Consider the following 55,569-nt stretch of genomic DNA (forward strand, 5'->3'; position numbering starts at 1 on the left):
TTGGCGCAATGGCTCAAGGCTGAGCTGTTGCGCCAACCGGTTTAACCGGTCAATCAGTCACCGCGTTTGCACAGCAGGTAAGCCGCCAGCAGGCCCAGTGCGCCAACGGCGACGCCAGCGGTCGTCCATGGATGCTCTTGAGCGTAGTCACGGGTGGCAGCGCTGGTTTCGCGGATTTTGACTTTGCTTTCTTCGTAGGCGTCGCTGATCAGGTGACGAGAGTGCTTGAGCGCGTTCTCGGCATTGCTTTTCAAGGCCTTCAGCGTTTTGCGCGACTCATCGGACGCGTCATCCTTGAGGCTCTCCAGAGATTTGAGCAGGCTCGAAATCTCGGCTTCCATGCTTTCCAGCGACGCTTTGCGTAAAGAAGTGTTGGCCATGTGGACATCTCCTGAAGTGATTGAGTGGCGTGTGTAGATACCGACTGCGCCGGTTTCAGAAAGTGCAGTAATTCTGAACTTTCGTCTCCCAACGGTCGCCTGAAGCAGTACGCACATTCGCTGCTAGTCTTGATTGACGACCTAAAGGAGAAACGCCATGAGTGATCATCACACGTACAAGAAAGTCGAACTGGTAGGCTCTTCCACCACCAGCATCGAAGACGCGATCAATAATGCCCTGGCCGAAGCCAACAAAAGCATCAAGCATCTGGAGTGGTTTGAGGTGACCGAAACCCGTGGTCACATCAAGGATGGCAAGGCTGCGCACTTCCAGGTCACGCTCAAAGTGGGATTCCGCATTGCCAGTAGTTGATCGGCAGAGTTGAACTTTGCCCGCTGGCCGATTGCCATAACCTGCGCTACAAACAACGGGTGCCGATGCGATGAGCGTCGGCACGCTCTTTTTGATCAGCGCAAGGAAAGTAACGGATGAAGACGTTTCTGTTGGCGGTAGGGTTGTTGAGCATTGCGGGTACCGCTATGGCGGCGGGCAAGCCTTGTGAAGAGCTGAAAAGCGAAATCGCAGCGAAAATCGACGCCAAGGGTGCTTCGGGGTATTCGCTGGAAGTGGTGGACAAAGGCGCTACGCCAAGTGACCACACAGTGGTTGGCACCTGCGAAGGTGGCACCAAGGAAATTGCCTACAAGCGCGGTTAACCTCGTGTTGTGGACATAAAAACCGACGCAAGTGCGTCGGTTTTTTTCGCCTGGATTTCAGCCCTTCATCACTTGTGCAAGCAGCTCGTAGGAATGAATCCGGTCGGCGTGCTCATACAGGTCACTGGTAAAAATCAGCTCATCGGCACCGGTCTGCTCGATCAACACCTCCAACTTGGCGCGAATCTTCGCGGGGCTGCCCACCATGGCCAGCCCGAGAAAGCTGCCCACCGCGTCTTTTTCATGGGGCAACCACAGGCCGTCCATGGTTTTTACTGGAGGGCGCTGCACCAGACTCTGACCGCGCATCAACGCCAGAATACGCTGGTACACCGAGGTGGCCAGGTAATCGGCCTGCTCATCGGTGTCCGCGGCCACCAGCGGAATGCCGAGCATCACGTAGGGCTTATCCAACACGGCTGAAGGCTTGAAGTGATTGCGATACACGCGAATGGCCTCATGCATCAAGCGCGGTGCGAAATGGGAAGCGAAGGCGTAAGGCAAGCCCCGCTCGCCGGCCAATTGCGCACTGAACAGGCTCGAACCCAGCAGCCACACCGGCACATTGGTGCCGGTGCCCGGTACCGCGATAACCCGTTGGTCGGGCGTACGCGGGCCTAGGTAGGCCATCAGCTCGGCCACATCTTCGGGGAAGTCATCGGCGCTGCCGGAGCGTTCACGGCGTAGGGCGCGGGCGGTCATCTGGTCGGAACCGGGCGCGCGCCCCAGGCCCAGGTCGATACGGCCAGGGTAGAGGCTTTCCAAGGTGCCGAACTGCTCGGCGATCACCAGTGGCGCGTGGTTAGGCAGCATCACGCCGCCGGAACCCACGCGAATGGTCGAGGTACCACCCGCCAGGTAACCGAGCAGTACCGAGGTGGCCGAACTGGCGATGCCGTCCATATTGTGGTGCTCAGCTACCCAGAAACGGTGGTAGCCGAACTTCTCCACATGCTGGGCCAAGTCCAGGGAATTGCGCAGCGACTGCGCCGGGCTGCCGTTGGCGCGTACGGGCACCAGGTCGAGGGTCGAAAATTTTACGTCGGACAGCGATTTCATAAGCCTGCTTCTCCAATAGGGCGCACAGGCTTTTGTAAACGAGCCAAAACCTGCCGCTGCATGTGCATGTTCTATGCAATGAGGGCATATACCCGAGATTCAATAGGTGACTCTGAAATTTCCTACTGGATTGCTAGGTTTCTCCGACAAGATGAACTTTGCCGTGGCGTCTATCCTCAGAACCCTTACCGACGCAAAACCACCGTTCGAGGAGAAAGCTATGAGTATCGTTAAAAAGGCATCCGCGCATTGGGAAGGCGACCTGAAGACTGGCCTGGGCTCCATTTCCACGGAAACCGGCGTGCTGCGCGAAGCGCCCTACGGCTTCAAGGCCCGCTTCGAGGGCGGCAAGGGTACCAACCCTGAAGAACTGATCGGCGCAGCTCACGCCGGCTGTTTCTCCATGGCGTTTTCCATGATTCTCGGCGACGCTGGGCTCAAGGCTGACAGCATCGACACCCAGGCCGAAGTGACCTTGGACCAGGTCGAGGGCGGCTTTGCGATTACAGCAGTGCATCTGATCCTGAAGGCCAAAATCCCAGGCGCAAGCCAGGCGCAGTTCGATGAACTGAGCAAAAAGGCCAAGGAAGGGTGCCCGGTGTCCAAGGTGCTGAATGCGACCATCACGTTGGATGCCACGCTGGTCAACTGACACAGCAGTCATCTTATGTGGGAGCGGGCAAGCCTGCTCCCACATTTTAGTTCTGCGTTAAATTAGAACTCGTGTTTGCAAAATGTGGTCGAATAGCCCATGCAGCCTAGGCGCACACTCGTGCGCAGCGCATTCAGGGAGCTCCACACATGAAACGTTTTGCCTTGGCAATCATCTGCGGTGTATTGGCCACTTCGGCCATGGCCGCGCCAAAAGATTGTGAAGAGCTCAGGAAAGAAATCGAAGTGAATATCCAGGCCAAGGCGATTCCGTCCTACACCCTGGAGATCATCACCGCCGAAGAAGCCAAGAACCATGACTCGGCCATGATTGTCGGTTCGTGCGAAAACGGCACCAAGCGCATCCTCTACCAAAAGAACAACGACTGACTCAGATGCAATTCACGCTGCGCTCTTCGGCCAATAACTGGCGGCTTGAGTCGTACAGCCGAATGTTGGGCGTGAACGCCTGTGAGCGCCCTTCCAGCACATAGCGCTGGCCGGCGTGAAAGTGGTCGTACTGCAGCGTCATGAAGCAGGTGCGATACATCATCTGGCTGAGGCCACCCAGGCCGCCGCCGGCGGGTACTTCAAAATCAAAGCGCACCATCAGCTCATGAGGGCCGGGAGGCATTTGAAAAAAGCGCCCGTCGTCGAGGTTTTTTCCGTCCAGGCGCTGAGCCATCACCAACTTGGAACCCGGTGTTGGCGTGGTGAAATCGACCCAGGCCTGCTGCGGGTCCACAGGGGGGATGGGGGTATAGGCGCAAGCGCTGAGGAACACAGCGGCGAGGGGAAGCACAAGCTGGCGCATGGCAGGTACTCAACACGAAGAGAGGCTTGAGTATAAACACGCCATGCCGTGGAAAAATCCCCTGCAAGCGCGATAGTCTGGCGAACCAATCTCCCAGGAGCAGTCAGTGCATGATCAGGCGTTTTCTTCCAGGGCTGATGGTTGTGCTGCTCAGCGGCTGCTCCAGTGTCAGTTATTACAGCCAGTTGGCGAGCGGCCAGTGGCAGCTGTTGCGAGCCCGGGAGCCGGTTGCCGAGGTCATCGCCGACCCTGCTCGCCCGCCAGTGCTGCGCGAGCATCTGGCTCAATCGCAGAAAGCCCGAACCTTTGCCAGTGAACAGCTGCATCTGCCTGATAACCAAAGTTATCGGCTGTATGCCGATATTGGCCGACCCTATGTGGTCTGGAATGTCTTTGCCACACAGGAATTTTCTCTGTCACCACAGAACCATTGCTTTCCCATCGCCGGTTGCGTCGCCTATCGCGGCTACTACAACCAAGGCGCAGCGCGGGGCGAGGCGGCACTGATGCGGCAACAGGGCATGGACGTGTCGATAGGTGGCGTGGAGGCCTACTCCACGCTGGGCTGGTTCAACGACCCGATCATGAGTTCGATGATGAGCTGGGGCGATGAGCGCCTCGCCACGCTGATCTTCCATGAGCTGGCCCACCAGCGCTTTTACGTGAAGGATGACACCGAGTTCAACGAGTCCTATGCCAGTTTTGTCGAGCAGGAAGGCACCCGACAATGGCGTGCGGCGCGGGGCCTGGCACCTGTCGGCGATGTGGCGTTGAAGCAACGTGACCAATTTATCCGGCTGATTCTCGATACCCGTAAACGCCTGGAGACGTTGTACGCGCAGCCGTTGGCAGCGGACGCGATGCGCCAGGCCAAAGCGGCGCAATTCGAACAGTTGCGCAGCGAATACCGGCACCTGCGCGATAGCCAATGGGAGGGTGACAAGCGTTATGACGCCTGGATCAACCAGCCGATGAACAATGCCCGGCTGTTGCCGTTTGGGTTGTATGACCAATGGGTGCCGGCGTTTGCGGCGTTGTTTGCGCAGGAAGGTGGGGATTGGGTGAGGTTTTATGCGACGGTGGAGAAGTTGGGTGAGCTGCCGGTGGAGCAGCGTAAAGCGGCGTTGAGGCAGTTGGAGAGGGTTGGCCGTTAGGGCCTTATCGCAGCATAGGTATCTACACAACTTTGTGGGCTGTAATAGCAGACGGTAACCACGATGCGAAGCGAGTCGCTCTTGATCTTAGGCGCCCCGTTAAACCACGCTGGCCGGAATTCGACAGGGATTTGGGGGGTAAACCGGCAGGGATGCCGGTTTAGCCGCCCCGCGCCATGGATGGCGCGTGGCGGCGGCCCCCCAAATCACTGGCGGATTACGGGCACACCGAGCCTAAGCGAGGTGCCGAGTGGTGGGGCAAGAGCGTTTTGCTTACTTTTGCGCTTTTCAAAAGTGAGCCGCTGTCAGAGCGGAACCCTAAGTGGCCGTTACCGCAGCAATGGATATGTACACGGTCCGACTGTGTTGACTGTCAGGCCGCTTTCGCAGGCAAGCCAGCTCCCACATTTGGATCGCGGTGCGTCAGTTAGAACAGCGTCGGCTATCTGGTCGTCACGGGAGCAAGCTCCCTCGCCACAGGTCCAGCGTCGTATCGAAGTTGTGTAGATATCTATGCTCATCGCAGGCAAGCCAGCTCCCACAGTTGACCGACTTTCAACATGAGCGCGCGCTCGACTGTGGGAGCTGGCTTGCCTGCGAAAGCGCTCTCAAGACCGCTGCAAAAACGCCTGATGCATCTGGTCCAACGTCTCGAAATGCCAGGTCGGCGCCTCGGCATTCAGCTCTTCAAAACTACCAAACCCATACCCCACGGCGACCGAATCCAGCCCATTACTGCGTGCCCCGATCAGGTCATGCTTGCGATCGCCGATCATCAAGGTGGTGGCCGGGTCCAGGCCTTCCTCACGCATCAAATGCGCGATCAATTCGACCTTGTTGGTGCGCGTACCGTCCAGCTCGCTGCCGTAGATCACCTTGAAGTGCTTGGCAAAGTCGAAATGCCGCGCAATCTCGCGGGCAAATTCCCACGGTTTAGAGGTGGCGACGTACAGCTGGCGCCCTTGGCTGTTCAACTCTTCCAATAACGGCATGACGCCGTCGAACACGCGGTTTTCGTACAGGCCGGTAACCTTGAAGCGCTCACGGTAGAAATTCACTGCCTCCCATGCCTTGGCCTCGTCGAAGGCGTAAAACTGCATGAACGCCTGCAACAAGGGCGGGCCGATGAAGTGTTCGAGCTTGGTCAGGTCGGGTTCATCAATGCCCAGTTTGGCCAGGGCATACTGGATCGAACGGGTAATGCCCTCGCGCGGGTCGGTGAGGGTGCCGTCCAGGTCGAACAGGACGGTGGGGTGATGCAGGGTCATTGATCGAATCCTTCGGCCAGGTGCAGGTCTTTGAGCTTCACGTAGTTCGCCGCGCTGTAGGTGAAAAAGGCACGCTCTTTGTCAGTCAATGCGCGAACCTGCTTAACCGGGCTGCCCACATACAAAAAACCGCTGTCGAGTTTCTTGCCTGGCGGCACCAGGCTGCCGGCGCCGATGATCACGTCGTCTTCAACCACGGCGCCATCCATCACGATACTGCCCATGCCGATCAGGACGCGGCTACCCACGGTGCAGCCATGCAGCATGACCTTATGGGCGATGGTCACATCGTCGCCGATCAGCAACGGGAAACCGTCAGGATTGAACGGCCCGGCATGGGTGATGTGCAGCACGCAGCCGTCTTGCACGCTGGTGCGCGCACCGATGCGGATGCGGTGCATGTCGCCGCGAATCACGGTCAGCGGCCAAACCGAGCTGTCGGCGCCGATTTCGACATCGCCGATCACCACCGCCGAAATATCGACAAACGCCCCGGCGCCGAGGGTTGGCGTGTGGTTCTGATAGGTGCGAAGGGTCACGATAGCCTCTCTCTGTTGTGCTGATAGCTGCGGTGGGTGTTGATTGTAATTAAGATGGCCCCATCTTTGTTCTACATGTTTCTTCAGCCAAGGTGCCCACCGTGAGCGCGAACAACCCTCTTTTGCAGTCCTACGACCTGCCGCCGTTCTCGGCGATCCGTGCCGAGCACGTGCAGCCGGCCATCGAACAGATCCTCGCCGACAACCGCGTGGCAATCGCAGAGATCCTGCAAAGCCAGGGTAAAAATCCGACATGGGCCGGCCTGGTCCTGGCCATGGACGAACTCAATGATCGCCTCGGTGCGGCCTGGAGCCCGGTCAGCCACCTCAATGCCGTGTGCAACAGCGCCGAACTGCGCGAAGCCTACGAGGCGTGCCTGCCGGCCTTGAGCGCTTATTCTACCGAGATGGGCCAGAACCGTGAGCTGTTCCAGGCCTTCGAAGCCTTGGCCAACAGCCCGGAAGCTGCCGGTTTCGATGTGGCGCAAAAAACCATTCTAGAGCACTCCCTGCGTGACTTCCGCCTGTCGGGTATCGACTTGCCGCCGGAGCAGCAAAAGCGCTACGCCGAGGTGCAGAGCAAGCTGTCCGAGCTGGGCAGCAAGTTCTCCAACCAGTTGCTGGACGCCACCCAGGCCTGGACCAAGCACGTCACCGATGAAGCCACCCTTGCCGGCCTGACCGACTCGGCCAAGGCGCAAATGGCCGCCGCCGCCCAGGCCAAGGGCCTCGACGGCTGGCTGATCACCTTGGAATTCCCCAGCTACTACGCCGTCATGACCTACGCCCAGGACCGTGCCCTGCGTGAAGAGGTGTACGCCGCCTACTGCACCCGTGCGTCAGACCAAGGCCCGAATGCCGGTCAGAACGATAACGGCCCGGTGATGGAACAGATCCTCGACCTGCGTCAGGAACTGGCCCAATTGTTGGGTTATGCGTCGTTCTCCGAGCTGAGCCTGGCCACCAAGATGGCCGAGTCCAGCGACCAGGTGCTGAGCTTCCTGCGTGACCTGGCCAAGCGCAGCAAGCCGTTTGCCGCCCAGGACCTGCAACAGCTCAAGGCCTATGCCGCCGAGCAAGGCTGCCCTGATCTGCAAAGCTGGGACAGCGGTTTCTACGGCGAAAAACTGCGAGAGCAGCGCTACAGCGTTTCCCAGGAAGCCTTGCGCGCCTACTTCCCGATCGACAAAGTGCTGGGTGGCTTGTTTGCCATTGTGCAGCGCCTGTACGGCATCGAGATCGCTGAGCTCAAAGGCTTCGACACCTGGCACCCGGATGTGCGCTTGTTCGAAATCAAGGAAAACGGCGAGCACGTCGGGCGTTTCTTCTTCGACCTGTACGCCCGCGCCAACAAGCGTGGCGGTGCCTGGATGGACGGTGCCCGTGACCGCCGCCGTACCGTTGATGGCGTGCTGCAAAGCCCCGTCGCCAACCTGGTGTGCAACTTCACTCCGGCCGACAGCGGCAAGCCTGCCCTGCTGACCCACGATGAAGTCACCACCCTGTTCCACGAATTCGGCCATGGCCTGCATCACCTGCTCACCCGCGTGGAACACGCCGGCGTATCCGGTATCAACGGTGTGGCGTGGGACGCAGTGGAACTGCCGAGCCAATTCATGGAGAACTGGTGCTGGGAGCCCGAAGGCCTGGCGCTGATCTCCGGCCACTACGAAACCGGTGAGCCCCTGCCCCAGGACCTGCTGGAGAAAATGCTCGCGGCGAAAAACTTCCAGTCCGGCCTGATGATGGTGCGTCAGCTGGAGTTCTCGCTGTTCGACTTTGAACTGCACGCCACCCATGGCGATGGTCGCAGTGTGGCCCAGGTACTTGAAGGCGTGCGCGATGAGGTCTCGGTGATGCGCCCACCGGCCTACAACCGCTTCCCCAACAGCTTCGCGCACATCTTCGCCGGCGGTTATGCGGCGGGTTACTACAGCTACAAGTGGGCCGAAGTACTTTCGGCGGACGCCTTCTCCAAGTTTGAGGAAGACGGCGTGCTCAACGCCCAGACCGGGCGTGCGTTCCGTGAAGCCATCCTGGCGCGTGGCGGTTCCCAGGCGCCGATGGTGCTGTTCGTCGATTTCCGCGGACGCGCGCCGTCGATTGACGCACTCTTGCGCCACAGCGGCCTGAGTGAGGACGCGGCAGCATGAGTGAAGGGCCTGTGATCACCAAAAAGCAATTTATCGCCGGGGCTGTCTGCCCGGCGTGCAGCGAGCCGGACAAGTTGAAGATGTGGACCGAAGACAGCGTGCCACACCGCGAGTGCGTGGCCTGCGGGTATACCGATACGCTGAATGATCAAGGCCTGTCGGTGCCCAAGGAATTGGGCACAAGGGTCAATACCTCCGCGTTGAAAGCCCCGGCGGACCCTAAAGTGCAGGCAGTGCAGTTCTTTCCAAACCCGAAGCTGAAAAAAGACTAACCCCGCACCCCCTGTAGGAGCGAGCTTGCTCGCGAAAAACGTTAACGATAACGCGTGTTTCCTGAATAAACGCGGCGCTGTTGAGTTTTTCGCGAGCAAGCTCGCTCCTACAATTTTTTCTCTTCCTTACCCGTTGTGGTGATCCAACCTTTCATTGAGCACAACGCAAACGCGCTGGTGCTGCAATCCCCATTCGCCAACGCTGTGCGTAACTTGTCGACATCGGCTCTCATCATGTAGCGAACGCTGTCCTTGAAACCCTTGCTGCTGCCAAAGCCGCCCAAGGTCATCTCGTTCAGCGCGTCCTCCTTGCTCCACCCCTGAGCCACCACCCGATACATCGCTGCCATCAGGCCGGTGCGGTCGACGCCGTGCTTGCAGTGCATCAACACCGGGCCATCGGCCTCTGCTGCCTGAATCGCCCTGATCGCCGCCAGCACGTCGGAATCGTCGACGTGGTTGGTGCGATAGCTCAACTGCACCTGTTTGATATCAGATGATTGGAGCCACTGCGCATCAGATTCCGGCAGGAAGTTGATGACCGTAGCGATCTTGAGCGTTTGCAACAGGGGCAGCGCACGCTCGTCCGGCAATGCACTGCGATAGAGCGTGGGTGTCATTTGATGCAGGTTGTATTGGTTGCCCACCGGCTGGGCCCATTCCGGCGAGCGGATCGACGCAGCCTCATCGGCTTGTACGGTGTTGAGCAGGCTCATGAGCGCCAAGCCGAGAACGAGCAGTATGCGTGTGTTGAACATGAACGTTGTGACCGCGCGAGGAAGTGGCTGATGGGCCACAGACTTACTCAAGGCGGGTCAATACGGCGTGAGGTCCGCGTCAAAGAATTGTGATACTTGCGATCTGATCCGGTGTTTTTGTCGCCGAATTGACGCCGCTGAATTCTTAGCCTGCTATCATTTGTAACTAATGTTTGCCATTGTGCTGTATCTACTTGGATCCAATTAGCCGCAAAGCCTTCACGCTGCTCCCAGAAGCGGCGGATGAACCCGTGACCACATGATGAGGTGTACCTATGTCTGATCAAGATCAAGACAACCCCCGGCGTGACTTTTTACGCAAATCCTTGACCTTGATCCCGGTGGTCACGGTTGCCAGCACCGGCCTTGGTGGTTCGATGTTGATGGCCACGCCGGAGCCTGCCCAGGCCGAGCCGGCCAAGCCTGCGGTCAGCGATGAAGCCTACGAGCCAAGCTATTTCACGGCCGAGGAATGGGCGTTTATCAACGCCGCCGTCGAGCGCTTGATTCCCGCTGACGCCCAGGGCCCTGGCGCCTTGGAGGCTGGCGCGCCGGAATACATCGACCGCCAGATGAACACTCCTTACGCCAGTGGCGCCCTGTGGTTCATGCAAGGCCCGTTCAACGCCGACGCGGCGCCGGAGATGGGTTGGCAGAGCAAATTGGTGCCCAAGGAGATCTACCGCCTGGGTATTGCTGCTACGGATGCCTGGTCGAAAGCGTTCAACGGTAAAGCTTTTGCTGCGCAAGACAGCGCTACCCGAGACGATATGCTGCGACGTTTAGAGGCTGGCGGCAGCGAACTGGCGGCGCACTTCGACGCCGTGCCGCCCAAGATGTTCTTCAACCTTTTGCTGCAAAACACCAAGGAAGGTTTCTTCTGCGACCCTATCCACGGCGGTAATAAAGGCATGGTCGGCTGGACCATGATCGGTTTCCCCGGTGCCCGTGCCGACTTCATGGATTGGGTGGAACGCAACGAGCAATACCCCTTCCCGGCTGTTTCCATTCGCGGCGAGAGGGCATAAACGTGGCGACCATCATGAAGAAAGTGGATGCAGTGATTGTGGGCTTCGGCTGGACGGGCGCGATCATGGCCAAGGAGCTGACGGAAGCGGGCCTCAACGTGGTAGCGCTGGAGCGCGGCCCGATGCAGGACACTTACCCAGACGGCAACTATCCGCAGGTCATCGACGAATTGACCTACAGCGTGCGTAAGAAGCTGTTCCAGGACATCTCCAAAGAAACGGTGACCATTCGCCACAGCGTAAATGACGTGGCCCTGCCTAATCGTCAGTTGGGCGCTTTCTTGCCGGGTAATGGCGTCGGTGGTGCGGGGCTGCACTGGTCGGGCGTGCATTTTCGTGTCGACCCGATTGAGCTGCGCATGCGCAGCCATTACGAAGAGCGCTACGGGAAGAACTTCATTCCCAAGGACATGACCATCCAAGACTTCGGCGTCAGCTATGAAGAGCTGGAGCCGTTTTTCGACTACGCGGAAAAAGTCTTTGGCACCTCCGGCCAAGCCTGGACGGTCAAGGGCCAACTGGTCGGCGAAGGCCGTGGCGGCAACCCCTACGCGCCGGATCGTTCAAACCCGTTCCCGCTGGAAGCGCAGAAAAATACCGTCTCCGCCCAGCTGTTTCAGAAAGCGGCGACCGACGTAGGTTACAAACCTTACAACCTGCCGTCGGCCAACACGTCGGGGCCGTACACCAACCCCTACGGTGCGCAGATGGGCCCGTGCAACTTCTGCGGCTTTTGCAGTGGCTACGTGTGCTACATGTATTCCAAAGCCTCGCCAAACGTGAACATCCTGCCGGCCTTGCGCCAGGTGCCCAACTTCGAGCTGCGGCCCAATTCCCACGTGCTCAAGGTCAACCTCGACAGCACCAAGAAGAAAGCCACCGGTGTGACCTACATCGACGCCCAGGGCCGCGAATGCGAACAACCGGCCGACCTGGTGATTCTTGGCGCCTTCCAGTTCCATAACGTGCGCCTGATGCTGCTGTCCGGCATCGGCAAACCCTACGACCCGATTACCAACGAGGGTGTGGTAGGCCGCAACTTCGCCTACCAGAACATGGGCACCATCAAGGCGTTCTTCGACAAGGACACCCACACCAACAACTTTATCGGCGCGGGCGGCAATGGCGTGGCCATCGACGACTTCAACGCCGACAACTTTGACCACGGCCCCCACGGTTTCGTGGGCGGTTCGCCGATGTGGGTCAACCAGGCGGGCAGCCGGCCGATTGCCGGTACGTCCAACCCGCCGGGCACGCCGGCCTGGGGCAGCGCCTGGAAGCGCGCCACCGCCGATTACTACACCCATCAGGTCTCCATGGACTCCCACGGTGCCCATCAGTCCTACCGCAGCAACTACCTGGATCTGGACCCGGTTTACCGCGATGCCTACGGCCTGCCGCTGCTGCGCATGACCTTCGACTGGCAAGAAAACGACATCAAGATGAACCGCTTCATGATGGAAAAAATGGGCAAAGTGGCCCAGGCCATGAATCCCAAGGCCATCGCCGTGCTGGGTAAAAAGGTCGGTGAGCATTTCAATACCGCCTCTTACCAGACCACCCACCTCAACGGTGGCGCGATCATGGGCACCGACCCGAAAACCAGTGCATTGAACCGCTACTTGCAGAGCTGGGATGTGCACAACGTATTTGTCCCCGGTGCTTCCGCTTTCCCACAAGGGCTGGGCTACAACCCTACCGGCCTGGTGGCAGCGTTGACCTATTGGTCGGCGCGAGCGATTCGCGAGCAGTACCTCAAAAACCCCGGCCCACTGGTTCAGGCATAAGGAGCGATACCATGAAAGCACTCGTTATCGCCTCACTGGCGCTGTTCAGCAGTTGCTCGATCAGCGCCGCCGAAGCCGACTTGATCAAGCAGGGCGAATACCTGGCGCGTGCCGGTGACTGTGTCGCCTGCCATACCGCCAAGGGTGGTAAGCCCTTCGCTGGTGGCCTGCCGATGGAAACACCCATTGGCGTGATCTATTCCACCAACATCACCCCGGACAAGACCGGCCTGGGCGACTACAGCTTCGAGGACTTCGACAAGGCCGTGCGCCACGGCGTCGCCAAGAACGGTAGTACGCTTTACCCGGCGATGCCCTACCCGTCTTACGCACGCGTCAGCGACAGCGATATGCAAGCGTTGTATGCGTACTTCATGAAGGGGGTTGAACCGGTCGCCCAGGAAAACAAGGACAGCGATATTCCCTGGCCCTTGAGCATGCGTTGGCCGCTGGCGGCCTGGCGCTGGATGTTTGCACCGGCGGTCGAGGCGCATCAGCCGCAAGCTGCTGCCGAACCCGTGACTGATCGCGGTGCCTACCTGGTGGAAGGTCTTGGACATTGCGGCGCCTGCCATACGCCGCGCGCCCTGACCATGCAGGAAAAAGCCTTGAGTGCCACGGACGGCAGCGCCTTCCTGTCTGGCAGTGCGCCGCTGGAAGGCTGGATTGCCAAAAGCCTGCGCGGCGACCACAAGGACGGTCTCGGTAGCTGGAGCGAGGAGCAGCTGGTGCAGTTCCTCAAGACCGGGCGCAGCGACCGCAGCGCGGTGTTCGGCGGCATGAGTGATGTGGTCGTGCACAGCATGCAGTACATGTCCCAAGAAGACCTGACCGCTATCGCCCGTTACCTCAAAAGCCTGCCAGCGGTCGATCCCAAGGACCAGCCGCACCAATACGACAAGCAGGTAGCGCAAGCGCTGTGGAAGGGCGATGACAGCAAGCCGGGTGCGTCGGTGTATATCGACAACTGCGCGGCCTGCCACCGTACCGACGGCCATGGCTATACGCGGGTATTCCCGGCGCTGGCGGGCAACCCGGTGGTGCAGACGGCAGATGCCACGTCGTTGATCAACATTGTGTTGAGCGGCGGTACGTTGCCGGCCACCCATGCGGCGCCGTCAACCTTCACCATGCCGGCGTTCGCCTGGCGTCTGTCGGACCAGGAAGTGGCCGATGTAGTCAGTTTTATCCGTGGCAGCTGGGGCAACCAGGGCGCACCGGTCAAGGCGAGCGATGTGGCGGATCTGCGCAAAAACGATCTGCACACCACCTCGAGTGATGACCTGGGGCAGGTGACGCAAAAGCACTGATAAGTTCGCTGGCCGCCCAACGGCACTGGTCAGAAACCTCGCGCCTCGATACTGTATATAAAAACAGTATCGAGGCGTTTTCATGTCTACTGCACTGCCGCCCCGTGGCCGGGGTACGGCCACCAACCTGCACAATCGGTTTGCACCCACCGTCAGCGTGGCCGAGGACGACGGTTGGTACCAGGAAGTGCCGCCCACCCAAGGCACCGAAGTGCGTATCGAAACGGCCAAGACCATCATCACCCGCAACAACTCGCCGGACTTGCCGTTTGATCGGTCGATCAACCCGTATCGCGGTTGTGAGCATGGTTGCATCTACTGCTATGCACGGCCCAGCCATGCCTATTGGGACATGTCGCCCGGGCTGGACTTTGAAACCAGATTGATTGCCAAGAGCAACGCGGCCGATGTGCTGGAACAGCAACTGTCGAAGCCGGGCTACGTGTGCGCACCGATCAACCTGGGCTCCAATACCGATCCGTACCAGCCTATCGAGCGCGAATACCGGATTACCCGGCAAACCCTTGAGGTACTGCTGCGCTACCGGCACCCCGTGACCATCATCACCAAGGGTTCGCTGATCCTGCGTGACCTCGACTTGCTGACCGAGTTGGCCCGCCAGCGCCTGGTAGCGGTGATGATCAGCCTCACCAGCCTGGATGATGAACTCAAGCGCATCCTGGAACCGCGCACGGCAGCGCCCAAGGCGCGGCTGCGGGCGATTCGGGTAATGCGCGACGCGGGTATCCCGGTGGGCGTGCTGTGCTCGCCAATGATCCCGATGATCAACGACAGCGAGCTGGAGAGCCTGCTTACCGAAGCTCACGCGGCCGGCGCACAAAGCGCGGCGTATATGATGCTGCGCCTGCCGTTGGAGGTGGCGCCGTTGTTCGAGGAGTGGCTGGCGGCCCATTACCCGCAGCGAGCGGCCCATGTGATGAGCCTGGTGCGGCAGGTACGCGGGGGTGAGGTGTATGACAGCCGGTTTGGTGTGCGCATGCGTGGTGAGGGGCCGTTTGCCGATTTGCTGGCGCAGCGGTTCACCAAGGCAATCAAACGCCTGGGGCTGAATCGGCGGGAAGGGTTCAACCTCGATTGCACGGCGTTTTGCCCACCGGGCAGACAGATGGCTTTGTTGTAGACTGAAGAAGAGACGTGCACCTTTGCTGTAGGAATAGTCGCGTTTTGACATCACTGAGAGCCGCGTTCTAGAGCGGTTCATTCAGTTTGAGTTAAGTTTCGGCGGTTACCTTGTTCAGCGAGTGACTGATGAGTCGGCGGCCTGGTCGGTGGTTGTTTTACAACTAATTCACCGCCATGGCGTCGAACTGACCTGAACCCTCCCCTGCATTGATCAAGAGGATGAATCATGAGTGACAAGGATAAACAGCCGTTGGCTGCGTCGGCTTCAGCCCCTCAGGTGGCGGAATCCGCCGATGCAGCGCTGCAGCATATCGTTGACGGCTTTTTGCATTTCCATCACGACGTCTTCCCCCAGCAGGAAGAACTTTTCAAGAAACTCGCCACCGCCCAGAGCCCACGGGCGATGTTCATCACCTGCGCCGACTCGCGCATCGTGCCCGAGCTGATCACCCAGAGCTCCCCAGGCGACCTGTTCGTGACCCGTAACGTCGGTAACGTGGTGCCGCCCTACGGCCAGATGAACGGCGGTGTTTCCACCGCTATCGAGTACGCGGTGCTCGCCCTTGGCGTACAGCACATCATCGTATGCGGGCATTCGGACTGCGGCGCCATGCGTGCCGTGCTCAACCCCGACAGCCTGGAAAAGATGCCAACGGTCAAGGCCTGGCTGCGTCACGCCGAGGTCGCCAAGACCATGGTCCATGACAACTGCGACTGCGCCAACGAAGGCGAGAGCATGGCGGTGCTGACCGAAGAAAACGTCATCGCCCAACTGCAACATTTGCGCACCCACCCTTCCGTGGCTTCGCGCATGGCCAATGGACATTTGTTTATCCATGGTTGGATCTACAACATCGAGACCAGCGAAATTCGGGCCTACGATGCGGACAAGGCGGCATTCCGACCGCTGAACGGCACCGAGCCGATCCCTTCAGCGACGCCTAAAGCGCGCTTCTAAAACACTTCCCTGCCGGGTAATGCGGTGGCTGCCATGGATGCAGCCAGGCTTTACCGCGCCCGGCGAATGCCTCGGGAGAGTCATCATGCGTGCTGCTCAATTGAAAGCTGTATTGCCACGGGAGCTGCTCGCCTCGGTGGTTGTTTTTCTGGTCGCCTTGCCACTGTGCATGGGCATTGCGATTGCCTCCGGCATGCCGCCGGCCAAGGGCCTGATCACTGGCATCATCGGTGGCCTGGTGGTGGGCTGGCTGGCCGGCTCGCCGCTGCAAGTCAGCGGCCCGGCGGCGGGTCTGGCGGTGCTGGTGTTCGAGCTGGTGCGTCAGCACGGCATGCTGATGCTGGGGCCGATCCTGTTATTGGCCGGCTTCCTGCAACTGGTGGCTGGGCGTTTGCGCCTGGGCTGCTGGTTTCGCGTCACCGCGCCGGCGGTGGTCTACGGCATGTTGGCCGGGATTGGCGTGTTGATCGTGCTGTCGCAGATCCATGTGATGCTCGACGGCGCGCCCAAGCCGTCAGGGCTGGATAACCTGGCAGGCTTCCCGGCAGCGCTGGCTGAGGCAATTCCTACCCTCGGCGGCGGGCTCGGCTGGCAGGCTGGCGTACTCGGCCTTTCGACGATGCTGGTGATGTACCTGTGGGACAAATTCCGCCCGCAACAGCTACGGTTTGTGCCTGGCGCATTGCTTGGCGTGGGCTTGGCGACCGTCGCCAGCCTGGTACTGGCGTTGCAGGTCAAGCGCGTGGAGGTCCCGGAAAACCTCGCGGACGCAATCGACTGGCTGCGCCCCAGCGACCTGCTGAACCTGGCGGATCCGCAGGTGCTGATCGCGGCATTCGCCGTGGCGTTTATTGCCAGTGCCGAAACCCTGCTGTCTGCCGCAGCGGTGGACCGCATGCACAGTGGTCAACGTTCCGATTTCGATAAGGAATTGTCGGCCCAAGGGGTGGGCAACATGCTCTGCGGCCTGGTGGGCGCATTGCCAATGACCGGCGTGATCGTACGCAGCTCGGCTAACGTCCAGGCCGGTGCTACCACCCGTCTGTCGGCGATGTTCCATGGCCTGTGGCTGCTGGGCTTCGTACTGTTGCTGTCGAGCGTGCTGCAAAGCATTCCGGTCGCGAGCCTGGCGGGTGTGCTGGTGTACACCGGGATCAAACTGGTAGACGTCAAGGCGTTCAAGGCGCTGGGCCGCTATGGGCGGATGCCGATGTTCACCTACGCGGCCACCGCGCTGGCAATTATCTTCACCGATTTGCTGACCGGCGTGCTGGTGGGCTTCGGGCTCACATTGCTCAAGTTGGCCTTCAAGGCTTCGCGCCTGAAAGTCAGCCTGATCGACCTGCCCCAGGAAGGTGAGATGGAGCTGCGTTTGACGGGGGCGGCGACCTTTCTGAAGGTGCCGGCGTTGACTCAGGTGCTGTCGGCGGTGCCTGCGGGGACCACCTTGCATGTGCCGCTGAGTAACTTGAGTTACATCGACCACTCGTGCCTGGAGTTGCTGGAAGAATGGGGTCGAGCCAATGCAGCCAAGGGGTCGACGTTGGTGATCGAGGCGCGTGGGTTGAAGCGCAGGCTGGAAGGTCGGGTGAGAACGACAGTGGGGATCGGTTCGGCGCCTGCCTGAACACCCCCAAAACTGTGGGAGCCGGGCTTGCCCGCGATGGCGGTGGTTCAGTCAACTAATCTGTTGGCTGATACTCCGCCATCGCGGGCAAGCCCGGCTCCCACATTGGATCTCTATCGGATCTGAAGTCTACGCAGGCTGATCCAGTGTCAGCTCAACCCCGAGCTGGCGCGACAGGCATGGCCAGCGCTTCCAGGACGCTTCGGTCTGCGGGCTCTTGAGCTGTTCGCGATAGGCCTCGACCGACTCCAGCGCAAAGCTTTCCTCGTTAAGCATTTCATCCACCGCCAGGTGCACGGCTTCATCCAGTTGGTTGGCGAACTCTTCACCGATCAGTTGATGGGCGATCACGTTGGCCACGGTGGTATCCGCTGGAATCAATGGCTGGCCGAAATGCTTGATGTACAGATCGTTCACTTCTTCGACCAGGCGATGCGCCAGGTAGGCCTCATCCAGCAGGCCATCAAGGCCGTCGTGGCCGGCCAGAATCGCTGGCGGCTGCAGGAAGAAATGTTCAGCGATTTTCAGTACTGGTTTGATCTGGCTTTCAATCCCGGCCTCACGGGCCACATCATTGGCGGCGTCGAGCAAATCAGGAACCAGGTCGATGTAAGCGGTTACAAAGCGGGTCATGACTAGGTTGCGATCACCGTCAGCCAGGGCGATGGACGAATGCAGGTGCGGCATTTGTTTTTTCAGATGGCTGACAAGTTGGCCGGTGGTGGCTTCGTGTTGATGGGCACGGGAAATCTGCTCGCGCAATGCGGCGGTGTTCATGAGGGCTCCAGTGAAGCAGGCGTAGGAAAAGGGAGAAGATAAGGTAGTTCGTTTATACGAGCGCCTAAGACGCATTTGTCATAATTATTTCATGGTTATAGGCAGGGGTTATATCGAAATGCCATCGTTCGTCGGATAAACGATTCCGCCGCCCATTTTACGGGCCCCGTCTGTCTGTTTCTATTCATTTGCCCCCACACATTGCGGGGTTGCTACGGCTGTCTATACTCGATTTTGTACGCAATTAGCTGATGACGCCCAACTGCATGACGCAGGCAAGGCTTGGCGGTTGTAAGCAGTATGGAAGCCGCTCCCTTCGCCGCAGGTGCAAACCGGCGGGATAACAAGAAACATAAAGGGGAACCCGCAATGACGCGACATCCACACGTTTGGATGGGCCTCCTGTTGTGGTCGGTATTCGGCCAGGCGCACGCCGCCTGGACCACGAATATGGCGCCAGGGGCTACTGAAGTCAGCCACGCTGTGTTTGACCTGCACATGACCATTTTCTGGATCTGTGTGGTGATCGGCATCGTCGTGTTTGGCGCGATGTTCTGGTCGATGATCCTGCACCGTCGGTCCACGGGCCAGGTAGCGGCCAAGTTTCACGAAAGCACCACCGTGGAAATCCTCTGGACGGTGGTGCCCTTGCTGATTCTGGTGGCCATGGCCATTCCGGCCACCAAGACCCTGATCAACATCTACGACAGCAGTGAATCGGATATCGATATCCAGGTCACCGGCTATCAGTGGAAATGGCACTACAAATACCTGGGTCAGGACGTGGAGTTCTTCAGCAACCTGGCCACGCCCGCCGAACAGATCCATAACCAGGCCACCAAGGGCGAACACTACCTGTTGGAAGTCGACCAGCCGCTGGTGTTGCCGGTGGGCGCCAAGGTGCGATTTCTGGTGACCGCCGCCGATGTGATCCACTCATGGTGGGTGCCGGCCTTTGCGGTCAAGCGCGACGCCATCCCCGGCTTCGTCAACGAGGCCTGGACCCGCGTCGAGAAGCCCGGCATCTACCGTGGTCAGTGCGCCGAGCTGTGCGGCAAGGACCATGGCTTCATGCCCATCGTGGTTGAGGTCAAGTCCAAGGCTGACTACGACACCTGGCTGGGCGAGCGCAAGGAGGAGGCGGCCAAGCTCAAGGAACTGACCTCCAAGGAGTGGACGCTGGACGAGCTGGTGGCCCGTGGCGACAAGGTCTACCACACCACCTGCGTGGCTTGTCACCAGGCTGAGGGCCAAGGCTTGCCACCGATGTTCCCAGCGCTCAAGGGCTCGAAAATCGCCACGGGGCCGGCCAAAGACCATCTGAGCATCGTGTATCACGGCAAGCCCGGCACCGCGATGGCAGCCTTCGGCAAGCAGCTCTCTGAAGTGGATATCGCCGCTGTGGTGACCTATGAGCGTAACGCCTGGGGCAATAACAAAGGCGACATGGTCACGCCCAAAGACGTGCTGGCTCTGAAACAGGCGGAAAGCAAATGACGACTTTCATTGCCAATGCCCTGAATCGCCCCGCTCACTCGCTTGTAGGAGAACGGCCATGAGCACTGTGATCGACCATGGTCATGCCGACCATGCCCACGGCCCCGCCAAAGGCTTGATGCGCTGGGTGCTGACCACCAACCACAAAGACATCGGCACGATGTACCTGTGGTTTGCCTTCACCATGTTCCTGCTCGGCGGCTCGTTCGCCATGGTGATCCGTGCCGAGTTGTTCCAGCCGGGCCTGCAGATCGTGCAGCCGGCGTTCTTCAACCAGATGACCACCATGCACGGCCTGATCATGGTGTTCGGCGCGGTGATGCCAGCGTTTGTCGGCCTGGCCAACTGGATGATCCCGCTGATGATCGGCGCGCCGGACATGGCCCTGCCGCGCATGAACAATTTCAGCTTCTGGCTGCTGCCGGCGGCGTTTCTGCTGCTGGTGTCTACCTTGTTCACACCCGGCGGTGGGCCGAATTTCGGCTGGACCTTCTACGCCCCGCTCTCCACCACCTATGCGCCGCAAAGCGTGACGTTCTTTATCTTTGCCATCCACCTGATGGGCATCAGTTCGATCATGGGCGCGATCAATGTGGTCGCCACCATCCTCAACCTGCGCGCGCCGGGCATGACCCTGATGAAAATGCCGCTGTTCGTGTGGACCTGGCTGATCACCGCGTTCCTGCTGATCGCGGTGATGCCGGTACTGGCGGGCTGCGTGACCATGATGCTGATGGACATCCACTTCGGCACCAGCTTCTTCAGTGCGGCCGGTGGTGGCGATCCTGTGCTGTTCCAGCATGTGTTCTGGTTCTTCGGGCATCCCGAGGTGTACATCATGATCCTGCCGGCCTTTGGTGCGGTCAGCTCGATCATCCCCACCTTCTCGCGCAAGCCGTTGTTCGGCTACACCTCGATGGTCTACGCCACCGCGAGCATCGCGTTCCTGTCGTTCATCGTGTGGGCGCACCACATGTTCGTGGTGGGCATTCCGCTGGTGGGTGAGCTGTTCTTCATGTACGCCACCCTGCTGATCGCCGTGCCCACGGGGGTGAAGGTGTTCAACTGGGTCAGCACCATGTGGCAAGGCTCACTGACGTTCGAGACGCCGATGTTGTTTGCGGTGGCCTTTGTGATCCTGTTCACCATTGGCGGTTTCTCCGGGCTGATGCTGGCGATTGCCCCGGCGGACTTCCAGTACCACGACACCTACTTTGTGGTGGCGCATTTCCATTACGTACTGGTGCCCGGCGCGATCTTCGGGATCTTCGCCTCGGCCTACTACTGGCTGCCGAAATGGACCGGCCACATGTACGACGAAACCTTGGGCAAGCTGCACTTCTGGTTGTCTTTCGTGGGCATGAACATGGCGTTCTTCCCCATGCACTTTGTGGGGCTCGCCGGTATGCCGCGCCGGGTGCCGGACTACAACCTGCAGTTCGCTGACTTCAACATGGTCTCGTCCATCGGTGCCTTTATGTTCGGCGCCACGCAGATCTTCTTCCTGTTCATTGTCATCAAGTGCATCCGTGGCGGCCCGCCTGCGCCGGCCAAGCCGTGGGATGGCGCCGAGGGCCTGGAATGGAGCGTGCCTTCGCCCGCGCCGTATCACACCTTCACCACGCCGCCGGAGGTCAAATGAAGCCCTACCTATACCCCCTCTGTGGGAGCGGGCTTGCCCGCGATGGCGGTATGTCAGGCGCTGAATCTACCGGCTTTGAGATCCTCATCGCAGGCAAGCCAGCTCCCACAGAAAATCCAAAGCCAGGTGGGCGCCATGGCTGACTCCGTGCCGCTCAAGCGCCTGGTCACCCGCCTGCTGATTTTGGTGCTGGCGATGTTCGCCTTCGGCTTTGCTTTGGTGCCGATCTACGACGTGATGTGCAAGGCATTCGGCATCAACGGCAAGACCGCCGGGCAGTACGAAGGTGAGCAAATGGTCGACCCCTCGCGCCAGGTGCGGGTGCAGTTCCTGTCCACCAACGCCATCGACATGGTCTGGGAATTTCATTCCAAGGCCGATGAGATTGTGGTCAACCCCGGGGCGGTCAACGAGATGCTGTTCGTGGCCTACAACCCCACCGATAAGCCGATGACCGCCCAGGCGATACCCAGTATTTCCCCGGCTGAGGCGGCGATGTACTTCCACAAGACCGAATGCTTTTGCTTTACCCAGCAAGTGTTGCAGCCCGGGGAGCGCATTGAGATGCCCGTACGTTTCATCGTCGACCGCGCGATGCCCAAGGATGTGAAGCATTTGACCCTGGCGTACACGCTGTTCGATATCACTGCGCGCCAGCCGCCCGTGGCCCTCAGGACCGGGGGCTAGCTACTGTTTGCCGCCTCAATCAGGAGAGCGAATACATGTCGACTCATGATACGTACTACGTACCAGCGCAAAGCAAATGGCCAATAATTGCCACGATTGGCCTGCTGGTCACCGTGTATGGCCTGGCCGTGTGGTTCAACGACTTGAAGGCCGCGCGCCCCGAATCCCACGGGCCGTGGATCTTTTTCGTCGGCGGTTTGTTGCTGGCCTACATGCTGTTTGGCTGGTTTGGCGCGGTGATCAAGGAGAGTCGCGCCGGGCTGTACAGCGCGCAGATGGACCGCTCGTTTCGCTGGGGTATGACCTGGTTCATCTTTTCGGAGGTGATGTTCTTTATCGCGTTCTTTGGTGCGCTGTTCTATGTGCGACACATGTCTGCACCCTGGCTGGCGGGTGAGGGCTCCAAAGGTATTGCACATATGCTGTGGCCCAATTTCGAATTTGCCTGGCCGTTGCTCAATAACCCTGATCCCAAACTCTACCCCGCACCGGAAGGCACCATCAGCCCGTGGGGCCTGCCGCTGGTCAACACCATCTTGCTGGTGAGTTCCAGCGTGACCATCACCATTGCCCACCATGCGCTGCGCAAAGGCCATCGGGGTGCACTGAAACTCTGGCTGGCGATCACCGTGCTGCTGGGCCTGGCGTTTCTTGGGTTCCAGGCCGAGGAATACATCCACGCCTACAAAGAGTTGGGCCTCACCCTGGGTTCAGGCGTGTACGGCGCGACGTTCTTCATGCTCACGGGCTTTCACGGTGCCCACGTGACCATCGGCACCCTCATTCTGTTTGTGATGCTGATGCGCATCCTGCGCGGGCATTTCAATGCCGAGCACCAGTTCGGGTTTGAGGCGGCCAGTTGGTATTGGCACTTTGTGGACGTGGTGTGGATCGGGCTGTTTTTCTTTGTCTATGTGCTGTGACGCCGCTTACCACGGCGCATGAGAGACCAGTTGGCCGCTGAAAAAGCCCCAGGCGATCAAGCCCACGGTGATCACGGCCAGCGTGACACGCACGGTCAAGGCGGTGACGAGGCGGTTGGAGTTGCCCTCGTCCTTGACCAGGAAGAACAAGCCACTGAACAGGCTCACGACGGTCGCGATCAGCATCAGGGCAATGGCGGCTTTGAGCATGGTCTGGCTCCGGGCAAATGGGGGGAGGGGCGATGAGATCAAGTATAGCCAGTGCCCTGCAACGCTTTCGTCCGGGCATCGCGCCGACGCTGGTGGTGCTGGTGTTGCTGCCGTTGATGGTCGGCCTGGGGTTCTGGCAACTGGCCCGTGGGCACGAAAAGCAACTGCTGGTAGACCGTTATGCCGAGCGCCGCGCAGCCGAGCCGGTCAGCAGTGCGCAGCTCAATGACATGGCTGATCCAGCCTTCCGCCGCGTTCACCTTCGCGGGCAGCTGGAGGGTGAACACAGCGTATTGCTGGATAACCGCATGCGTGACGGCAAGGCCGGCGTCGAGTTGCTGCAACCCTTTCATGATCAGGCCAGCGGCCTGTGGCTGTTGCTCAATCGCGGCTGGCTGCCCTGGCCCGACCGGCGTATCGCGCCCGCCTTTACTACCCCTGAACAGACGCTGAACCTCGACGCCTGGGTGTACGTCGCCCCTGGCGAGACCTTCCAACTGCATGCCGATCCGGCCAGCACGCAATGGCCGCGCCTGCTGACTGCACTGCACCCCGCCGCGCTGTGGGACGAACTGGGGCGCAGCGGTTTTGCCTATGAACTGCGTGCCGAAGCGGGCCCCGGTACCTACGAAACCCACTGGCCCATCGTCGCCATGGGCCCGGAAAAACACCTGGCCTACGCCGTGCAATGGTTCGCCATGGCCGTGGCGTTGCTGGCGCTTTACCTCTACCTCGGATGGCATAACAAAAAGGAGAAGCCCCATGGGAGCGGCCATGAATCCACCCAGCACATCTGACACGCCTGATCGGCGCAAGGGGCGCTGGCAGCTGATTTTGATCCTGATGATGGTGATCGGCCCGATGGCGCTGGCCACCTTCATGTACAAATTGCAGTTCTGGGTGCCGGACAGCCGCAGCTATCACGGCGAACTGATCGGCAACGGCCAGACCCGCGCCGACATCGGCGTGCAGGCCGATGAACAGCGCTGGCAACTGCTGGTCACCGCCCCCACCGCCTGCGCTGCCGATTGTCAGCAACTGGTGTACCTGGCGCGCCAGCTGCAGATCAGCCTTGGCCGTGATGCATCCCGTGCCAGCCATGCCCTGGCCGGCGCGCAACCGTTGAGCCGCGAATACGAGGCCAAGCTCAAGGCCGAATATCCACAGCTGCAGCGCTACCCGCTGGATGTGTCGACCTTTGCCAGGAACGCTGCCGCGTCTGGTGAGGCACAACTGTGGATCGTCGACCCCCACGGCAATCTGGTGCTGCGCTATGACGCCAAGGTCAAGGGCAAGGACTTGCTCAACGACCTGCGCCTGCTGCTGAAACTGTCGAACATCGGATAAGGGCACCGTCATGGCCAAGCCTGGATTTCGCCTCGCGCTGTTTGCCACATTACTGGCGTTGCTTGTCGTACTGCTCGGCGCCTATACCCGCCTGACCCATGCCGGCCTCGGCTGCCCGGACTGGCCGGGCTGCTATGGCTTTATCAGCGTGCCGCAAAGCGAAGCCCAGCTGGCCCATGCCGAGTTGCACTTTCCCGACACGCCGGTGGAGGCCGACAAAGGCTGGGCCGAGATGACCCATCGCTACTTCGCGGGTAGCCTGGGGCTCTTGATCGCGCTGCTGGCGGTGCGTTCGTGGCGTCATCGGCGTGATCCGGGTCAGCCGGTGAAGCTGCCGCTGTTCCTGCTCGCGGTGGTGTTCGCCCAAGCGGCGTTTGGCATGTGGACCGTGACCTTGAAGCTCTGGCCGCAAGTGGTCACCGGGCATCTTTTGGGCGGCTTTGCGACCTTGAGCCTGCTGTTTCTGCTGACCCTACGGCTGTCCGGCGTACTGCCAGCGTTGGTCGTGCCCAAGCGCCTGCAATATTGGGCAACGGCGGGGCTGGTGCTGGTGATCGGGCAGATCGCCCTGGGCGGCTGGGTCAGTTCCAACTACGCGGCGGTGGCCTGTGTCGATTTGCCTACCTGTCATGGCCAATGGTGGCCGACGGCAGACTTCGCCAATGGTTTTCACCTGACCCAGCACATCGGCCCCAATTACCTGGGGGGGCAGCTCGACAGCGAAGCGCGCACTGCTATCCACCTGACGCATCGCATCGGTGCTGTACTGGTTACCCTGGTGCTGCTCGGTTTGGCCTGGCAGCTACGTGCAGTGGGGATGACGCGCCTGGCCGGCCTGCTGTTGATCGCCCTAGCCGCGCAGATCTGCCTGGGGCTGAGTAATGTGGCGTTCGGCCTGCCGTTGCCGGTGGCAGTCGCGCATAACGCTGGCGGGGCAGCGTTGTTGATGACGCTGGTGCTGGTCAATTATCACGCGCGCACCAGCCTGGTTCGGGTGCGTCACCCGCGTCTGTTCGGCTGGCGTTTCATCCCGCGCAAACAGGTGTCGGGCCTGATCACCCTTAAAGGAGAACTGCCATGGCGACCGTGATCGGCGCACGTCGCGACCGGGCGATCTGGCGTGACTATCTGGAGCTGACCAAGCCCAAAGTAGTGGTGCTGATGCTGATCACCTCGCTGGTGGGCATGTTCCTCGCCACCCGCGCCGGGGTGCCCTGGACCGTGCTGGTGTTCGGCAACCTTGGCATTGCCCTGTGTGCAGGCGGCGCGGCGGCGGTGAACCATGTGGTCGATCGACGGATTGATGCCGTGATGGCGCGCACTCACAAGCGGCCGATGGCTGAGGGGCGTGTCTCGCCGATGGCGGCGCTAGCGTTTGCGTTGTTCCTGGCGATTGCAGGATTGGCGCTGCTATTGGCGTTCACCAACCCGCTGGCGGCCTGGCTGACCTTGGCTTCGCTGCTGGGTTATGCGGTGATCTACACCGGCTTTCTCAAGCGGGCGACGCCGCAGAATATCGTCATCGGCGGTCTGGCCGGTGCGGCGCCGCCGCTGCTGGGCTGGGTGGCTGTCACTGGGCATGTGAGTGCCGAACCCTTGCTGCTGGTGCTGATCATCTTCGCCTGGACCCCTCCACACTTCTGGGCCCTGGCCATTCACCGCAAAGAGGAATACGCCAAGGCCGACATCCCGATGCTGCCGGTCACCCATGGCGAGCACTACACCAAGGTGCATATCCTGCTGTATACCTTCGCCCTGCTGGCGGTGAGCCTGATGCCCTACGTTATCCACATGAGCGGGCTGCTCTACCTGGCCTGTGCGCTGGTATTGGGTGCACGCTTTCTGCAATGGGCCTGGGTGTTGTACCGTGGCAGCCAGCCGCACGCGGCGATTAACACGTTCAAGTACTCTATCTGGTACTTGCTGCTGCTGTTTATCGCCCTGCTCGTAGACCACTACTTATTGTTGAACCTATGACTCGAACTCAAAAAACCGTCTTCATCCTCGTGGCCCTGGTGGCGTTGATCATGGGCCTGACCGTCAACAAAGTGCTCTCGGGCAAAGGCCAGGGCGACCCTACCGCGCTGATCGACGCGGGCATCATTTTGCTGCCGCAAAGCCGCCAGTTGCCAGCGGTGACCATGACCGACCAGGAAGGCCAGCCGGTGGTGGTCAATGAATTGAAGGGCAAGTGGAGCCTGCTGTTTTTCGGTTACACCTTTTGCCCGGATATCTGCCCGACCACCCTCGCCCAGCTTCGCCAGATCAAGAGCGAGCTGCCTAAAGAGGCTGTGGACAAGTTGCAGGTGATCCTGGTCAGCGTCGATCCGCACCGCGATACCCCGGCGCAGCTCAAGCAGTACCTGGGTTACTTTGATCCGCAGTTCCAAGGCCTGACGGGTGCGAACGTGGAGGATGTGCAGAAGGTTTCGAATGCGGTGAGCATTCCCTTCATTCCGGCGGATACCACTAAGCCGAACTACACCGTCGACCACAGCGGCAACCTGGCACTGATCGGCCCGGACGGTACCCAGCGTGGGTTTATTCGTGCGCCGTTGAACAACCAGAAGCTGGTGGCGCAGTTGCCGGGGCTGCTACAGCGAAAATAGCAGCCACATAAAGCCGATTTTGTAGGAGCGAGGTGGATCAGAACGCTGGCTTGATCGCGCCTTTGTACTTCTCTTCGATGAACTTCTTCACTTCAGGCGTGTGCAGGGCTGCAACCAGCTTCTTCACCGCGTCTGCATCTTTGTTGTCTTCGCGGGTTACCAGGATGTTCACGTATGGCGAGTCGCTGCCTTCGATCACCAGGGCATCTTTGGACGGGTCCAGCTTGGCTTCCAGGGCGTAGTTGGTGTTGATCAGCGCCAGGTCGACCTGGGTCAGCACGCGCGGCAGGGTGGCGGCTTCCAGTTCGCGGAATTTTAGGTTTTTATCGTTGCCGGTGATGTCCTTGATGGTCGACAGGATGTTGGTCGGGTCCTTCAGGGTGATCAGGCCGTTCTTGGCCAGCAGCAACAGCGCACGGCCGCCGTTGGTGGCGTCGTTCGGGATCACCACGTTGGCGCCGTCAGGCAGGTCGGCCAGTTTTTTGTACTTGCTGGAGTAAGCGCCCAGAGGTTCCAGGTGCACAGCGCCGACGCTCACCAGGTGAGTGCCTTTAGCCTTGTTGAATTCATCCAGGTACGGCTGGTGCTGGAAGAAGTTGGCGTCCAGGCGTTTCTCAGCCACCTGTACGTTCGGCTGCACGTAGTCGGTGAAGACTTTGACCTGCAGGTCCACGCCTTCTTTGGCCAGGGCCGGCTTCACGAATTCGAGGATTTCGGCGTGAGGCACCGGCGAAGCAGCGACCGTAATGGTCTCGGCGTGGGCGGAAAACGCAGCCACGGCGGCGAAAGCAACCAGTAGTTTTTTCATCCAGCAAGCTCCTTGTTCGGGCATCTGCCGGCTGTGCGCCGGCAATGGCCGTTATTTACGAGAAAAGTGCACCACCAGCCGGTCGCCGACGGTTTGCAGAATTTGCACCAGAATTAACAGCATCACCACGGTGACCACCATCACATCGGTCTGGAAGCGCTGGTAGCCAAAACGGATTGCCAGGTCGCCTAGGCCGCCAGCACCGACCACACCGGCCATTGCGGTGTAGGAAACCAGTGTAATCGCCGTCACCGTAATCGCCGCGAAGATGCCAGGGCGGGCTTCGGGCAGCAGTGCATTGGTGATGATCTGGCGGGTGGTGGCGCCCATGGCCTGGGTGGCTTCAATGATGCCACGGTCCACTTCGCGCAGGGCGGTTTCCACCAGGCGCGCAAAGAATGGCGTAGCGCCGACGACCAGCGGAGGGATCGCGCCGGCAACACCCAGCGACGTGCCGGTGATCAGTACCGTGAACGGAATCATCACGATCAGCAGGATGATGAATGGCAGCGAGCGCAGGATGTTCACGATCAGCGACAGCAGCGCGTACAGGCCTTTTTGTTCGAACAGTTGGCGCGGGCTGGTCAGGAACAACAGCACGCCCAAGGGCAGGCCCAGCAGCACGGTGAAGAACAGCGAGCCGAACAGCATGGTCATGGTGTCGCCGGTGGCGAGCCAGATTTCAGACCAGTCGATATTGGCGAAAAAACTCAGGAAAACGTCCATCAGCGCAGGACCTCCATGTGAACGTCTGCGGCGGTGAAGCGCGCAAACGCAGCGTCCATGTCACCGCCGGTGACGGCGAGGGTCAGTTGCCCGTAAGGGATGTCTTTGATGCGGTCGATACGGCCGGCAAGGATGCTGTAGTCCACCCCGGTTTCCCGTGCGACGGTACCCAGCAATGGCGCGTAGGTCGCGTCCCCTTGGAACGTCAGGCGCACGATACGGCCTGGCACATGGGCAAAGTCGTCGCGCTGCTCGCCTTCGTCCACCTGTTCAGCTTCTTGTACGAAGCGCTTGGTAGTCGGGTGCTTGGGGTGCAGGAACACGTCGGCCACCGAGCCTTGCTCGACGATTACCCCCGCGTCCATCACCGCGACCTGGTCGCATACGCGGCGGATCACGTCCATTTCATGGGTGATCAACACGATGGTCAGGTTCAGCTCGCGGTTGATCTCGGCCAGCAGTTGCAGGACCGACGCCGTGGTTTGCGGGTCGAGGGCGCTGGTGGCTTCGTCGCACAGCAGGATTTTTGGCTTGGTTGCCAGGGCGCGGGCGATACCCACACGCTGTTTCTGGCCGCCGGACAACTGCGCCGGGTACTTTTTGGCATGGTCCGACAGGCCGACGCGGGCGAGCAACTCAGCCACGCGTTGGTCGATTTCCTTGCGCGACAGCTCGCCGGCGAGCGTCAGCGGCAGAGCGACGTTGTCGGCCACGGTCTTGGACGCCAGCAGGTTGAAGTGCTGGAAGATCATCCCGACCTGCTGGCGGAAGCGGCGCAGGCCGTTGGCGTCCAGCGCAGTGACTTCTTCGCCATCTACCCTGATCTGGCCGCCACTGGGTTCTTCCAGGCGGTTGATCAGGCGCAGCAGGGTGCTTTTACCGGCACCCGAGTGGCCAATCAGGCCAAACACCTGGCCGTTCTCGACGCGCAGGCTGGTGGGGTGCAGGGCGGGGATATCCTTACCGGCGACGCGGTAGGTTTTATGGACGTTTTGAAACTCGATCACGTAGCGAACCTTGTGGGGCGCATTGAAAAGGGATCAGCGGTTAGCCGGGCGCGCATTTTAGCCTGTCCGTATAGCGTTTCTTAGCATTTATTTCGTATTCATCCAGCCATTTGGCAATAACGCGATCAAAGGTCATAAAAAAGGAACGGTGCAAAACCGCGTCAGTCACTACTTAAGCAACTCGATTTCCCAGGTGCCGTGCCTGGGGTTTTGCTCAAACGAGCCGGGGACCGCTCTGGCCACTTTGAATAAGGAGTTTTGACTGATGAGTACCAAGAAGCCAGCCACCCCGCCCAAGAGTGAACTTGCGGGTACCGATACCCTGGACCGTGGCAACACCAACACCAAACTGCAGGCGTTGGAAGAATTCCGCTCTGACGCTACCGGCCAGGCCCTGCGCACCAATCAGGGCGTGAAGATTTCCGATAACCAGAACAGCCTTAAAGTCGGCGCGCGCGGCCCGTCGCTGCTTGAAGACTTCATCATGCGTGAAAAGATCACGCACTTCGACCATGAGCGCATCCCGGAGCGCATCGTGCATGCGCGGGGTACGGGCGCCCATGGCTATTTCCAGAGTTACGGCGATCATTCGGCGCTGACCAAGGCAGGTTTCCTGCGCACGCCTGAGCATAAAACCCCAGTTTTTGCGCGTTTTTCCACGGTGCAGGGCCCGCGTGGTTCCGGCGACACCGTGCGTGACGTGCGCGGTTTTGCCGTGAAGTTCTTCACCGACGAAGGCAACTTCGACCTGGTGGGCAACAACATGCCGGTGTTCTTCATCCAGGATGCAATCAAATTTCCTGACTTCGTCCACGCGGTGAAACCCGAGCCTCATAACGAGATTCCTACCGGCGGTTCGGCCCACGATACGTTCTGGGACTTTGTCTCGCTGCAACCGGAATCCGCGCACATGGTGATCTGGGCCATGTCCGACCGCGCCATTCCAAAAAGCCTGCGCGCCATGCAGGGCTTTGGGGTGCACACCTTCCGGTTGATCAATACCGAAGGTAAGTCCAGCTTCGTGAAGTTCCACTGGCGTCCAAAAGTCGGCACCTGCTCTTTGGTATGGGATGAGGCGCAAAAGCTGGCCGGTAAAGACACCGACTACCACCGCCGTGACCTATGGGAAGCGATTGAAAGCGGCGATTACCCCGAGTGGGAGCTGGGCGTACAGATCGTGGCCGAAGAAGACGAGCACAAGTTTGATTTCGACTTGCTCGACCCGACCAAGATCATTCCAGAAGAACTGGTACCGATCACGCCGCTGGGCAAAATGGTGCTCAACCGTAACCCGGACAACTTCTTCGCTGAAGTCGAACAGGTTGCGTTCTGCCCAGGCCACATTGTGCCGGGCATCGACTTTACCAACGACCCGTTGCTGCAAGGCCGTCTGTTTTCCTACACCGATACCCAGATCAGCCGACTGGGCGGGCCGAACTTTCATGAGATTCCAATCAACCGGCCTGTCGTGCCTTTCCATAACGGCCAGCGCGACGCTCAGCATCGTACGGTGATCGATAAAGGTCGTGCGTCTTACGAACCAAACTCCATTGATGGTGGTTGGCCGAAGGAAACCCCTGCTGGTCCTACCGATGGTGGCTTTGAGTCCTACTACGAGCGCGTCGATGCCAACAAAGTGCGTGAGCGTAGCGAATCCTTCGGCGACCATTTCTCCCAGGCCACGCTGTTCTACAACAGCATGAGCCACCATGAGAAAGAGCACATTATCGCGGCCTACAGCTTTGAACTGGGCAAGGTGGAGCGCGAGTTCATCCGTGCGCGCCAGGTCAACGAGATCCTGGCCAATATCGACCTGGAGCTGGCCAAGCGCGTTGCGCAGAACCTGGGCTTGCCAGCGCCGACCAAGGGCACGGTGCCTGCCCGTGAAACGTCGTTGAAAGAGTCGCCAGCCTTGAGCCAGGTGAACTTGTTATCGGGCGATATTAAAACGCGCAAAGTGGCGATTCTGGCAGCCAACGGCGCTGATGGTGCGGCCATTGACGCGCTAAAAGCCGCGCTGGAAGCAGAAGGCGCCCATGCCAAGTTGCTGGGGCCTACTTCGGCGCCGGTGACCACTGCGCAGGGCAAGACGCTGCCGGTCGACGCCTCGATGGAAGGCATGCCGTCCATTGCCTTCGACGCAGTGTTTATCCCGGGTGGCAAAGAGTCCGTGAAGGCGCTGAGCGGTGATGGCGTGGCGTTGCATTACGTACTGGAAGCCTACAAACACCTGAAGGCGATTGCGGTAGCCAGTGATGTGAAACCCTTGCTGGACCTGCTGAAACTGGAAGCGGATGCGGGGCTGATCGTGGGCGCGGATGCCAAGGCGTTCAAAGCCTTCTTTGCGGCGATTGCCCAGCACCGGGTGTGGGAGCGTGAACCGAAATCCAAGGCGATTCCGGCTTAAATTATCGGTTGTTTGTTAGGTTGTCATCGCAGGCAAGCCAGTTCCTACACCGTTCAAATGTGGGCGCTGGCTTGCCTGCGATGCTTTTAGTCCGCCTTGCGCGGAATCAGCACAACCTGCGCCGGAATATGTTTCAGGATTTGCCGGTGAATCTTCAGGTCATACCCCGAATCAATCCGCTTGACCCGCTTGGTCAGTAACGTGGCCAGCCACGGGTAATCCTGGGTGCGTGGCACCTGGATGCTGACGTCGCACTGGTAATTCACCACGTCGGTGGCGATTGCATCCAGCTGATGGCGCATATCTTCGACATCCGCGAGGTTCAGTGCCACGGTGGTGCTCGGCGCTGCCGGGTCGATGACCTTGGCGGCAGGCTTGGCTTCAGCGGCTTTCAATGCGGCTTCTGCCTGGTCCAATTCGGCTTTGCGCGCATGGCTGATGGCGCTGTTGACGCCACCAGTGAGCGCAGGGGCCTTGGGCATCAAGGCGCGGGCACGGCTCAGGGCCGTGGCGGCCGCGTTGACATCGCCCTTTTGCAGCACGATCTGGCTGCGCTGCAGGTAGGCTTCGGCCAATTGACGCTGGTAGGCCTCAAGTGCCGGGTCGTTGGGCGATTGGGCCTGCAATGCGGCCAGTTGGTCTTCGGCGGTGGCCAATTCGCTGCTGGCCAGGTTTTGTTCCAGCTGCGCGATGGCCGCAGCCCGCGGATCCGGAGCCTGGGGGGCAGCGGGCGGCGTACTTTGGCAGGCGCCCAGCAGCAGTGAAAATGCGGCAAGGAGCAGATAACGGGAGGTGAACGGCTTCATTCCTGCGACTCTCTATTTGCGCAAAAAGCGAGCAAGTCTACACCCCTCGACGGGGCAGGACAAAACTCAGCAGAAACAGGGCGGCCGCCGTAACCACAATCGACGGCCCGGCCGGTGTGTCCTTGAACCAGGACAGCGCCAGGCCACCACACACTGCAAGCATCCCCAGGAGGCTGGCGCCAATCGCCATCTGCTCCGGAGAGCGAGCGTGGCGCTGGGCGGCGGCGGCTGGAATGATCAGCAGCGACGTGATCAACAATACGCCGACAATCTTCATCGCGACAGCAATCACCACGGCGATGAGCAACATCAGGGCCATGCGCAGGCCTGCGACGGGCAAGCCCTCTACCTTGGCCAGTTCTTCATGCACGGTGATCGCCAGCAACGGGCGCCACAGGGTCACCAGCAACACCAGCACGGCAGCGCTGCCGCCGAGGATCCAGGCCAGGTCCGTCGGGCTGATCGCCAACAGGTCGCCGAACAGGTAGGCCATCAGGTCGATGCGCACTTCATGCATGAAGCTCAGCACCACCAGGCCCAGGGACAAGGTACTGGGCGCGAGGATGCCCAGCAGTGTGTCGGAGGCCAGTGGCTGGCGTTGCTGCAGGGTCACCAGCAACACCGCCAGCAGCAGGCAGCCGACGGTCACGGCGATGGCCGGGCTTACATCCAGAAGAAAGCCCATGGCCACGCCCAGCAAGGCGGCATGGGACAAGGTGTCGCCGAAATAGGCCATGCGCCGCCAGACCACAAACGAGCCCAATGGGCCCGCTACCAGTGCCAAAGCCAAGCCTGCCAGCAGGGCGTAGAGCAGAAAATCAGCCATGCTTGCAGCTATCTCCATGAACGTGGGGGGTATCGACGACGGCGCCATGCAGGTCATGGGCGTGGTCGTGGTGGTGATGATAGATAGCCAGGCTCTGGGCGTTCTTGCCGAACAACTCCACGAACGCCGGGTCGCCACTGACTTGTTCCGGGTGGCCGGAGCAGCACACGTGGCGGTTGAGGCAGACCACTTGGTCGGTGGTGCTCATGACCAAGTGCAAGTCGTGGGAGACCATCAGCACGCCGCAACCATGGCGGTCGCGCAGGCGGGTGATCAGGCTGTACAGCTCGGCCTGGCCGGCGACATCGACGCCTTGCACGGGCTCATCGAGTACCAGCAGCTCGGGCTCGCGCAGCAAGGCGCGGGCCAGCAGCACGCGCTGCATTTCGCCGCCGGAGATGCTTTGCACCGGGTTGTCGATGACGTGTTCGGCGCCGACTTCCTTAAGCGCAGCCTGGGCGCGGGCGCGGTCTACGCCGGGCACCAGGCGCAGGAAGCGCAAGACGGAGAGCGGCAACGTCGGGTCCACATGCAGTTTTTGCGGCATATAGCCCACGCGCAGCTTGGGCTTGCGCCAAACCGTGCCGCTGTGGGGCTTGAGCAGCCCGAGTACGGCGCGCACCAGGGTGGTCTTGCCGGCGCCGTTGGGGCCGATCAGGGTGACGATTTGCCCCGGTTCCACGCTCAGTGCGATGTTTTCCAGCACGTTTTGTCCGGCGAACGTGACCCCGACCTGCTCCAGGCGGATTAACGCATTGCTCATCAAACCCCCTGGCAGCCTGCGCACAGGCCGACCACTTCGACCGTTTGCCCCTCGACTTTGAAGCCAACGTCGGCAGCGCTTTTGATAATGGCGTCGCTGATGCTTTTTTGTTCAAGCTCGATCGCGGCGTGGCACTCGCGGCAGATCAGGAACTGGCCCTGATGCGCGTGCTCCGGGTGGTTGCAACCGACAAAGGCGTTAAGCGAGGCAATACGGTGCACCAGGCCGTTTTCCAGCAGGAAATCCAGTGCACGGTAAACGGTAGGCGGCGCGGCGCGGCGGCCGTCCTGCTCACTGAGTACGCCAAGAATGTCGTACGCGCCCAAAGGTTTATGGCTCTGCCACACCAGCTCCAGCACCCGGCGACGCAAGGCGGTGAGGCGCAAGCCTTTCTTCGCGCACAGGGTGTCGGCCTCTGACAATGCGGTGTGCACGCAGTGAGAGTGGTCGTGGGGACGGCTGGCAAGCGGTGTTTTAGGCATGAGCGGCGACAGATATTTGATAGAGACGTTATTATGTTACCCGTTCCTACGCCATCGAGTGGTCATCGTGTCCCGACTTTTTCCCGTTTTTGTCGTATTTGTCACCAGTTTGTTCGTTGCGGGTGCCGCTCAGGCCGAGGTCAAGGTACTGACGAGCATCAAGCCGTTGCAGCTGATCGCGGCTGCCGTGCAGGACGGGGTGGCTGTTCCAGAGGTATTGCTGCCGCCGGGGGCTTCGCCGCATAACTTTGCTTTGCGCCCATCCGACGTACGGCGCGTGCAGTCGGTCGACCTGCTGTACTGGATTGGGCCAGACATGGAAACGTTTTTGCCGCGTGTGCTCAAAGGCCGCACGGCGGCAACGGTGGCCGTGCAGGACCTGCCGGGCATGAAACTGCGCGTTTTCGGCGAAGATAGCCATTCTCATGCCGACGAAGCCGACGAACATGACCACGATCACCGGCCAGGCAGTGTCGATGCGCACCTGTGGCTCTCGACCGTCAATGCGCGCGTGATCGCCGCACGGATGGCGGCCGACCTCAGTGCCGCAGACCCGGCCAACGCCGAGCGGTATCAGAGCAATGCAAAAGCCTTCGAAGAACGCCTGAACGCACTGGATGCGCGCCTGAAGCAGCGTTTAGCGGGGGTTGATGGCAAGCCCTACTTCGTGTTTCACGAAGCCTTTGATTACTTCGAAGAGGCGTACGGCTTGAAACATGCTGGCGTGTTCAGCGTGGCCGCCGAAGTACAGCCGGGCGCGCAGCACGTAGCGGCGATGCGCGCGCGTTTGCAGGAAGTGGGCAAGACTTGCGTGTTCAGCGAGCCGCCGTTGCGACCTCGCTTGGCCGAAACCCTGGTTGCCGGGTTGCCGGTGAAGTTGGCGGAATTGGATGCGTTGGGTGGCTATACGCCGGCTACCGCGCAGGGTTATGAGCAGGTGCTGGAAAAACTCGGCAATGATCTGGCCGGTTGCCTGGAGTCGCTCTAACAGGCCACACAAAACCCCTGTAGGAGCGAGCTTGCTCGCGAAAAACTTACAGGCGCCGCGTTCATTCAGCAAACAAGCGTTATCGTTGACGTTTTTCGCGAGCAAGAACTAGGCGTCCCCCTCGCTCCTACAGAAGGCGATGACCGCTTAACTGACTGGCATTAGGGCTTGCCCGCGATAGCGTTGGCTCAGTTGATACCGCTATCGCAGGCAAGCCAGCTCCTACATTGAGCGAGTCGGTCTTTTAGAGTGCGAACGGCAGCTGAACGGTGACCTGCTGACGCTGCGCCAGGCGATGCTCAAACTCAGCCGGGTCGTGAATCAGCACATCCTGCCCTGCAAATGACTCGGCCGCGATCAGCCGAGACAGCCAGAACCGTACGCACGCCACCCGCAGCATGGTCGGCCATAGCTCGGCTTCCTTCGCGGTAAACGCCCGTAGCCCCGCGTAGGCGCCCAGCAGCGCCCGGGCACGGTGACCGTCAATCACGCCCTCGGCATCCGAGCACCAGTCATTCAAGGCGATTGCCACGTCGTAGAGCATCGGCCCCGAACAGGCGTTGTAGAAGTCGATCAGGCCCGTCAGGTGCGTGCCTTCAAACATCGCGTTATCGCGAAACAGATCGGCGTGCACATTCGCTCGTGGCAGGCCGAGGATATCAGCCTTGTGAGCGTCGATCTCGGCCAGTGCATCGCGCAACAGGCGTTGCTGGGCCTCGTTGAGGTGCGAAATAAGCTGCGCGCCCTCGCTGAGCATCCACGCCAGGCCGCGGTCGGTCTTGCGTTCAAGTACCTTTTCGCCCTGGGTGGCCAAGTGCAGGTGGCCGAGCAGTTCGCCAACCTGGGCGCAATGCTGCGCATTGGCATCCTTGATGTGCTTGCCCGCCAGGCGCGGTTGCAGCAAGGCCGGTTTGCCCTTGAGTTCGCGCAAAGCGATGCCGTCGGTGGTACGCAGGGCGTACGGCACAGGCAGGTCGGCGCCGTGGAGCACGTCAAGCAGTTCGATGAAGAACGGCATTTCTGTCACCGGGCCACGCTCAACCAGGGTCAGGACGAATTCACCCTGTTCCAGGCTGATAAAGAAATTGGTGTTTTCGCTGCCGGCGGCAATCCCCTGGAAATCAAGCAGGCGGCCGAGCCCGTAAGGGGCGAGAAAGGTTTCCAGCTCGGGCCGAGCCAGGGGGGTGAACACAGACATGGTTAAAACTGCCGTTACGGGCGCTGCGGTGGGCAGCGCCGGTTAAAATTAAGAAATCATTTCCATTCGAAGATCTTCCATGACGGGATCAGCATATCCGGCTGGTCAGAGCGGATGAAGTTTGCGTCGGTGCCGTCCGCACGTACCAGAAAGTACGGTGGTGCGCCCTTCGGGGTGACTTTGATTGCGTACAGAAAGCCGTTTTGGCGGTATTCCTGGATGGTTTTGTCGCCTTCCGTGCGAATGGTAACTTCCGGGTCTGCCGAAGGGGCATCGTCTGCCGCCATGGCAGCCATCGGAGCGAGTGCAATCAAACCGGTCAACAGCAGGCGATTGAATGTACGCATGATAACCTTGTCCCTTTGTTTTCATTGGTCCGGCTATTCTAGCGCCTGACCCGCCGAAAAGGTTGATCCTGCTCATGAGCCAAGCGCCCCTCGTCCTGGTGGACGGTTCTTCTTATCTGTACCGCGCCTTCCACGCGCTGCCACCGCTGACCACCTCCAAAGGCCTGCCCACCGGTGCGGTCAAGGGCGTGTTGAACATGCTCAAAAGCCTGCGCAAGCAGTACCCGGACAGCCCATTTGCCGTGGTGTTCGACGCCAAGGGTGGGACGTTTCGCGATGAGATGTACGCCGAATACAAAGCCAACCGCCCGAGCATGCCCGATGACATGCGCCTGCAGATCGAGCCGCTGCATCAAAGCGTGATCGCTCTTGGCTTCCCGTTGCTGTGCGTCGAGGGCGTTGAGGCCGATGACGTGATCGGCACTCTGGCCCGCAGCAGCGCGGCCGCCAGCCGCCCGGTGGTGATCTCGACCGGTGACAAAGACATGGCGCAGTTGGTGGACGGCCACATTACCTTGGTCAACACCATGACCGGTAGCTCGATGGACATCGAGGGCGTTAAGGAGAAATTCGGTGTCGCTCCGGAGCAGATCATCGACTATCTGGCGTTGATGGGGGATTCGTCCGACAACATTCCCGGCGTTCCGGGCATTGGCCCCAAGACCGCCTCCGGCTTGCTGGTCGGGGTCAATGGCGGCCTCAAAGAGCTTTATGAGCAGTTGGATATTGTGCCGACCCTGCCTATCCGTGGGGCCAAGACCCTGCCGGCCAAGCTGGAAGAGCATAAGGAGATGGCATTCCTGTCTTATCAGTTGGCGACGATCAAGATCGATGTGCCGCTGGATATCGGGCTGGATGACCTGCACCTGATCGAACCGGATCGCGAAAAGCTGCTTGAGCTGTACGCATTGCTGGAGTTCAAGAGCTGGTACGACGAGATCCAACGCGACACCAAGCGTGTCGAGCTGAAGGCGGCCAATGAAGTCGCGCCTGTCGGGGATGTCGCAGTAGAGGCGGTGGTATCGGTGCCCGTAGAGACGGTTTACACCACCATTCTTGACCAGGCCACGTTCGATCTGTGGCTGAAGAAGCTCAACGACGCCAAGCTGTTTGCCTTCGATACCGAAACCACCGGCATCGACGCCCAGCAGGCGCAATTGGTCGGGGTCTCGTTTGCTGTGCAGCCCCATGAAGCCGCCTACATCCCGCTGACCCATTCCTATATCGGCGCGCCGGATCAATTGGATCGCGACACCGTGCTGCTGGCCCTGAAACCGCTGCTGGAAGACCCGACCAAACTCAAGGTGGGCCAGCACGCCAAGTTCGATATGAACATCCTGGCCAACTGCGCCATTGGCGGCGACCCTGCCCAGGGCATTACCGTGCGCGGCATCGCCTTCGACACCATGCTCGAATCCTACGTGCTCAATTCCACCGCGACGCGGCACGATATGGACAGCCTGGCGAAGAAATACCTGGACCACGACACGGTCAGCTTCCAGGACATCGCCGGCAAAGGCGCCAAGCAACTCACGTTCGACCAGATCGCCCTTGAGCAAGCCGGCCCCTACGCGGCCGAAGATGCCGACGTGACCTTGCGCCTGCATCAGCACTTGTACGCGCAACTGGCCGCGATCCCGAGCCTGGCCAGTGTGCTGACGGACATCGAGATCCCGCTGGTGCCGGTGCTGGCACGCATCGAGCGCCAGGGCGCACTGGTAGACAAGGACCTGCTCGGCATCCAGAGTATCGAGCTGGGTAACAAAATGGTCGAACTGGAGCGCCAGGCGTACGAGATCGCCGGTGAAGAATTCAACCTGGGTTCGCCCAAGCAGCTCGGGGCGATTCTCTATGAGAAGCTCGGCATGCCGGTGCTGAAAAAAACCGGCAAGGGCCAGGCCTCCACGGCTGAGGAAGTGCTGGCCAAACTGGCCGAAGATGATTTCCCGCTGCCCAAGGTACTGATGCAGTACCGCAGCATGAGCAAGCTCAAAAGTACCTATACCGACCGCCTGCCGGAACAGATCAATCCGCGTACCGGGCGTATACACACGTCCTACCATCAGGCCGTCGCGGCGACCGGGCGCTTGTCCTCCAGCGATCCGAACCTGCAGAACATCCCGGTGCGCACCGCCGAGGGGCGGCGCATTCGCCAGGCGTTTGTCGCGCCCAAGGGCTACAAGCTGCTGGCGGCGGACTATTCGCAGATCGAGCTGCGGATCATGGCGCATTTATCCAAGGACGAAGGCTTGATGAACGCCTTCCGCAATGACCTGGACGTGCACACCGCCACGGCGGCCGAAGTGTTCAAGGTTGAATTGAACGAGGTCACATCCAACCAACGCCGCAGCGCCAAGGCGATCAACTTCGGCCTGATCTACGGCATGGGTGCCCAGAAGCTGGGCAAGGACATCGGCGTCGATACCAAGACCGCCAAGGCTTACATCGATGTGTACTTCGCCCGCTACCCAGGGGTTCGCGAATACATGGAGCGCACCCGCGCCCAGGCGGCGGATCAGGGCTATGTCGAAACCTTCTTCGGGCGGCGCCTGTACTTGCCGGACATCAACTCCAACAAGCCCCAGGAGCGCGCGGCGGCCGAGCGCACCGCGATCAACGCGCCGATGCAGGGCACGGCGGCAGACATCATCAAGAAGGCCATGGTGCAGGTGGATAACTGGCTGACCGAGTCGGGCCTGGATGCCAAGGTCATCCTTCAAGTGCACGATGAATTGGTGCTGGAGGTGCGTGAAGATCTGGTCGCGCAGGTCAGCGAGAAGATTCGCGAGCATATGAGCGCGGCGGCGCAGTTGGACGTGCCTTTGGTGGTGGACGTAGGCGTAGGCGATAACTGGGACGAGGCGCACTGATTCTGCGGCTTCGCCATCACATTGCGCGGTGGCGAGGCGGTTTAGAGCGCAAACCGCGGTCAGTTATTTCCAATAGTTTTTTGAGCCTGTCGGAACTTAACCTGTGAACTGCCACTCAGAGTTACTGAATGGGTGGTGAAGCCCTTCAATGCTCCTATGTTGTGTTAAGTGTTGGCAGATAATTCCGGACCCCGCCCTAGCGGTCCGGAACTTGAACCCCGAACTTCCCCTCCCCAAAAGAAGTCCGGGGTTTTTTTTGCCCGCAGAAAAGTTATTCGGCGATTTCTGCGCCCTTGTCCGCCAATTCCATCCAGCCGGCCAGTACGGTGTAGGCTTCTTCCAGGCCCATGCGCTTGGGGGCGGAGAACAGCTGAATGGTGATGGTGTCGCCCCAACCCTTACGGATGTCGGACTGCACTTTGAGCAAGGTGTTCTTGGCTGCACCGTAGGTGAGCTTGTCGGCCTTGGTCAGCAAAATGTGCATTGGCATGCCGCTGGCAACAGCCCAGTCGAGCATCAACAAGTCGAAGTCGGTCATTGGATGACGGATATCCATCATCAGAATCAAACCCTTCAAACTCTCGCGACCGCCCAGGTAAGCCTCGAGGTGACGCTGCCAGTGCAACTTCAGCGGGATAGGTACTTTTGCATAACCGTAGCCCGGCAGGTCGACCAGACGCCGATCATCGTCTAGCTTGAAGAAATTGAGTAGTTGCGTGCGGCCCGGGGTTTTCGAGGTGCGCGCCAGGCTGGCGTGGGTCAGGGTGTTCAGTGCGCTGGATTTACCGGCGTTGGAACGGCCGGCAAAGGCGACTTCAAAGCCCTCGTCATCGGGGCATTGGTCCACTTTGGCGGCGCTGAGCATGAAGGTGGACTGTTGGCACAGGCCGAGGATGGGGTTCTTGAGTTGCATGAGATTTCCGATGTGGGCGGTGCCGAGAAAGGGTGCGGCAAGCGGTGTCGTTTCCGTTTCAGTAGCGCCAGTATATAATGCCGCAGATTTTGTGTGTGCTTTGTCCCAGCGAAGGATGAAGTTCACGGGAGCGAAAGACCTTTATTGCGCATTAGAACGCAAAACGCTCTCAAACCCTGAAAAGGTCGATGTATGGACCGACGGTTGCTCGCTTCTGCTGCCCTGATTCCGCTTTACGGCGCTCAGGCTACACAGGATCAACCGAGTTTGCATGGTCAGGCTGACGCAGCACGTGACCCAGGGTTTCAAGGCAATGCCGCCGCGTGGTTTGTGCATGGACTGCAGTACTGAGGATTACCAGGCCGTCACTGATGTGAGGGTGAGTAAACCCGGTAGATAACTCTTAAACCCTTAGCCGTAGTTGGATTAGCTGATGAACAAACTGATCGTGAGTCTGCTGTTGACCTTGGGCATCACAGGCGCTGCCGTCGCTGCAGAGGGCCCCGTCAAAGGTGATGCCACTGCCGGTCAAGCGAAGGCCGCCGTGTGTGGTGCCTGCCACGGGCCGGATGGTAACAGCCCGGCGCCGAACTTCCCCAAACTGGCCGGCCAGGGTGAACGTTACCTGAGCAAGCAGATGCACGACATCAAGGACGGCAAGCGCACGGTGCTGGAAATGACCGGCCTGCTGACCAACCTCAGCGATCAGGACCTGGCGGACCTCGCGGCGTATTTTGCCAGCCAGAAGGGTAGTGTGGGAGCTGCCGATCCTAAATTGGTCGCCCGCGGAGAGCAGTTGTTCCGTGGCGGGAACCTGGAGAAAGGCTTGCCTGCCTGCACCGGTTGCCACTCGCCCACTGGCGCGGGCATCGCCGCCGCCGGCTTCCCGCACCTGAGTGGACAGCACGCTACCTATATCGCCAAACAGCTGACCGATTTCCGTAAGGAAGAGGCCGGCCGAGCGAATGATGGCGACGCGGCGATCATGCGCACCATCGCTCGCAAGCTGAGCGACGAAGACATCGCAGCCCTCTCCAGTTATATCCAGGGCCTGCACTGACGGGGCTGGGCGTTAACGCTCGATTAATCCCGCGATGCAAGCATAAAAAGGGTGGCTTAGGCCGCCCTTTTTTGTGGCCGCTGCCGTTACACTAACGAACTCATGTCCGCGTAGACCTGTCACAACAAAGGTCGCGTGAGGCGACTTTATTTGTCCAGGAGTAAAGCATGCGTAATCTGATCCTCAGCGCCGCTCTCGTCACTGCCAGCCTCTTCGGCATGACCGCACAAGCTGCCGATGTGCCGCTTGAAGCCGGTAAAACCTATATTGAGCTGGCTAACCCGGTTCCCGTTGCAGTACCGGGCAAGATCGAAGTGGTGGAGCTGTTCTGGTACGGCTGCCCGCATTGCTACGCCTTCGAGCCGACTATCAACCCATGGGCTGAAAAGCTGCCCGAGGACGTTAACTTCCGTCGCATTCCTGCCATGTTCGGTGGCCCATGGGACGCCCACGGCCAACTGTTCCTGACCCTGGAAGCCATGGGTGTTGAGCACAAGGTCCACAACGCCGTCTTCGAAGCGATCCAGAAACAAGGCAAGCGCCTGACCAAGCCGGACGAAATGGCTGACTTCGTTGCCACTCAAGGCGTCGACAAGGACAAGTTCCTGGCGACCTTCAACTCCTTCGCTATCCAGGGCCAGATCAAGCAGGCCAAGGAACTCGCGCAGAAGTACGGCGTGCAAGGCGTTCCAACCCTGATCGTCAACGGCAAATACCGTTTCGACCTGGGCAGCACCGGTGGTCCTGAAGCGACCCTGAACGTTGCTGACCAACTGATTGCCAAAGAACGCGCTGCCAAGTAAGGGGCTCGCCATGCGCCGCTGGGGTACCGAGCGTGTCGTTGGCCTGCATGAACCGCAGGTCAACGAGCATCACCTGGAGTCCACAGGCCTGCCGGCAGACAGCCGCTTGCGCCTGCTCAGCTTCAACATCCAGGTGGGCAACAGTACCGAGAAGTATCGGCACTACCTCACGCGTGGCTGGCAGCATCTGCTGCCCCACAAGGGGCGTACCGGTAACTTGCAGAAAATCGGCGACCTGCTCAGCGACTTCGACTTGGTCGCCCTGCAGGAAGCCGACGGCGGCAGCCTGCGCTCCGGCTATATCAACCAGGTGGAACACCTGGCTCAGTTGGGTGCTTTTCCGTACTGGTATCAGCAACTCAACCGTAATCTAGGGCGTCTGGCACAGCACAGCAACGGCGTGCTCAGCCGTCTCAAACCCACTGCCATTGAAGATCACCCCTTGCCAGGCCCCAAAGGTCGCGGGGCAATCCTTGTGCGTTTTGGCGAAGGCCCGGAAGCCTTGGTGGTGGTGATGATGCACCTGGCCCTCGGGGGGCGTACGCGCAACCTGCAGTTGGCCTACGTGCGTGAATTGATTGGCAACTACAAGCACCAGGTGCTCATGGGTGACATGAACACCCATGCCAACGACCTGCTGCAGAATTCTCCGCTGCGCGACCTGGGGTTACTGGCCCCGCAAGTCGAAGCCACCTTTCCCAGCTGGCGCCCGCAGCGCTGTCTTGACCATATCCTGCTCAGCCCAAGCCTCACACTGGAAAGTGTGCAGGTGCTGGCGCAGCCCATTTCCGATCACCTGCCGGTCGCGGTAGAGATTCGTCTGCCGGGTTCGCTCACGGCTGATGCATTACCCGCGTTGAGCCCAGGCCCTCGCGGACCCCTTGCATGAGCGACGACGCCCAGCGCTGGAAAGAGAAATACCTCCAAAGCATCGAGCAACAAGACAAACTCGAACGCCGCTGGGCCGCCCGCCTCGATTTGCTGCGCCGTGGGCTGGTGCGCAGCACGCTGGCCGCTGAAGGCACCGACCGCGCCGTCGATCAATGCATGAAGGAAATGCGCGATGTTGTGCGCACGGACGACATGGATGCTGCCCTCGCCGCTTTATTGCCGCGCCTGGAAAAGGCCGTGCTGGATTCGGAGCAGCGCCGCGAAACCCGCGTCGACCAGATCAGCACTGCGCTCACCGCCTTGGTCACCCAGTTGCAAAAGCTGCCCCTGCCCCGCGAGGTGGCTCGTCCGCTGAAAACCTTCGCCAAGCAACTCGATGGTCGCGTGGCACAAGCGCGGGAGATACCGCTGCTGCTCAGTGAGCTGAGCAACCTGCAGGGGCAGGCGCTGAATAATCTGGAGCCTGAAGGCGAAACCACACGCCCAGGCCCTGGCCTGCTGCAACGCCTGTTCGGTAGTAAAGAGGCTGCCAGCGAGTCGCTCCCGGTTGACGCTGAGCCACTGCCGGCAGCGCAATCGGCAGCGCCAAAGCCCGCAACGCCCAAACCCGCATCCGAACCGGAAGAACCTGGGCAATCGGAAGAATTGACCCAAGCCTTGCGTGCCTTTGCACCGTTGCCACCCTTGAAGCCTGTGCCTGTTGCAGCGGCCGAAGTGCAAGAGGCCCCCAGCGAAACGCCGGTATTCGACGCTCCAGAGCTGCCGTCGATTGCGGCGCCTGCGCAATTACCTGAACCCGACGTGCAGGCGCCGCCAGTTGCGGAGCCTGCTCACGAAAGCGCACTCGCCGCCTTTATCGAGCCGACGCCGGTTCCAGTTGAAGCGCCGGATGAGACCACCATCGGCAGCTTGTCATTGCCCCCCGTGCTGGAAAGCCCCGAGCCTGACGAGCTGCAACCTGACGGCACCTACGCCCTGCCCGATTCGCCTGAACCGTCCTACAGTTCGGTGGCCAAGCACATTGAAGGCACTTTGCTCGGCCTGCTGGAAGATCTTTCCCTGCCCGAACGTCACCAACCCCAGGCCGAGGCGATGCGTGAGCGTCTCGCCCATGGCTTGAACTGGTACGAACTGCTGCCGATCCTCGATGACCTGGCGGTGCTGATGCTGGCGATCACCGACAGTGGCCAGCATGAGTTCGAGGCTTATCTCAAGCAGCTCAACGAGCGTCTCGAGGCATTCCAGGGCCATCTGCAGGTCGCCAGCGAGGGCCACGCCGATAGCAGCCTGGCTGCGCGGGAGCTGGATACGCAGATTCGTGAGCAGGTCGACGGCCTGCAAAGCAGCGTGCAGGACGCCGCCGACCTGGACAGCCTCAAGCAGGTGCTCGAAAGCCACCTTGAAGGCTTGCTCGGCACCATGGATGAACACCAGCAACAGCGTGACCTGCGCGAACAGGAAGTGGCCGCACGCCTCAAAGGCCTGGCTGAACGCGTGGCCCATATGGAGCAGGAGGCCCAGGGCTACCGCGAGCACCTGGAGGTACAGCGCCAAAAGGCCTTGATCGATCCGCTCACCGGCCTGCCCAACCGTGCGGCGTGGAGCGAACGCCTCGATTACGAAGTCAACGCCTGGCATCAGCGGGGTAACAGCCTGTCGCTGGCCATGCTCGACCTGGACCACTTCAAGCGCATCAACGACGGTTACGGGCACCTGGCAGGGGACAAAGTCTTGAAGATCATCGCCAATGTGCTGAGCAAACGCCTGCGACCGACGGACTTCATCGCGCGTTTTGGCGGTGAAGAGTTTGTGCTGCTCATGCCCGACTCGACCTTGGCGGATGCCTTGGCCGTAGGTGAAGTATTGCGTGAGGCCATTGCCGCGTGCCCGTTCCACTTCAAGGGTGAGCCGGTAACGATCACGGTATCCATGGGCGTGGCGCAGTTTCAACCCGGCGAGCGCAGTGACCTGGCGCTCAAGCGTGCCGACGAGGCGCTCTACAGGGCAAAGGCCGCGGGGCGTAATCAGGTGCAGGCAGCATAAAAGATGTTCCATTTTGTAATTTGGCCGCCTGGCCGTGAGTCGTACGTTACACTGTTGCATTATCGTCTTTCAGTGTAATGCCTCTCGCCATGAAATCCTTGTATATCGCTTTAGCGTTTCTTCTGCTCGCCGGCTGCGCCAGTGGCCCGCGCCTGAACACCAGCCATCCTTCGGTTAACCACGACAACCGCGTGCAGTTCGTTGTGGTGCATTACACCTCGACCAACCTTGAACGTTCCCTGGCGCTGTTGACCCATGGCCAGGTCAGCAGCCATTACCTGATCGGCGACGACGCCTCCGGTACCATCTACAAGCTGGTGGATGAAAGCCAGCGCGCCTGGCACGCGGGGGAAAGCGAGTGGATGGGGCGCACCTGGCTCAACTCCAGCTCCATCGGCATCGAGATCGTCAACCCAGGGTTCAGCGATACGCCGACGGGGCGTGTGTGGTACCCGTATTCCGAAGCGCAGGTGCAGTCGCTGATCGTGCTGCTCAAGGACATCAGCAAGCGCAACGGCATCGACCCGAAGAACATCATCGGGCACAGCGACATCGCCCCACTGCGCAAGCTGGACCCAGGCCCGTTGTTCCCTTGGAAGCGCTTGGCGGCAGAAGGTCTGGCCGTGTGGCCGGATGCCCAGGCGGTGGCACGGTTCCAGGTGCAGTACGCCGCGCAGTTGCCGAGCATTACCTGGTTCCAGGAAGAATTGGCGCGCCTGGGCTACCAGACGCCGCAGACCGGTGAGCTGGATGTGGCCACGCGGCACGTCATCGCCGCGTTCCAGATGCGCTTCCGGCCATCGCTGTTTGATGGCGCTCCGGATGCTGAAAGTGCCGCGATCCTGCGAGCCTTGAATCACCGCTGATGGTGTAAAAATAATAATGTGGGAGCGAGCTTGCTCGCGAAGAACGCACAGACGACGCGGGCTGCCTGACAGCACAGCGTTATCGTTGACGTTTTTCGCGAGCAAGCTCGCTCCTACAGGGGCAACGCCATATAGAACTGCGTACCCTGCCCCGGCCGTGAGTACACGCCCATGCGGCCGCCGTGCAATTGCACGATCTCCTTGCACAGTGCCAACCCCAGGCCCGCACCGCCTTTCTTGCGGCCCACCTGCACAAAGGGTTCGAAGATCCGCCCTTGCTGGCCGTAGGCAATGCCTTCGCCGTTATCTTCGACGCTGATAATCACCCGTTCGCCATGACGCCGTGCCTGCAGGCGGATCTGCCCGCCTTCGGCGGTGTGTCGCAGGGCATTGCCCAGCAGGTTGTCGAGTACCCGCTCCAGTTGCACTTGGTCGGCATATAGCCGTGGCAACTCAGGTTGGGCTTCCACCAGCAACTCAATGTGCTGGGCGTTCGCAGGCTCAGCAAATCGGGCCCGTGCGTGCTCCAGCAAGTCGGTGACATCGCACGTGCCCAGGGTGAGTTTTTGCAGGCCGTTCTGGTAGCGCGAGAAGTTGAGCAGGTCGTTGATCAACTGCATCAGGCGCTGCATCTCTTCATTGACCGTATCCAGCAGGTCCGCCTCGCGGGAGTCCGCCGGGAACTTGGCCCGCTCACGGAATAGGCCGAAGGCCATGTGCATGCCGGTAACCGGCGTGCGCAGCTCATGTGAGGCGCGCAAGACGAACTCGCTGCGCACCCGCTCGAAGGCGCGCTGTTCAGTCACGTCATGCAGTACCATCACTGCACCCAGAATGTGCCCTTGTGTATGGCTGACCGGGGTGAGGCTGTAGGTCAGCAGGCGCAATTCACCCTCGACTTCCACCTCCAGATCATCCGGGGCCCGCTCCAGGTTGCCGCCGCGCAGCACCAGTTGCAGCTGTTCATCCATTTCTGCGCGACCCATGGCTTCGCCAAGGCCTTGGCCGAGCCGCTCCTCATCCCAACCCAATTGGCGCTGCGCCACAGGGTTGAGGTGCTCCAGGCAGCCTTGGCGATCAATCATCAGCAGGCCGTCATCGATACTGTCGAGCACCGCTTGCAGGCGCTGTTGGCCGGCCAGCAGCTCATCGATGTTAGTGGCCTGATGTTGGCGCAACGCTTCGGCCATGATGCCGAAGCGGCGGGTCAGCAGGTTCATTTCCGCTGCGGAGGAGATCGGCAGGGTGACTTCGAAATCGCCCTGCCCGATCTTGTCGGCGGCCTTGGCCAGCGCCTCGATGGGGCCACCGAAGCGCCGGGCGATGCCATGGGCCGTGACGAAACCGATGATCAGCACCGCAAGCCCTACCAGCCCGAGCAGGCCCGCTATCAACAACGCGCGCTCACGGGATTTATGCTCGCTGGTACTGATATTTTCCAACGCCCGCTTGTGATCGGCGATCAGGCCGTTGCGCAATATGTTGAAGGTTTCAGTCAGCTTTTCTTTGCTGCCTGCGGGCGGTGATGCCTGTTGGGATTGGTCAAACGCCTCCAGCAGTTTCTGGTAATCGGAGCGTGCCTGGCTGAAGCCATGGTTTGTGCCGTCGACCTGCTCATGGGCGATGCCTTGGTCCAACAGGTCGAAATATTGTTGCTTGGAGGCTTGCAGGGCGTCCGGGTCAGGACGCTTCTCCAGCATCATGATCAACTGGTCGCCCAGGCTCTGACGCAACTTGAGCCCCAGGTCCAGGGTGATGAAGTTACTGCGGATCAGCGATTCCTGGGTCTTGGCCATTTGCATGACGCTGACCAAGCCCAGGATCAACCCCAGCAAGGCCACGGTGATCAGCGCTGAGATGCTCAGGAATAACCGGGTGCGCAGTTTCATCGCGAGCTTCATAAGGTCCTGTTCAAAGGTTGTACTGCTTGCGTTTGCGGTACAGCGTCGACGCATCGATGCCGAGTGTGCGGGCCGCTTGGTCCAGTGTGTCGCTGGTCGCAAGTACGGCGCCGATATGGGCTTTCTCCAGTTCATCCAGGCTCAAAGCCGCGCCGATACGCGGTGCATTGTTGGCCGGTTGCTCGGCCATCCCCAGGTGGCTGATCTCCACCTTCTCCTGAGGGCAGATGATGCTGGCGCGTTCCACCACGTTACGCAGTTCGCGGATATTGCCGGGCCAGCGGTAGTTGAGTAGTGCTTCGCGGGCATTATCACTGAAGCCGCGTGCAGGGCGTGCGTATTCCTTGACGAAGCGGGCAAGGAAGCGGTCAGCCAGGGTCAGGATGTCTTCACTGCGTTCGCGCAGCGGCGGCAAGTGCAAGGTGATGACATTCAGGCGGTAGAGCAAGTCTTCACGGAAACGGCCATCGCGCACCATGTCTTCCAGGTTCAGGTTGGTGGCTGCGAGGATGCGCACATCGGCGCGGCGGGTGACCGGGTCGCCCACACGCTCATACTCTTTATCTTGAATAAACCGTAGCAACTTGGGTTGCAACGTGAGGGGGAAATCGCCGATCTCGTCGAGAAACAGCGTACCGCCGTCCGCCTGGTTCACTCGGCCCAAGGTGCTTTCGCTGGCGCCGGTGAACGCGCCGCGGCTGTGGCCGAACAGTTCGCTTTCCATCAGCTCTGCGGTCAGAGACGGGCAGTTGATGGTCACGCAGGACTTCTTCGAGCGTTTGCTCCAGCCGTGTATCGCCCGGGCCAACTCACCTTTACCGGTACCAGACTCGCCGAGGATCAAGATGTTGGCGTCTGTCCCGGCCACCTGCCGCGCGGTTTCCAACACCACCATCATTGCCGGGCTATGGGAGTCCAGGCCGTCTTTAGGCTGGCGCACTTCGCCTTCCAGCGCTTCCAGCCGCGCCGAGAGCTGACGCACCTCCAGTTGCTTGGCGGTGGCCAGGCGCAGTTGGTCTGGGCTGCAAGGTTTGACCAGGTAGTCGGCGGCGCCGGCCTGGATGGCGTCCACGGCGGTATCCACGGCCGAATGGGCGGTCACAATCACCACGCGCATCCAGGGTGCCTGTACCCGCATCTGGGCCAGCACGTCCAGGCCATTGTCCTCGCCCAGGCGCAGGTCGAGGAAGCACAGGTCGAACACCTGACGCTGCATCAGCGCGTCGGCCTGGGCGGCACTGTTCGCGGTGGCGACGGTATAGCCTTCATCTTCCAGGCAATAGCGGAAGGTGCGCAGGATCGCGGATTCGTCATCCACTAAAAGAATGCGGCCTTGAAGTTCCTTGGCTGATTCCATCTGTCCCGCACTCCTTAACTATAAATGTGATGGTGTTTAGTCCCGGAATAATCGGGCAAGTTGCATGGTTTATTCTGATTCATAAAAGGCTTCTTCGCGCAGCTATCTGCGCGCCTTCCTACAGACGTCGTCTGAGAGCATTTTCCCTTCTGTTCGCCCTTCGGTCCTTCGATGTGCGCGCGGGGTGTCTGGTTCCGACCACTTGCCATCGTGCATTTCGCACGGCCTGCACGCAGGCATCGTGCAGGATGCTAGGCGATGATTCTATCGATCAAGTATAACTCCTTGATTTTATTGAGCTTTATTTTGCAATAAAGCTGGCATGCACTCTGCACTATCTCTCCCAAGAGCGTCATGAACGAACAATCAGAATGCGGGAGCAATGCAGTATGACTCGCCAAAGCCTCAGCCAATTGCGTGTATCGCCGCTGCGCTTGCAGCAGGGCTTGTATGCCAGCCTGGCCTTGATGGTCACGTTGATTGCTGGCCAGCAGTTGCAGCATTGGCAAGAGCGCGCGCAGCCAGCCCCGCAATTTGAACGTCCTGTCATGACCCAGACTCATTTTCGTTCCATTGGCAGCGCCAGCGCCGATGTGACTGCCCCGCAATTGAGCCTGGTAGATCAGGGTTCCACCCTGGACGAACTACCGGCCCATGACCGTTGGGTGTTCTAGGCAAAAAACGTCGCTTGTGTTGAGCGGCTGCATGGCATCACCGCTGTTACCCCTATAGAAGCATAAGGAGAATCACCATGTTGAGTTGGGCAATCACATTTCTGATCATCGCCATTGTGGCTGCAGTCCTGGGCTTCGGTGGTATCGCTGGCACCGCCACCGGCATCGCCAAGATCCTGTTTGTGGTCTTCCTGGTGATGTTCATCGCTTCGTTCTTCTTTGGTCGCAAAGGCCGAGGTTGAATATGGCCAACCTGCCTTTTAAAGCCCTTGCTGCCGCCCTGCTGTTGGGCGGCAGCGGCTTGGCCTTGGCCGCCAATGACGGCCAGGCCCGGGCTAACGAATTGCTCAGCGCGGATGCGCAGTACCGTGAGACCTGGCAAGACGTGGTGAAGAAAGAAGAGCGCCTGCCCGAATGGGTGATGAACCTGTCGGGCACGGCCGAGCAAATGAATGCCGTTGAGGAAGATGGCGACAAGTACTTGGTCGGGCCGCTCTGCGAAACTGCAGACACCTGCCTGAACAAGCGCCTGATTGTTGCCTTCAGCTTCGACAAGGAAGATGCCTACGCCATGTTGGTGGAAGTCCCGGCCGGTTTGCCGGCCGACAAGTCCCCGACCCGGCACGCCGATTACCGTTTTATCGGTAAGCCGGACGAGGGTATGCAAAAGCTGCTGATGGAGCAGCTCAAGAAAGATCCGAATTGGTACTAGGTTCCGTCTGACGGAGCCGGCGTCCATAGAAAGAAGCCCTTGTGCTTCTTTCTGTTTGCATCGCTCCTTGAGCGATGCATGACCAGGGGGCCGGGTTGCTCTGATCGATCAGGATCGGCGTGACCTACGGGTACAGGGAGTACCTGCGCAAGGGCCGGGTCAGGCGAAAAGCTGCGACGCAAGTTCACAAGACCTCAAGCTTGCTGAACTTGCGGCGGGCTTATGACTCTCATGCCCGCACTTCATGCCGCCCATAGCCGCAGTTTTGATTTTTGCCTCTGGCCAACCATTACCGGGTATGTCGGCGCGACCATCTATCGAGAATTTTTCATCCGCGCTATAGGATCTTTCTGGCGCTAGGTGATGGATTTCTCAGACATTTCTGCCAATCATTCCGAGTCGTCCAGTATCTCTGCGCGAGCCTGATTTGGCTGCTTAACGGCATATTCACCCGCTCGAATGGCGGATACGAACTGACCGTTTGGACAAATATTTTCAAAAAAAGCCATGCCGATTCGGCATAGGGTAGGCGTTTACGGCATTAGACGTCGCTCCCTTGCATGGGAATAGTTGCGCCTTTTTTCGCCTGCCAGTAAGCCATTTCGGCCACGCTGCGGTGACCTTCCATGGAGGCAGATGCACACACTTTTTCGCTTTCGAGCGTTGCAGCTGGCGCATTTGCCGTAAGTCCACTTGAAGCAAGGGTAATGACATGAAGAAGGCAAAGCTAAGCCTCGCCTGGCAGATCCTCATCGGTTTGGTACTGGGGATCGCAATCGGTGCAGTGCTCAACCATTTCAGTGCTGAAAAGGCCTGGTGGATCAGCAATGTGTTGCAGCCGGCGGGCGATATCTTTATCCGCTTGATCAAGATGATCGTGATCCCGATTGTGATTTCTTCGCTGATCGTCGGTATTGCCGGTGTCGGCGACGCGAAAAAGCTCGGTCGTATCGGCGTCAAAACCATTCTTTACTTCGAAATCGTCACCACCATCGCCATCGTGGTGGGCCTGTTGCTCGCCAACCTGTTCCACCCAGGCGCTGGCATCGACATGAGTACCCTGGGTACCGTCGATATCTCCAAGTACCAGGCGACTGCTGCCGAAGTGCAGCATGAACATGCCTTCATCGAGACCATCCTCAACCTGATCCCTTCGAACATCTTTGCTGCCGTCGCCCGTGGCGAGATGCTGCCGATCATCTTCTTCTCGGTGCTGTTCGGCCTGGGCCTGTCGAGCCTCAAGCCTGAGCTGCGCGAGCCGCTGGTGACCATGTTCCAGGGCGTGTCCGAGAGCATGTTCAAAGTCACCCACATGATCATGAAGTACGCCCCTATCGGTGTATTTGCGCTGATCGCGGTGACGGTGGCCAACTTCGGCTTCGCCTCGCTGCTGCCGCTGGCCAAGCTGGTAATCCTGGTTTATGTCGCGATCCTGTTCTTCGCTTTTGCGGTACTGGGTTTGATCGCCCGCCTGTTTGGCTTCTCGATCCTCAAGCTGATCCGCATCTTCAAGGATGAGTTGGTATTGGCTTACTCCACCGCCAGCTCCGAAACCGTGCTGCCGCGTGTGATCGAAAAGATGGAAGCCTACGGCGCGCCGAAAGCGATCTGCAGCTTCGTGGTACCGACCGGCTACTCGTTCAACCTCGACGGTTCGACCCTGTACCAGAGCATCGCGGCCATCTTTATCGCCCAGCTGTATGGCATCGACCTGTCGATCGGCCAGCAGTTGATGCTGGTACTGACCCTGATGGTCACCTCCAAAGGTATCGCCGGCGTTCCGGGCGTGTCCTTCGTGGTGTTGCTGGCGACGCTGGGCAGCGTGGGCATCCCGCTGGAAGGCCTGGCATTCATCGCCGGTGTCGACCGTGTGATGGACATGGCGCGTACCGCCTTGAACGTGATCGGTAACGCTTTGGCCGTACTGGTTATCTCACGTTGGGAAGGCATGTACGACGACGCCAAGGGCGAGCGCTACTGGAACTCCTTGCCGCACTGGCGCAGCAAGGAAGCCCTGCCTACGGCACAAGCCACCCGTAGCTGATTGCAGATTGATCGAAAACAAACCCCGGAGAATTCCGGGGTTTGTCGTTTCTGCCAGCCCCGTTATCATTCGCCCCATCTTTCGGGGGACTTATCTGATGCTCAATGGCCTGTGGCTTGGCTTCTTTGTCGTAGCAATGGTGTCAGCACTGGCGCAATGGCTGGTGGGCGGTAACGCCTTGATCTTCGCGGCGATGGTCGAAAGCATTTTCGCCATGGCCAAATTGTCGGTGGAAGTCATGGTGCTGCTGTTCGGTACCCTGACGTTATGGTTGGGCTTTCTGCGGATCGCCGAAAAAGCCGGGATCGTCGATTGGCTGGCCAAGGCCCTCGGCCCGCTGTTTCGCCGCCTGATGCCGGAAGTGCCCGCCGGGCACCCCGCGATCGGTTTGATCACCCTCAACTTTGCCGCCAACGGCCTGGGCCTGGACAACGCCGCCACGCCCATCGGCCTGAAAGCCATGAAGGCGCTGCAAGAGCTCAACCCCATTCCCAATACGGCGACCAACGCTCAGATCCTGTTTCTGGTGCTCAACGCGTCCTCGCTGACGCTGTTGCCGGTGACTATCTTCATGTACCGCGCCCAGCAAGGCGCGGCGGACCCGACGCTGGTGTTCCTGCCTATCCTGCTGGCCACCAGTGCGTCGACGCTGGTGGGCCTGCTGTCGGTGGCGGTCATGCAGCGCCTGCGGCTGTGGGACCCGGTGGTGCTGGCCTATCTGATCCCCGGCGCGTTGCTGCTGGGCGGCTTCATGGCGTTGCTGGCGACCCTGTCCGCCACGGCGCTGGCCGGTTTGTCGTCGATCCTGGGCAACCTCACGCTGTTTGGCCTGATCATGCTGTTCCTGGTGATCGGCGCGTTGCGCAAGGTCAAGGTGTACGAGGCCTTTGTCGAAGGTGCCAAGGAAGGCTTCGACGTGGCCAAGAACCTCTTGCCCTATCTGGTGGCGATGCTGTGTGCGGTTGGCGTGTTGCGTGCCTCAGGCGCCTTGGAGTTCGGCCTGGAAGGAATTCGCCATGTGGTGGCCTGGACGGGCCTGGATACGCGCTTTGTCGACGCGCTGCCGACCGCGATGGTCAAGCCGTTCTCCGGCAGTGCAGCGCGGGCGATGCTGATCGAGACCATGCAGACCCAGGGTGTGGACAGCTTCCCGGCGTTGGTGGCGGCGACGATCCAAGGCAGTACGGAAACCACGTTTTATGTGTTGGCCGTGTACTTCGGTTCGGTAGGCATCCAGCGGGCGCGGCATGCGGTGGGCTGTGCGTTGTTCGCGGAGTTTGCCGGCGTGGTGGCGGCTATTTCGGTGTGCTACTGGTTCTTCGGTTAAGCATGAGCCGCACCCTGTAGGAGCGAGCTTGCTCGCGAAAAACGTTAACGATGACGCGGGGCATCAGATTCCCCGAAGCGGTCTCAGGTTTTTCGCGAGCAAGCTCGCTCCTACAGGGCGGTGGAATCATCTATTCGGCGCAGCATTGCCCTGTTGCACTACCCAATCCACCACCTGCTTATTCAACTGATCCCCAGCCTGGCCAAAAGCAGCCACCACCGCTGGCACCTTGGCGTCACTCACCGGCTGCTTCACTTCAAACCGACGGCTGGCGATGATTCTTTGATCACGCCCACGCACCAATCGCGCGTCGAGACGAATCACCACGTCCACCGCCCTGCCCCGATACTCGCTCTGAAACGCCTGCAATTGCCCGCCCAGCTCATAGTCGGCTTGTAGGTTGGTCTCGTCTGTACTCAATAATGTCACGCGTCCGTCGC

General features: G+C 60.1%; 57 protein-coding genes and 1 pseudogene (2 of these 58 cut by a window edge). 37 read left to right on the top strand and 21 right to left on the bottom strand.

The window, feature by feature from the left end:
* Nucleotides 1-45: the 3' portion of a LysR family transcriptional regulator gene (locus tag DK871_RS01310; RefSeq protein WP_069556959.1), read on the top strand. The gene continues 852 nt to the left of window position 1, outside the view; only the last 45 of its 897 coding nucleotides appear in the window; its start codon lies off the left edge, out of view; its stop codon occupies nt 43-45.
* 8 nt (nt 46-53) lie between these two features.
* Here DK871_RS01310 and DK871_RS01315 read toward each other — a convergent pair whose 3' ends face one another.
* Entirely contained in the window at nt 54-380 is a 327-nt protein-coding gene (locus tag DK871_RS01315) for a YqjD family protein (protein ID WP_003187304.1), read from the bottom strand.
* Between the two features lie 157 nt (nt 381-537).
* Here DK871_RS01315 and DK871_RS01320 point away from each other — a divergent pair, with 157 nt between their 5' ends.
* The gene (locus DK871_RS01320; RefSeq protein ID WP_005783406.1) at nt 538-753 is read left to right on the top strand and encodes a dodecin; all 216 of its coding nucleotides are present in this window, start codon (nt 538-540) and stop codon (nt 751-753) included.
* Nucleotides 754-869: 116 nt separating this feature from the next.
* A complete protein-coding gene (locus tag DK871_RS01325) occupies nt 870-1,097 on the top strand; it encodes a DUF1161 domain-containing protein (RefSeq protein ID WP_032894345.1) in 228 nt (75 codons plus the stop codon).
* A gap of 57 nt (nt 1,098-1,154) precedes the next feature.
* Here the strand turns inward: DK871_RS01325 and DK871_RS01330 are convergent, their stop codons facing one another.
* Nucleotides 1,155-2,156 (bottom strand): LLM class flavin-dependent oxidoreductase, encoded by a 1,002-nt coding sequence (locus DK871_RS01330; protein ID WP_032894344.1) that lies wholly within the window; start codon nt 2,154-2,156, stop codon nt 1,155-1,157.
* Nucleotides 2,157-2,376: 220 nt separating this feature from the next.
* On the opposite strand from DK871_RS01330, the gene DK871_RS01335 reads away from it, so the two are divergent.
* Both DK871_RS01335 and DK871_RS01340 read left to right on the top strand, forming a co-directional pair.
* Entirely contained in the window at nt 2,377-2,808 is a 432-nt protein-coding gene (locus DK871_RS01335) for an OsmC family protein (RefSeq protein ID WP_003187311.1), read from the top strand.
* A 149-nt stretch (nt 2,809-2,957) separates the two neighbouring features.
* Entirely contained in the window at nt 2,958-3,197 is a 240-nt protein-coding gene (locus tag DK871_RS01340) for a DUF1161 domain-containing protein (RefSeq protein ID WP_161903723.1), read from the top strand.
* A 1-nt stretch (nt 3,198) separates the two neighbouring features.
* Here DK871_RS01340 and DK871_RS01345 read toward each other — a convergent pair whose 3' ends face one another.
* Nucleotides 3,199-3,621, bottom strand: a complete 423-nt coding sequence (locus DK871_RS01345) for a hypothetical protein (RefSeq protein ID WP_161903724.1) — start codon at nt 3,619-3,621, stop codon at nt 3,199-3,201.
* 110 nt (nt 3,622-3,731) lie between these two features.
* On the opposite strand from DK871_RS01345, the gene DK871_RS01350 reads away from it, so the two are divergent.
* Complete coding sequence (locus DK871_RS01350) at nt 3,732-4,775, top strand: aminopeptidase (RefSeq protein ID WP_161903725.1); 1,044 nt, start codon at nt 3,732-3,734, stop codon at nt 4,773-4,775.
* A 608-nt stretch (nt 4,776-5,383) separates the two neighbouring features.
* On the opposite strand, the gene DK871_RS01355 is transcribed toward DK871_RS01350, so the two are convergent.
* Nucleotides 5,384-6,043, bottom strand: coding sequence for an HAD family hydrolase (locus tag DK871_RS01355; RefSeq protein ID WP_161903726.1), 660 nt, complete (start codon nt 6,041-6,043; stop codon nt 5,384-5,386).
* Nucleotides 6,040-6,582 (bottom strand): gamma carbonic anhydrase family protein, encoded by a 543-nt coding sequence (locus tag DK871_RS01360; RefSeq protein WP_161903727.1) that lies wholly within the window; start codon nt 6,580-6,582, stop codon nt 6,040-6,042. Before DK871_RS01360 ends, DK871_RS01355 begins: the two co-directional genes overlap by 4 nt.
* Before the next feature lie 101 nt (nt 6,583-6,683).
* Here DK871_RS01360 and prlC point away from each other — a divergent pair, with 101 nt between their 5' ends.
* Together prlC and DK871_RS01370 are read left to right on the top strand one after the other, a co-directional pair.
* Nucleotides 6,684-8,735: an oligopeptidase A gene (prlC, locus tag DK871_RS01365; protein WP_003187320.1), complete on the top strand. Its 2,052-nt coding sequence runs from the start codon at nt 6,684-6,686 to the stop codon at nt 8,733-8,735.
* Entirely contained in the window at nt 8,732-9,007 is a 276-nt protein-coding gene (locus DK871_RS01370; protein ID WP_017528719.1) for a YheV family putative zinc ribbon protein, read from the top strand. Before prlC ends, DK871_RS01370 begins: the two co-directional genes overlap by 4 nt.
* Before the next feature lie 107 nt (nt 9,008-9,114).
* Here the strand turns inward: DK871_RS01370 and DK871_RS01375 are convergent, their stop codons facing one another.
* On the bottom strand, nt 9,115-9,765 hold the full coding sequence (locus tag DK871_RS01375; RefSeq protein ID WP_161903770.1) for a dual specificity protein phosphatase family protein: 651 nt from the start codon (nt 9,763-9,765) through the stop codon (nt 9,115-9,117).
* Between the two features lie 275 nt (nt 9,766-10,040).
* On the opposite strand from DK871_RS01375, the gene DK871_RS01380 reads away from it, so the two are divergent.
* From DK871_RS01380 to DK871_RS01405, 6 genes are all read left to right on the top strand, one after another.
* The gene (locus tag DK871_RS01380; RefSeq protein WP_161903728.1) at nt 10,041-10,793 is read left to right on the top strand and encodes a gluconate 2-dehydrogenase subunit 3 family protein; all 753 of its coding nucleotides are present in this window, start codon (nt 10,041-10,043) and stop codon (nt 10,791-10,793) included.
* A gap of 2 nt (nt 10,794-10,795) precedes the next feature.
* Complete coding sequence (locus DK871_RS01385) at nt 10,796-12,580, top strand: GMC family oxidoreductase (protein ID WP_032894333.1); 1,785 nt, start codon at nt 10,796-10,798, stop codon at nt 12,578-12,580.
* A gap of 11 nt (nt 12,581-12,591) precedes the next feature.
* A complete protein-coding gene (locus tag DK871_RS01390; protein ID WP_161903729.1) occupies nt 12,592-13,890 on the top strand; it encodes a cytochrome c in 1,299 nt (432 codons plus the stop codon).
* Between the two features lie 82 nt (nt 13,891-13,972).
* A complete protein-coding gene (locus DK871_RS01395; protein WP_161903730.1) occupies nt 13,973-15,031 on the top strand; it encodes a PA0069 family radical SAM protein in 1,059 nt (352 codons plus the stop codon).
* Nucleotides 15,032-15,259: 228 nt separating this feature from the next.
* Nucleotides 15,260-15,991 (top strand): carbonic anhydrase, encoded by a 732-nt coding sequence (locus DK871_RS01400; protein ID WP_003187331.1) that lies wholly within the window; start codon nt 15,260-15,262, stop codon nt 15,989-15,991.
* An 85-nt stretch (nt 15,992-16,076) separates the two neighbouring features.
* Entirely contained in the window at nt 16,077-17,618 is a 1,542-nt protein-coding gene (locus DK871_RS01405) for a SulP family inorganic anion transporter (RefSeq protein WP_161903731.1), read from the top strand.
* 129 nt (nt 17,619-17,747) lie between these two features.
* Here the strand turns inward: DK871_RS01405 and DK871_RS01410 are convergent, their stop codons facing one another.
* Nucleotides 17,748-18,395 (bottom strand): hypothetical protein, encoded by a 648-nt coding sequence (locus DK871_RS01410; RefSeq protein ID WP_161903732.1) that lies wholly within the window; start codon nt 18,393-18,395, stop codon nt 17,748-17,750.
* Nucleotides 18,396-18,764: 369 nt separating this feature from the next.
* On the opposite strand from DK871_RS01410, the gene coxB reads away from it, so the two are divergent.
* The 4 genes from coxB to DK871_RS01430 all read left to right on the top strand — a co-directional run bounded on the left by coxB (nt 18,765) and on the right by DK871_RS01430 (nt 23,144).
* Entirely contained in the window at nt 18,765-19,892 is a 1,128-nt protein-coding gene (gene coxB, locus DK871_RS01415; protein WP_032894328.1) for a cytochrome c oxidase subunit II, read from the top strand.
* A 58-nt stretch (nt 19,893-19,950) separates the two neighbouring features.
* Nucleotides 19,951-21,534: a cytochrome c oxidase subunit I gene (gene ctaD, locus DK871_RS01420; RefSeq protein WP_161903733.1), complete on the top strand. Its 1,584-nt coding sequence runs from the start codon at nt 19,951-19,953 to the stop codon at nt 21,532-21,534.
* Nucleotides 21,535-21,669: 135 nt separating this feature from the next.
* The gene (locus tag DK871_RS01425) at nt 21,670-22,221 is read left to right on the top strand and encodes a cytochrome c oxidase assembly protein (protein WP_161903734.1); all 552 of its coding nucleotides are present in this window, start codon (nt 21,670-21,672) and stop codon (nt 22,219-22,221) included.
* 35 nt (nt 22,222-22,256) lie between these two features.
* Nucleotides 22,257-23,144, top strand: a complete 888-nt coding sequence (locus tag DK871_RS01430) for a cytochrome c oxidase subunit 3 (RefSeq protein ID WP_161903735.1) — start codon at nt 22,257-22,259, stop codon at nt 23,142-23,144.
* 6 nt (nt 23,145-23,150) lie between these two features.
* Here DK871_RS01430 and DK871_RS01435 read toward each other — a convergent pair whose 3' ends face one another.
* Nucleotides 23,151-23,354, bottom strand: coding sequence for a twin transmembrane helix small protein (locus DK871_RS01435; RefSeq protein WP_003187345.1), 204 nt, complete (start codon nt 23,352-23,354; stop codon nt 23,151-23,153).
* Nucleotides 23,355-23,386: 32 nt separating this feature from the next.
* Between DK871_RS01435 and DK871_RS01440 the strand changes: the two genes are divergently transcribed.
* The 5 genes from DK871_RS01440 to DK871_RS01460 are packed head-to-tail and all read left to right on the top strand — an operon-like array spanning nt 23,387 to nt 27,310.
* Nucleotides 23,387-24,151 carry an SURF1 family protein gene (locus tag DK871_RS01440; RefSeq protein ID WP_161903736.1) on the top strand — a complete coding sequence of 255 codons (765 nt, stop codon included), beginning with the start codon at nt 23,387-23,389 and terminating at the stop codon, nt 24,149-24,151.
* A complete protein-coding gene (locus DK871_RS01445; protein ID WP_161903737.1) occupies nt 24,117-24,701 on the top strand; it encodes a hypothetical protein in 585 nt (194 codons plus the stop codon). The genes DK871_RS01440 and DK871_RS01445 overlap by 35 nt, the downstream gene beginning before the upstream one ends.
* Before the next feature lie 10 nt (nt 24,702-24,711).
* Entirely contained in the window at nt 24,712-25,791 is a 1,080-nt protein-coding gene (locus DK871_RS01450) for a heme A synthase (protein ID WP_161903738.1), read from the top strand.
* The gene (cyoE, locus tag DK871_RS01455) at nt 25,779-26,678 is read left to right on the top strand and encodes a heme o synthase (RefSeq protein ID WP_032894322.1); all 900 of its coding nucleotides are present in this window, start codon (nt 25,779-25,781) and stop codon (nt 26,676-26,678) included. Before DK871_RS01450 ends, cyoE begins: the two co-directional genes overlap by 13 nt.
* Entirely contained in the window at nt 26,675-27,310 is a 636-nt protein-coding gene (locus DK871_RS01460; protein WP_161903739.1) for an SCO family protein, read from the top strand. The genes cyoE and DK871_RS01460 overlap by 4 nt, the downstream gene beginning before the upstream one ends.
* 37 nt (nt 27,311-27,347) lie before the next feature.
* On the opposite strand, the gene DK871_RS01465 is transcribed toward DK871_RS01460, so the two are convergent.
* Genes DK871_RS01465 through DK871_RS01475 form a run of 3 tightly spaced genes read right to left on the bottom strand, consistent with a single transcriptional unit; the run spans nt 27,348 to nt 29,851 of the window.
* Nucleotides 27,348-28,118, bottom strand: coding sequence for a MetQ/NlpA family ABC transporter substrate-binding protein (locus DK871_RS01465; protein WP_161903740.1), 771 nt, complete (start codon nt 28,116-28,118; stop codon nt 27,348-27,350).
* 51 nt (nt 28,119-28,169) lie between these two features.
* Entirely contained in the window at nt 28,170-28,844 is a 675-nt protein-coding gene (locus DK871_RS01470; protein ID WP_003187354.1) for a methionine ABC transporter permease, read from the bottom strand.
* Nucleotides 28,844-29,851, bottom strand: a complete 1,008-nt coding sequence (locus DK871_RS01475) for a methionine ABC transporter ATP-binding protein (protein ID WP_161903741.1) — start codon at nt 29,849-29,851, stop codon at nt 28,844-28,846. Before DK871_RS01475 ends, DK871_RS01470 begins: the two co-directional genes overlap by 1 nt.
* 265 nt (nt 29,852-30,116) lie before the next feature.
* Here DK871_RS01475 and katE point away from each other — a divergent pair, with 265 nt between their 5' ends.
* Nucleotides 30,117-32,258: a catalase HPII gene (katE, locus tag DK871_RS01480; protein WP_161903742.1), complete on the top strand. Its 2,142-nt coding sequence runs from the start codon at nt 30,117-30,119 to the stop codon at nt 32,256-32,258.
* A gap of 86 nt (nt 32,259-32,344) precedes the next feature.
* Here the strand turns inward: katE and DK871_RS01485 are convergent, their stop codons facing one another.
* Genes DK871_RS01485 through zur form a run of 4 tightly spaced genes read right to left on the bottom strand, consistent with a single transcriptional unit; the run spans nt 32,345 to nt 35,135 of the window.
* Nucleotides 32,345-33,064 carry a PA5502 family lipoprotein gene (locus tag DK871_RS01485; RefSeq protein WP_014716334.1) on the bottom strand — a complete coding sequence of 240 codons (720 nt, stop codon included), beginning with the start codon at nt 33,062-33,064 and terminating at the stop codon, nt 32,345-32,347.
* 37 nt (nt 33,065-33,101) lie between these two features.
* Complete coding sequence (gene znuB / locus DK871_RS01490; RefSeq protein WP_003187359.1) at nt 33,102-33,890, bottom strand: zinc ABC transporter permease subunit ZnuB; 789 nt, start codon at nt 33,888-33,890, stop codon at nt 33,102-33,104.
* Complete coding sequence (gene znuC, locus DK871_RS01495) at nt 33,883-34,653, bottom strand: zinc ABC transporter ATP-binding protein ZnuC (RefSeq protein WP_003187361.1); 771 nt, start codon at nt 34,651-34,653, stop codon at nt 33,883-33,885. The genes znuB and znuC overlap by 8 nt, the downstream gene beginning before the upstream one ends.
* The gene (gene zur / locus DK871_RS01500) at nt 34,653-35,135 is read right to left on the bottom strand and encodes a zinc uptake transcriptional repressor Zur (protein ID WP_056790636.1); all 483 of its coding nucleotides are present in this window, start codon (nt 35,133-35,135) and stop codon (nt 34,653-34,655) included. The genes znuC and zur overlap by 1 nt, the downstream gene beginning before the upstream one ends.
* Nucleotides 35,136-35,193: 58 nt before the next feature.
* Between zur and DK871_RS01505 the strand changes: the two genes are divergently transcribed.
* Entirely contained in the window at nt 35,194-36,123 is a 930-nt protein-coding gene (locus DK871_RS01505; protein WP_161903771.1) for a metal ABC transporter solute-binding protein, Zn/Mn family, read from the top strand.
* Between the two features lie 244 nt (nt 36,124-36,367).
* Here DK871_RS01505 and DK871_RS01510 read toward each other — a convergent pair whose 3' ends face one another.
* A complete protein-coding gene (locus DK871_RS01510) occupies nt 36,368-37,321 on the bottom strand; it encodes a homoserine kinase (RefSeq protein WP_161903743.1) in 954 nt (317 codons plus the stop codon).
* A 56-nt stretch (nt 37,322-37,377) separates the two neighbouring features.
* Entirely contained in the window at nt 37,378-37,668 is a 291-nt protein-coding gene (locus tag DK871_RS01515; protein ID WP_003187366.1) for a DUF2782 domain-containing protein, read from the bottom strand.
* 74 nt (nt 37,669-37,742) lie between these two features.
* Here DK871_RS01515 and polA point away from each other — a divergent pair, with 74 nt between their 5' ends.
* Nucleotides 37,743-40,538, top strand: coding sequence for a DNA polymerase I (gene polA, locus DK871_RS01520; RefSeq protein WP_161903744.1), 2,796 nt, complete (start codon nt 37,743-37,745; stop codon nt 40,536-40,538).
* A 271-nt stretch (nt 40,539-40,809) separates the two neighbouring features.
* Here the strand turns inward: polA and yihA are convergent, their stop codons facing one another.
* Nucleotides 40,810-41,451 carry a ribosome biogenesis GTP-binding protein YihA/YsxC gene (gene yihA / locus DK871_RS01525; RefSeq protein WP_161903745.1) on the bottom strand — a complete coding sequence of 214 codons (642 nt, stop codon included), beginning with the start codon at nt 41,449-41,451 and terminating at the stop codon, nt 40,810-40,812.
* Between the two features lie 192 nt (nt 41,452-41,643).
* On the opposite strand from yihA, the pseudogene DK871_RS01530 reads away from it, so the two are divergent.
* The 6 genes and pseudogenes from DK871_RS01530 (at nt 41,644) to DK871_RS01555 (ending at nt 47,114) form a co-directional block, all read left to right on the top strand.
* A pseudogene (locus DK871_RS01530) lies at nt 41,644-41,851 on the top strand (cytochrome).
* Between the two features lie 33 nt (nt 41,852-41,884).
* Nucleotides 41,885-42,511 carry a cytochrome c4 gene (locus tag DK871_RS01535; protein ID WP_161903746.1) on the top strand — a complete coding sequence of 209 codons (627 nt, stop codon included), beginning with the start codon at nt 41,885-41,887 and terminating at the stop codon, nt 42,509-42,511.
* A gap of 167 nt (nt 42,512-42,678) precedes the next feature.
* The gene (gene dsbA, locus DK871_RS01540; protein ID WP_161903747.1) at nt 42,679-43,314 is read left to right on the top strand and encodes a thiol:disulfide interchange protein DsbA; all 636 of its coding nucleotides are present in this window, start codon (nt 42,679-42,681) and stop codon (nt 43,312-43,314) included.
* 10 nt (nt 43,315-43,324) lie between these two features.
* Nucleotides 43,325-44,203, top strand: coding sequence for an endonuclease/exonuclease/phosphatase family protein (locus tag DK871_RS01545; RefSeq protein ID WP_003187377.1), 879 nt, complete (start codon nt 43,325-43,327; stop codon nt 44,201-44,203).
* A complete protein-coding gene (locus tag DK871_RS01550; protein WP_161903748.1) occupies nt 44,200-46,248 on the top strand; it encodes a diguanylate cyclase in 2,049 nt (682 codons plus the stop codon). Before DK871_RS01545 ends, DK871_RS01550 begins: the two co-directional genes overlap by 4 nt.
* A gap of 89 nt (nt 46,249-46,337) precedes the next feature.
* Nucleotides 46,338-47,114, top strand: coding sequence for an N-acetylmuramoyl-L-alanine amidase (locus tag DK871_RS01555; protein WP_161903749.1), 777 nt, complete (start codon nt 46,338-46,340; stop codon nt 47,112-47,114).
* Nucleotides 47,115-47,227: 113 nt separating this feature from the next.
* On the opposite strand, the gene DK871_RS01560 is transcribed toward DK871_RS01555, so the two are convergent.
* Together DK871_RS01560 and algB are read right to left on the bottom strand one after the other, a co-directional pair.
* Nucleotides 47,228-49,015 carry a KinB sensor domain-containing domain gene (locus DK871_RS01560; protein ID WP_161903750.1) on the bottom strand — a complete coding sequence of 596 codons (1,788 nt, stop codon included), beginning with the start codon at nt 49,013-49,015 and terminating at the stop codon, nt 47,228-47,230.
* A 10-nt stretch (nt 49,016-49,025) separates the two neighbouring features.
* On the bottom strand, nt 49,026-50,372 hold the full coding sequence (algB, locus tag DK871_RS01565) for a sigma-54-dependent response regulator transcription factor AlgB (protein ID WP_003187383.1): 1,347 nt from the start codon (nt 50,370-50,372) through the stop codon (nt 49,026-49,028).
* 389 nt (nt 50,373-50,761) lie between these two features.
* Between algB and DK871_RS01570 the strand changes: the two genes are divergently transcribed.
* The 5 genes from DK871_RS01570 to DK871_RS01590 all read left to right on the top strand — a co-directional run bounded on the left by DK871_RS01570 (nt 50,762) and on the right by DK871_RS01590 (nt 55,129).
* The gene (locus DK871_RS01570) at nt 50,762-51,046 is read left to right on the top strand and encodes a hypothetical protein (RefSeq protein ID WP_161903751.1); all 285 of its coding nucleotides are present in this window, start codon (nt 50,762-50,764) and stop codon (nt 51,044-51,046) included.
* A gap of 77 nt (nt 51,047-51,123) precedes the next feature.
* Nucleotides 51,124-51,288, top strand: coding sequence for a DUF1328 domain-containing protein (locus tag DK871_RS01575; RefSeq protein ID WP_003187386.1), 165 nt, complete (start codon nt 51,124-51,126; stop codon nt 51,286-51,288).
* A 2-nt stretch (nt 51,289-51,290) separates the two neighbouring features.
* Complete coding sequence (locus DK871_RS01580) at nt 51,291-51,758, top strand: inhibitor of vertebrate lysozyme family protein (RefSeq protein WP_056790608.1); 468 nt, start codon at nt 51,291-51,293, stop codon at nt 51,756-51,758.
* A gap of 712 nt (nt 51,759-52,470) precedes the next feature.
* A complete protein-coding gene (gltP, locus tag DK871_RS01585; protein WP_003187390.1) occupies nt 52,471-53,802 on the top strand; it encodes a glutamate/aspartate:proton symporter GltP in 1,332 nt (443 codons plus the stop codon).
* 97 nt (nt 53,803-53,899) lie between these two features.
* A complete protein-coding gene (locus DK871_RS01590) occupies nt 53,900-55,129 on the top strand; it encodes a nucleoside recognition domain-containing protein (RefSeq protein WP_161903752.1) in 1,230 nt (409 codons plus the stop codon).
* A gap of 126 nt (nt 55,130-55,255) precedes the next feature.
* Here DK871_RS01590 and lptE read toward each other — a convergent pair whose 3' ends face one another.
* On the bottom strand, nt 55,256-55,569 hold the 3' portion of the coding sequence (gene lptE, locus DK871_RS01595) for an LPS assembly lipoprotein LptE (protein ID WP_161903753.1). It continues 298 nt past the right edge of the window; 314 of the gene's 612 nt are visible here — the last part of the coding sequence; its start codon lies off the right edge, out of view; it ends in the stop codon at nt 55,256-55,258.

The organism is Pseudomonas sp. L13 (assembly GCF_009935965.1).
Lineage (GTDB): Bacteria > Pseudomonadota > Gammaproteobacteria > Pseudomonadales > Pseudomonadaceae > Aquipseudomonas > Aquipseudomonas lactis.

Coding starts and splice junctions, on each gene's coding strand:
- DK871_RS01315 (WP_003187304.1), bottom strand. CDS start 380: ATGGCCAACACTTCTTTACGCAAAGCGTCGCTGGAAAGCATGGAAGCC.
- DK871_RS01320 (WP_005783406.1), top strand. CDS start 538: ATGAGTGATCATCACACGTACAAGAAAGTCGAACTGGTAGGCTCTTCC.
- DK871_RS01325 (WP_032894345.1), top strand. CDS start 870: ATGAAGACGTTTCTGTTGGCGGTAGGGTTGTTGAGCATTGCGGGTACC.
- DK871_RS01330 (WP_032894344.1), bottom strand. CDS start 2,156: ATGAAATCGCTGTCCGACGTAAAATTTTCGACCCTCGACCTGGTGCCC.
- DK871_RS01335 (WP_003187311.1), top strand. CDS start 2,377: ATGAGTATCGTTAAAAAGGCATCCGCGCATTGGGAAGGCGACCTGAAG.
- DK871_RS01340 (WP_161903723.1), top strand. CDS start 2,958: ATGAAACGTTTTGCCTTGGCAATCATCTGCGGTGTATTGGCCACTTCG.
- DK871_RS01345 (WP_161903724.1), bottom strand. CDS start 3,621: ATGCGCCAGCTTGTGCTTCCCCTCGCCGCTGTGTTCCTCAGCGCTTGC.
- DK871_RS01350 (WP_161903725.1), top strand. CDS start 3,732: ATGATCAGGCGTTTTCTTCCAGGGCTGATGGTTGTGCTGCTCAGCGGC.
- DK871_RS01355 (WP_161903726.1), bottom strand. CDS start 6,043: ATGACCCTGCATCACCCCACCGTCCTGTTCGACCTGGACGGCACCCTC.
- DK871_RS01370 (WP_017528719.1), top strand. CDS start 8,732: ATGAGTGAAGGGCCTGTGATCACCAAAAAGCAATTTATCGCCGGGGCT.
- DK871_RS01375 (WP_161903770.1), bottom strand. CDS start 9,765: ATGTTCAACACACGCATACTGCTCGTTCTCGGCTTGGCGCTCATGAGC.
- DK871_RS01380 (WP_161903728.1), top strand. CDS start 10,041: ATGTCTGATCAAGATCAAGACAACCCCCGGCGTGACTTTTTACGCAAA.
- DK871_RS01390 (WP_161903729.1), top strand. CDS start 12,592: ATGAAAGCACTCGTTATCGCCTCACTGGCGCTGTTCAGCAGTTGCTCG.
- DK871_RS01395 (WP_161903730.1), top strand. CDS start 13,973: ATGTCTACTGCACTGCCGCCCCGTGGCCGGGGTACGGCCACCAACCTG.
- DK871_RS01400 (WP_003187331.1), top strand. CDS start 15,260: ATGAGTGACAAGGATAAACAGCCGTTGGCTGCGTCGGCTTCAGCCCCT.
- DK871_RS01405 (WP_161903731.1), top strand. CDS start 16,077: ATGCGTGCTGCTCAATTGAAAGCTGTATTGCCACGGGAGCTGCTCGCC.
- DK871_RS01410 (WP_161903732.1), bottom strand. CDS start 18,395: ATGAACACCGCCGCATTGCGCGAGCAGATTTCCCGTGCCCATCAACAC.
- coxB (WP_032894328.1), top strand. CDS start 18,765: ATGACGCGACATCCACACGTTTGGATGGGCCTCCTGTTGTGGTCGGTA.
- ctaD (WP_161903733.1), top strand. CDS start 19,951: ATGAGCACTGTGATCGACCATGGTCATGCCGACCATGCCCACGGCCCC.
- DK871_RS01425 (WP_161903734.1), top strand. CDS start 21,670: ATGGCTGACTCCGTGCCGCTCAAGCGCCTGGTCACCCGCCTGCTGATT.
- DK871_RS01430 (WP_161903735.1), top strand. CDS start 22,257: ATGTCGACTCATGATACGTACTACGTACCAGCGCAAAGCAAATGGCCA.
- DK871_RS01435 (WP_003187345.1), bottom strand. CDS start 23,354: ATGCTCAAAGCCGCCATTGCCCTGATGCTGATCGCGACCGTCGTGAGC.
- DK871_RS01440 (WP_161903736.1), top strand. CDS start 23,387: ATGAGATCAAGTATAGCCAGTGCCCTGCAACGCTTTCGTCCGGGCATC.
- DK871_RS01445 (WP_161903737.1), top strand. CDS start 24,117: ATGGGAGCGGCCATGAATCCACCCAGCACATCTGACACGCCTGATCGG.
- DK871_RS01450 (WP_161903738.1), top strand. CDS start 24,712: ATGGCCAAGCCTGGATTTCGCCTCGCGCTGTTTGCCACATTACTGGCG.
- cyoE (WP_032894322.1), top strand. CDS start 25,779: ATGGCGACCGTGATCGGCGCACGTCGCGACCGGGCGATCTGGCGTGAC.
- DK871_RS01460 (WP_161903739.1), top strand. CDS start 26,675: ATGACTCGAACTCAAAAAACCGTCTTCATCCTCGTGGCCCTGGTGGCG.
- DK871_RS01465 (WP_161903740.1), bottom strand. CDS start 28,118: ATGAAAAAACTACTGGTTGCTTTCGCCGCCGTGGCTGCGTTTTCCGCC.
- DK871_RS01470 (WP_003187354.1), bottom strand. CDS start 28,844: ATGGACGTTTTCCTGAGTTTTTTCGCCAATATCGACTGGTCTGAAATC.
- katE (WP_161903742.1), top strand. CDS start 30,117: ATGAGTACCAAGAAGCCAGCCACCCCGCCCAAGAGTGAACTTGCGGGT.
- DK871_RS01485 (WP_014716334.1), bottom strand. CDS start 33,064: ATGAAGCCGTTCACCTCCCGTTATCTGCTCCTTGCCGCATTTTCACTG.
- znuB (WP_003187359.1), bottom strand. CDS start 33,890: ATGGCTGATTTTCTGCTCTACGCCCTGCTGGCAGGCTTGGCTTTGGCA.
- znuC (WP_003187361.1), bottom strand. CDS start 34,653: ATGAGCAATGCGTTAATCCGCCTGGAGCAGGTCGGGGTCACGTTCGCC.
- zur (WP_056790636.1), bottom strand. CDS start 35,135: ATGCCTAAAACACCGCTTGCCAGCCGTCCCCACGACCACTCTCACTGC.
- DK871_RS01510 (WP_161903743.1), bottom strand. CDS start 37,321: ATGTCTGTGTTCACCCCCCTGGCTCGGCCCGAGCTGGAAACCTTTCTC.
- DK871_RS01515 (WP_003187366.1), bottom strand. CDS start 37,668: ATGCGTACATTCAATCGCCTGCTGTTGACCGGTTTGATTGCACTCGCT.
- polA (WP_161903744.1), top strand. CDS start 37,743: ATGAGCCAAGCGCCCCTCGTCCTGGTGGACGGTTCTTCTTATCTGTAC.
- yihA (WP_161903745.1), bottom strand. CDS start 41,451: ATGCAACTCAAGAACCCCATCCTCGGCCTGTGCCAACAGTCCACCTTC.
- DK871_RS01535 (WP_161903746.1), top strand. CDS start 41,885: ATGAACAAACTGATCGTGAGTCTGCTGTTGACCTTGGGCATCACAGGC.
- dsbA (WP_161903747.1), top strand. CDS start 42,679: ATGCGTAATCTGATCCTCAGCGCCGCTCTCGTCACTGCCAGCCTCTTC.
- DK871_RS01545 (WP_003187377.1), top strand. CDS start 43,325: ATGCGCCGCTGGGGTACCGAGCGTGTCGTTGGCCTGCATGAACCGCAG.
- DK871_RS01550 (WP_161903748.1), top strand. CDS start 44,200: ATGAGCGACGACGCCCAGCGCTGGAAAGAGAAATACCTCCAAAGCATC.
- DK871_RS01555 (WP_161903749.1), top strand. CDS start 46,338: ATGAAATCCTTGTATATCGCTTTAGCGTTTCTTCTGCTCGCCGGCTGC.
- DK871_RS01560 (WP_161903750.1), bottom strand. CDS start 49,015: ATGAAGCTCGCGATGAAACTGCGCACCCGGTTATTCCTGAGCATCTCA.
- algB (WP_003187383.1), bottom strand. CDS start 50,372: ATGGAATCAGCCAAGGAACTTCAAGGCCGCATTCTTTTAGTGGATGAC.
- DK871_RS01570 (WP_161903751.1), top strand. CDS start 50,762: ATGACTCGCCAAAGCCTCAGCCAATTGCGTGTATCGCCGCTGCGCTTG.
- DK871_RS01575 (WP_003187386.1), top strand. CDS start 51,124: ATGTTGAGTTGGGCAATCACATTTCTGATCATCGCCATTGTGGCTGCA.
- DK871_RS01580 (WP_056790608.1), top strand. CDS start 51,291: ATGGCCAACCTGCCTTTTAAAGCCCTTGCTGCCGCCCTGCTGTTGGGC.
- gltP (WP_003187390.1), top strand. CDS start 52,471: ATGAAGAAGGCAAAGCTAAGCCTCGCCTGGCAGATCCTCATCGGTTTG.
- DK871_RS01590 (WP_161903752.1), top strand. CDS start 53,900: ATGCTCAATGGCCTGTGGCTTGGCTTCTTTGTCGTAGCAATGGTGTCA.